Annotated in this window: 46 protein-coding genes and 1 pseudogene (1 of these 47 only partly in view); 19 read left to right on the top strand and 28 right to left on the bottom strand. The window is 70.8% G+C overall.

Annotated features, from left to right (window positions below; all coding sequences use genetic code 11):
• Positions 1–155: 155 nt before the first annotated feature.
• A complete protein-coding gene (locus AQI88_RS07270; protein WP_159050305.1) occupies positions 156–524 on the bottom strand; it encodes a hypothetical protein in 369 nt (122 codons plus the stop codon).
• Between the two features lie 180 nt (positions 525–704).
• Positions 705–1775 (bottom strand): MerR family transcriptional regulator, encoded by a 1071-nt coding sequence (locus AQI88_RS07265; RefSeq protein WP_066993596.1) that lies wholly within the window; start codon positions 1773–1775, stop codon positions 705–707.
• Between the two features lie 138 nt (positions 1776–1913).
• On the opposite strand from AQI88_RS07265, the gene AQI88_RS07260 reads away from it, so the two are divergent.
• A complete protein-coding gene (locus tag AQI88_RS07260; RefSeq protein WP_066993593.1) occupies positions 1914–2798 on the top strand; it encodes an ATP-grasp domain-containing protein in 885 nt (294 codons plus the stop codon).
• On the opposite strand, the gene AQI88_RS07255 is transcribed toward AQI88_RS07260, so the two are convergent.
• On the bottom strand, positions 2795–3697 hold the full coding sequence (locus tag AQI88_RS07255) for a LysR family transcriptional regulator (protein WP_066993590.1): 903 nt from the start codon (positions 3695–3697) through the stop codon (positions 2795–2797). The genes AQI88_RS07260 and AQI88_RS07255 overlap by 4 nt on opposite strands.
• 107 nt (positions 3698–3804) lie before the next feature.
• Between AQI88_RS07255 and AQI88_RS07250 the strand changes: the two genes are divergently transcribed.
• A complete protein-coding gene (locus tag AQI88_RS07250) occupies positions 3805–4635 on the top strand; it encodes an oxidoreductase (protein ID WP_066993588.1) in 831 nt (276 codons plus the stop codon).
• Positions 4636–4688: 53 nt separating this feature from the next.
• On the opposite strand, the gene AQI88_RS07245 is transcribed toward AQI88_RS07250, so the two are convergent.
• Positions 4689–5246 carry a hypothetical protein gene (locus tag AQI88_RS07245; RefSeq protein ID WP_244184057.1) on the bottom strand — a complete coding sequence of 186 codons (558 nt, stop codon included), beginning with the start codon at positions 5244–5246 and terminating at the stop codon, positions 4689–4691.
• Between the two features lie 131 nt (positions 5247–5377).
• Between AQI88_RS07245 and AQI88_RS07240 the strand changes: the two genes are divergently transcribed.
• Both AQI88_RS07240 and AQI88_RS07235 read left to right on the top strand, forming a co-directional pair.
• Positions 5378–6151 carry an IclR family transcriptional regulator gene (locus AQI88_RS07240; protein WP_066993582.1) on the top strand — a complete coding sequence of 258 codons (774 nt, stop codon included), beginning with the start codon at positions 5378–5380 and terminating at the stop codon, positions 6149–6151.
• Positions 6148–6993: an SMP-30/gluconolactonase/LRE family protein gene (locus AQI88_RS07235; protein WP_066993579.1), complete on the top strand. Its 846-nt coding sequence runs from the start codon at positions 6148–6150 to the stop codon at positions 6991–6993. The genes AQI88_RS07240 and AQI88_RS07235 overlap by 4 nt, the downstream gene beginning before the upstream one ends.
• Positions 6994–7171: 178 nt before the next feature.
• Here the strand turns inward: AQI88_RS07235 and AQI88_RS07230 are convergent, their stop codons facing one another.
• From AQI88_RS07230 to AQI88_RS07220, 3 genes are read right to left on the bottom strand one after another with little or no spacing between them, the layout of a single operon-like run.
• Positions 7172–8569, bottom strand: a complete 1398-nt coding sequence (locus AQI88_RS07230) for an FAD-dependent oxidoreductase (RefSeq protein WP_107118481.1) — start codon at positions 8567–8569, stop codon at positions 7172–7174.
• On the bottom strand, positions 8562–9788 hold the full coding sequence (locus AQI88_RS07225) for an MAB_1171c family putative transporter (RefSeq protein WP_066993576.1): 1227 nt from the start codon (positions 9786–9788) through the stop codon (positions 8562–8564). The genes AQI88_RS07230 and AQI88_RS07225 overlap by 8 nt, the downstream gene beginning before the upstream one ends.
• Complete coding sequence (locus tag AQI88_RS07220) at positions 9785–10390, bottom strand: toxin-antitoxin system, toxin component family protein (RefSeq protein WP_208615731.1); 606 nt, start codon at positions 10388–10390, stop codon at positions 9785–9787. Before AQI88_RS07220 ends, AQI88_RS07225 begins: the two co-directional genes overlap by 4 nt.
• Positions 10391–10805: 415 nt before the next feature.
• On the opposite strand from AQI88_RS07220, the gene arfA reads away from it, so the two are divergent.
• On the top strand, positions 10806–12320 hold the full coding sequence (gene arfA, locus AQI88_RS07215; protein ID WP_066993573.1) for an arabinosylfuranosidase ArfA: 1515 nt from the start codon (positions 10806–10808) through the stop codon (positions 12318–12320).
• 10 nt (positions 12321–12330) lie between these two features.
• Here the strand turns inward: arfA and AQI88_RS07210 are convergent, their stop codons facing one another.
• Positions 12331–15300, bottom strand: a complete 2970-nt coding sequence (locus tag AQI88_RS07210; RefSeq protein WP_066993569.1) for a beta-galactosidase — start codon at positions 15298–15300, stop codon at positions 12331–12333.
• Positions 15301–15375: 75 nt separating this feature from the next.
• Between AQI88_RS07210 and AQI88_RS07205 the strand changes: the two genes are divergently transcribed.
• A complete protein-coding gene (locus AQI88_RS07205) occupies positions 15376–15834 on the top strand; it encodes an RrF2 family transcriptional regulator (RefSeq protein WP_066993566.1) in 459 nt (152 codons plus the stop codon).
• Positions 15835–16013: 179 nt separating this feature from the next.
• The gene (locus AQI88_RS07200) at positions 16014–16664 is read left to right on the top strand and encodes a DUF4360 domain-containing protein (RefSeq protein ID WP_066993563.1); all 651 of its coding nucleotides are present in this window, start codon (positions 16014–16016) and stop codon (positions 16662–16664) included.
• Between the two features lie 31 nt (positions 16665–16695).
• Here AQI88_RS07200 and AQI88_RS07195 read toward each other — a convergent pair whose 3' ends face one another.
• Both AQI88_RS07195 and AQI88_RS07190 read right to left on the bottom strand, forming a co-directional pair.
• The gene (locus AQI88_RS07195; protein ID WP_079057427.1) at positions 16696–17004 is read right to left on the bottom strand and encodes a DUF397 domain-containing protein; all 309 of its coding nucleotides are present in this window, start codon (positions 17002–17004) and stop codon (positions 16696–16698) included.
• Positions 17001–17529, bottom strand: a pseudogene (locus tag AQI88_RS07190) (Scr1 family TA system antitoxin-like transcriptional regulator). Before AQI88_RS07190 ends, AQI88_RS07195 begins: the two are co-directional and overlap by 4 nt.
• A gap of 107 nt (positions 17530–17636) precedes the next feature.
• Here AQI88_RS07190 and AQI88_RS42705 point away from each other — a divergent pair.
• The 4 genes from AQI88_RS42705 to AQI88_RS07170 all read left to right on the top strand — a co-directional run bounded on the left by AQI88_RS42705 (position 17637) and on the right by AQI88_RS07170 (position 22037).
• On the top strand, positions 17637–18137 hold the full coding sequence (locus tag AQI88_RS42705) for an ATP-binding protein (RefSeq protein WP_079057426.1): 501 nt from the start codon (positions 17637–17639) through the stop codon (positions 18135–18137).
• A 176-nt stretch (positions 18138–18313) separates the two neighbouring features.
• Positions 18314–19747 carry a family 2B encapsulin nanocompartment shell protein gene (locus AQI88_RS07180; protein ID WP_066993558.1) on the top strand — a complete coding sequence of 478 codons (1434 nt, stop codon included), beginning with the start codon at positions 18314–18316 and terminating at the stop codon, positions 19745–19747.
• Between the two features lie 5 nt (positions 19748–19752).
• A complete protein-coding gene (locus AQI88_RS07175; protein ID WP_066993554.1) occupies positions 19753–21114 on the top strand; it encodes a family 2 encapsulin nanocompartment cargo protein terpene cyclase in 1362 nt (453 codons plus the stop codon).
• A gap of 47 nt (positions 21115–21161) precedes the next feature.
• Complete coding sequence (locus tag AQI88_RS07170; RefSeq protein WP_244184056.1) at positions 21162–22037, top strand: geranyl diphosphate 2-C-methyltransferase; 876 nt, start codon at positions 21162–21164, stop codon at positions 22035–22037.
• Positions 22038–22163: 126 nt separating this feature from the next.
• On the opposite strand, the gene AQI88_RS07165 is transcribed toward AQI88_RS07170, so the two are convergent.
• The 8 genes from AQI88_RS07165 to AQI88_RS07130 all read right to left on the bottom strand — a co-directional run bounded on the left by AQI88_RS07165 (position 22164) and on the right by AQI88_RS07130 (position 32460).
• Positions 22164–23864: a pyridoxal phosphate-dependent aminotransferase gene (locus AQI88_RS07165; RefSeq protein ID WP_107118480.1), complete on the bottom strand. Its 1701-nt coding sequence runs from the start codon at positions 23862–23864 to the stop codon at positions 22164–22166.
• Positions 23865–23985: 121 nt separating this feature from the next.
• Positions 23986–25152, bottom strand: coding sequence for an aldose epimerase family protein (locus AQI88_RS07160; protein WP_066993550.1), 1167 nt, complete (start codon positions 25150–25152; stop codon positions 23986–23988).
• Positions 25153–25209: 57 nt separating this feature from the next.
• Positions 25210–26454, bottom strand: a complete 1245-nt coding sequence (gene mmsB, locus AQI88_RS07155) for a multiple monosaccharide ABC transporter permease (RefSeq protein WP_066993547.1) — start codon at positions 26452–26454, stop codon at positions 25210–25212.
• Complete coding sequence (mmsA, locus tag AQI88_RS07150) at positions 26451–28001, bottom strand: multiple monosaccharide ABC transporter ATP-binding protein (RefSeq protein ID WP_066993543.1); 1551 nt, start codon at positions 27999–28001, stop codon at positions 26451–26453. The genes mmsB and mmsA overlap by 4 nt, the downstream gene beginning before the upstream one ends.
• 51 nt (positions 28002–28052) lie before the next feature.
• A complete protein-coding gene (gene chvE / locus AQI88_RS07145; RefSeq protein WP_066993540.1) occupies positions 28053–29162 on the bottom strand; it encodes a multiple monosaccharide ABC transporter substrate-binding protein in 1110 nt (369 codons plus the stop codon).
• Positions 29163–29209: 47 nt separating this feature from the next.
• Positions 29210–30178 (bottom strand): hypothetical protein, encoded by a 969-nt coding sequence (locus tag AQI88_RS07140; protein WP_066993537.1) that lies wholly within the window; start codon positions 30176–30178, stop codon positions 29210–29212.
• 114 nt (positions 30179–30292) lie between these two features.
• Positions 30293–31306 (bottom strand): zinc-dependent alcohol dehydrogenase, encoded by a 1014-nt coding sequence (locus AQI88_RS07135; RefSeq protein ID WP_066993535.1) that lies wholly within the window; start codon positions 31304–31306, stop codon positions 30293–30295.
• A complete protein-coding gene (locus AQI88_RS07130; protein WP_066993532.1) occupies positions 31303–32460 on the bottom strand; it encodes a mandelate racemase/muconate lactonizing enzyme family protein in 1158 nt (385 codons plus the stop codon). The genes AQI88_RS07135 and AQI88_RS07130 overlap by 4 nt, the downstream gene beginning before the upstream one ends.
• A gap of 201 nt (positions 32461–32661) precedes the next feature.
• Between AQI88_RS07130 and AQI88_RS07125 the strand changes: the two genes are divergently transcribed.
• Both AQI88_RS07125 and AQI88_RS07120 read left to right on the top strand, forming a co-directional pair.
• A complete protein-coding gene (locus AQI88_RS07125; protein WP_066993530.1) occupies positions 32662–33663 on the top strand; it encodes an SCO2400 family protein in 1002 nt (333 codons plus the stop codon).
• A gap of 255 nt (positions 33664–33918) precedes the next feature.
• Positions 33919–35079: a serine hydrolase domain-containing protein gene (locus AQI88_RS07120; RefSeq protein ID WP_066993526.1), complete on the top strand. Its 1161-nt coding sequence runs from the start codon at positions 33919–33921 to the stop codon at positions 35077–35079.
• 80 nt (positions 35080–35159) lie between these two features.
• Here AQI88_RS07120 and AQI88_RS07115 read toward each other — a convergent pair whose 3' ends face one another.
• On the bottom strand, positions 35160–35579 hold the full coding sequence (locus AQI88_RS07115) for an organic hydroperoxide resistance protein (RefSeq protein ID WP_066993523.1): 420 nt from the start codon (positions 35577–35579) through the stop codon (positions 35160–35162).
• Between the two features lie 98 nt (positions 35580–35677).
• Positions 35678–36676 (bottom strand): NADP-dependent oxidoreductase, encoded by a 999-nt coding sequence (locus AQI88_RS07110; protein WP_066993520.1) that lies wholly within the window; start codon positions 36674–36676, stop codon positions 35678–35680.
• Between the two features lie 89 nt (positions 36677–36765).
• Here AQI88_RS07110 and AQI88_RS07105 point away from each other — a divergent pair, with 89 nt between their 5' ends.
• Together AQI88_RS07105 and AQI88_RS07100 are read left to right on the top strand one after the other, a co-directional pair.
• Entirely contained in the window at positions 36766–37203 is a 438-nt protein-coding gene (locus AQI88_RS07105) for a MarR family winged helix-turn-helix transcriptional regulator (protein WP_066993516.1), read from the top strand.
• A gap of 23 nt (positions 37204–37226) precedes the next feature.
• Positions 37227–38018, top strand: coding sequence for an EI24 domain-containing protein (locus AQI88_RS07100; protein WP_066993514.1), 792 nt, complete (start codon positions 37227–37229; stop codon positions 38016–38018).
• Here the strand turns inward: AQI88_RS07100 and AQI88_RS07095 are convergent.
• Positions 38008–39261: a pyroglutamyl-peptidase I gene (locus AQI88_RS07095; RefSeq protein WP_208615730.1), complete on the bottom strand. Its 1254-nt coding sequence runs from the start codon at positions 39259–39261 to the stop codon at positions 38008–38010. The genes AQI88_RS07100 and AQI88_RS07095 overlap by 11 nt on opposite strands.
• Positions 39262–39415: 154 nt before the next feature.
• Between AQI88_RS07095 and AQI88_RS07090 the strand changes: the two genes are divergently transcribed.
• The gene (locus AQI88_RS07090) at positions 39416–39748 is read left to right on the top strand and encodes a YrdB family protein (protein ID WP_244184055.1); all 333 of its coding nucleotides are present in this window, start codon (positions 39416–39418) and stop codon (positions 39746–39748) included.
• A gap of 3 nt (positions 39749–39751) precedes the next feature.
• On the opposite strand, the gene AQI88_RS07085 is transcribed toward AQI88_RS07090, so the two are convergent.
• Positions 39752–40333, bottom strand: a complete 582-nt coding sequence (locus tag AQI88_RS07085; protein ID WP_066993508.1) for a TetR/AcrR family transcriptional regulator — start codon at positions 40331–40333, stop codon at positions 39752–39754.
• 104 nt (positions 40334–40437) lie between these two features.
• Here AQI88_RS07085 and AQI88_RS07080 point away from each other — a divergent pair, with 104 nt between their 5' ends.
• On the top strand, positions 40438–42891 hold the full coding sequence (locus tag AQI88_RS07080; protein ID WP_066993507.1) for a glycoside hydrolase family 3 protein: 2454 nt from the start codon (positions 40438–40440) through the stop codon (positions 42889–42891).
• 77 nt (positions 42892–42968) lie between these two features.
• Positions 42969–43940 (top strand): hypothetical protein, encoded by a 972-nt coding sequence (locus tag AQI88_RS46990; protein ID WP_066993503.1) that lies wholly within the window; start codon positions 42969–42971, stop codon positions 43938–43940.
• Here AQI88_RS46990 and AQI88_RS07070 read toward each other — a convergent pair.
• Positions 43937–44908, bottom strand: coding sequence for an aldose epimerase family protein (locus AQI88_RS07070; RefSeq protein WP_066993500.1), 972 nt, complete (start codon positions 44906–44908; stop codon positions 43937–43939). The genes AQI88_RS46990 and AQI88_RS07070 overlap by 4 nt on opposite strands.
• Positions 44909–44923: 15 nt before the next feature.
• On the bottom strand, positions 44924–45823 hold the full coding sequence (locus AQI88_RS07065; RefSeq protein ID WP_066993497.1) for an SGNH/GDSL hydrolase family protein: 900 nt from the start codon (positions 45821–45823) through the stop codon (positions 44924–44926).
• Between the two features lie 256 nt (positions 45824–46079).
• On the opposite strand from AQI88_RS07065, the gene AQI88_RS07060 reads away from it, so the two are divergent.
• A complete protein-coding gene (locus AQI88_RS07060) occupies positions 46080–46574 on the top strand; it encodes a DUF3145 domain-containing protein (protein WP_066993495.1) in 495 nt (164 codons plus the stop codon).
• A gap of 64 nt (positions 46575–46638) precedes the next feature.
• Here AQI88_RS07060 and fabF read toward each other — a convergent pair whose 3' ends face one another.
• The 4 genes from fabF to AQI88_RS07040 all read right to left on the bottom strand — a co-directional run.
• A complete protein-coding gene (gene fabF / locus AQI88_RS07055; RefSeq protein ID WP_066993492.1) occupies positions 46639–47901 on the bottom strand; it encodes a beta-ketoacyl-ACP synthase II in 1263 nt (420 codons plus the stop codon).
• An 83-nt stretch (positions 47902–47984) separates the two neighbouring features.
• Positions 47985–48233, bottom strand: coding sequence for an acyl carrier protein (locus tag AQI88_RS07050; protein WP_066993489.1), 249 nt, complete (start codon positions 48231–48233; stop codon positions 47985–47987).
• A gap of 105 nt (positions 48234–48338) precedes the next feature.
• Positions 48339–49370, bottom strand: a complete 1032-nt coding sequence (locus AQI88_RS07045) for a ketoacyl-ACP synthase III (protein ID WP_066993486.1) — start codon at positions 49368–49370, stop codon at positions 48339–48341.
• A 17-nt stretch (positions 49371–49387) separates the two neighbouring features.
• Positions 49388–49703, bottom strand: partial view of an ACP S-malonyltransferase gene (locus AQI88_RS07040; protein WP_066993484.1) — the final stretch only. 632 nt of this gene lie beyond the right edge of the window; 316 of the gene's 948 nt are visible here — the last part of the coding sequence; the start codon falls outside the window, past its right edge — the gene reads right to left on this strand; its stop codon occupies positions 49388–49390.

Below are 49703 nucleotides of genomic sequence, written 5' to 3'. Positions count from 1 at the left end.
CCCGCAGATCCGGTCCTCCGGCCCCGCTGCTGCCGGAAGGGACAGAACCCGCGTCCCCGCCTCCGTTCGGTGTCGACTGCATTACCGTTCCTCCCCCGTCGGTCGTCCGGTCCCGGCACCCGAGGCACCCAACAAGCCCATGTCCCACACGCCACTCATACGTGCTCCGGTTCCGCTTCCCCCGCTCCACCGGCGCCATCCGGCCCGTCCACGGCCACCGCCTCCGGCACGATCCCGAGCACCGGTGGCAGCACCAGCCCCCGCTCCCCGTCGCACGCGTCCACCAGCACCCCGCGCGGCAGCCCGGCCTCGGCCACGAACTCCCGGCGCCTGCACGTGATGTCGTCCGCCTCGGAGGGAGCAGATGTGGTGGCCGGTGACGGGGTAGTGGGGGCGAACGGTGTGCCTTGCCCAGGAGCAGGAATCTCGCCGGATACGTCCGTGTCGGCCAGCTCCACGTATTCCGCCAGCCGTGACCTGCGTATCGGTCCCGACGAGTCGGCGCCACCCCCGTAGTCAGCCATGCCCGGGATCATCACATCGGTACCTTGCCGATCGCAACGCGGTACTCGGCACGGTGGAGGGCCTTTGGCCGAATGTTTCTGTCGGCGGGGACACGCATACGTCGACGGGGACACACATGCGACGACGCCGAACCCACACCGGGGCCCGGGCGTCATCAAGCCGAGAGACCAGCCTCTCTTCTATCCGACCGAGACGGGTGGGCGGGTGGGCAGAACGGCGTCAGCCACAACACAGCTCACGTTGTCAGGACCCCCCGCCGCATTCGCCTCATCGACCAGCACCCGCACCGCATCCTCCCCAGCAAGCAGCTCCTTGATCCGCTCGTCAGGGACAACACCGGTCAACCCGTCGGTGCACAACAGATACCGATCACCGGCCCGAACCTCGTGCAGACGCAGGTCCGGAACCGGAGGGGTAGGCGTACCGAGCGCCTTCAACAGCAGCGCCCGCTGCGGATGACTCACGGCCTCCTCCGGCGTCAGCCGCCCCTCGTCGATCAGCGACTGAACGACGCTGTGGTCATGGGTGATCCGGAACAGCTCACCGTCCCGCAGCAGATACGCCCGCGAGTCCCCGATGTGGACCAGGGCCAGCTTCGACCCCGTCCACAGCAGTGCGGTGAGTGTGGTGCCGTTCTCCTCGCCCTCCTCCCCGAGGTCCTGTACGGCCTCGCTCGCCCCCCGCACGGCATCCTCCAGCAGGTTCAGTACGTTGCCGGCGCCCAGCTCCTCCTCATCCAGGAACTTCAGCGCCTCGACGGCCGCGCGGCTCGCGGGTGCCCCCGCCGGGCCGCATCCGTCGGCCACGGCGAGCAGCCTGCGGCTCGCGTACACCGTGTCCTGGTTGGCCGGGCGGACGTGCCCACGGTCGGAGTGGGCGGAATAACGCAGTTCCAGCATGGTGGTGTGGTCCCTTCTCGACTCGCCGGTCAGCTGGTCGACGAGGAACGCGGCGAGATCCCGCCGTACGGCCGTCTCCGCCTCGACCCGGGCCCAGTACGCCCGGATCTCCCGCGCGGCACCGGCCGGGTCCAGGGCGCGCACCGCCCGGATCTCGGCCAGCGGCATGCCCAGCCGCCGCAGCCAGGCCACGAGACGGGCCTGCTGGAGCTGCTCCACGGCGTAGTACCGGTAGCCGGTGTCCGGGTCGACCCGGGCGGGCCGCAGCAGTTCCAGCTCGTCGTACAGTCGCAGCGCCTTGGGCGACAGCCGGCTCGCCTTGGCGAACGCACCGATCGTCAGCAGCTCCATGAGGCTCCTCGCCTTCCTCCTCGTACGCCACCGATGCTGGGGCTTCCCCAAAGGTGAAGGTCAATCGCGCTGTCCTGGTTCCTGCCGCGCTTGTTAGCCTCACAACCGATCGAACCGCCGTACGACAGGGAGCCCGCCGTGCCCCGTATCGCCCTCGCCACCTACGACCCCGGAGCCGAGCCGAGTAAGGACGGCGACCTGCCGGTGCTCGTACGGGCACTGACGGATGCCGGGGCCGAGGCGGAGGCCCGGCACTGGGACGACCCGGACGCCGACTGGGGTGACTACGACCTCGTCGTCATCCGCTCGACCTGGGACTACAGCTGGCGCGCCGAGGAGTTCGCGGCGTGGGTGGACCGGGTCGGTGCCGTCACGCGCCTCGCCAATCCCGCCGCCGTCGTGCGCTGGAACAGCGACAAGCGCTACCTCGGGGAACTGGCCGCGGCCGGCGTGCCCACCGTCCCCACGCGCTACATCGCCCCGGGCGAACCCGCCGACCTGCCCGCCGACCACGAGTACGTGATCAAGCCGACCTCCGGCGCCGGCGCTCGGTTCGCCGCCCGCTACACACCCGCCGAGCACGACACCGAGACCGCCGTACGGCAGCTGGCGCGGATGCACGCGGAGGGCTTCACCGCGATGGTGCAGCCGTACCTGCGGCACATCGACGTCAGCGGGGAGCGGGCGCTGCAGTTCTTCGGCGGCCTCCTGCTGCACGCCAGTCGCAAGGGCGCCGTCCTGTCTCCCGGTACCGCCTACGACGCCGACAAGGTCGCCCACCCCGACCTGGAGCCCTGGCAGCCCACGGACGCCGAACTCGCCGTGGCCGAGAAGGCGCTGACCGCCATACCCGGCGGCGCGCCGGGGCTGCTGTACGCGCGCGTGGACCTGGTCGACGGGGAGGACGGACAGCCGCGTGTGATGGAGCTGGAACTGGTGGAGCCGAACCTGTTCCTGTTCCTGCACCCGGACTCGCTGCCGCGCGTCACGGAGGCGATCCTGGCGGCCGCCGCAGGAGACTAGGGCGCGACCGTCGCCCGGCACGCCTGGGCGTATGCCCGGACCAGCGGCCGTGCCTCGTCCTCGCGGCGCCAGGCCAGGGCGTAGCGGCTGGGGCCGATGCCCTGCACCGGGCGGGTGGTGACACCGCCCAGGGTGATCAGCGGGGCGTTGCCCTCGGCGACCAGGCAGACCCCGAGGCCGGCGACGAGCGCCTCGTACGTCTCCTCCACCCCGGCGATCTCCGCACCGATGCGCGGCGGACGGCCGGCGCGGGCGTCCAGGGCGAGCCAGTAGTCGCGCAGCGGGCCCGCACTCTTCGGCAGGGCGAGGAACGGCTCGTCCCTCAGGTCCGCGAAGTCGATCTCGGCGTGGGCGGCGAGTGGGTGGGTGTCGGGGAGGGCGACCAGGCGGGGCTCCTCGGCGAGCACCGTCCAGGCGTAGCGCTCCTCGTCCGGCAGCGGCAACCACACGAAGGCGACGTCCGCGCTGCCGTCCGCCAGCCCCGCCGTCGGGTCCTCCCAGCTCACCTGGCGCAGCCGGGCGGTGGCCCCGGGGTGCGCGGCCGTGAAGCGGGAGCGGATGGCCGGCAGCAGTCCGCCCCGGCCCGGACGGGTGCTCATGCCCACCACGAGCGTGCTGCGCTGCGCCGCCTTGGCCGCCTCCACCGCGGCAGCGCCCTCCGCCCACGCGGCCAGCACCTGCCGGGCGTGCGGCAGCAGCGCCTCGCCCGCGGCCGTCAGCGCCACCGCGTGCTGGTCGCGGAGCAGCAGCTCGGCCCCCAGTTGTCGCTCCAGCGCCCGGATCTGCTTGCTGAGCGCGGGCTGTGAGACGTACAGCTTCTCGGCGGCGCGCGTGAAGTGCAGTTCCTCGGCGACGGCGACGAAGTAGCGCAGGTCGCGTGCGTGGACGTCGATGGTCATAACCGTTGGTTATCACCGTGGGTCTTGGACGGGCAACGGCATTCGGCAGCAGGCTGGTTCGTGTCAGGGAGACGAAGACAAGGACTCAGGGACTTACGGGAGTTGCCGTGAACAAGGTATGGCTGGTGACCGGTGCGAGCAGCGGCTTCGGGCGGGCGATCACCCAGGCGGCCGTCGCCGCCGGTGACGTGGTGGTCGGCGCGGCCCGGCGCCCGGAGGCGCTGGACGATCTGGTGGCCGCGCATCCCGACCAGGTGGAGGCGCTGCGGCTGGACGTCACCGACGCGGCCGCGATCGAGGAGGCCGTACGGGACGTGGTGGCGCGGCACGGGCGGATCGACGTGCTGGTCAACAACGCGGGCCGTACGCACGTCGGCGCCGTCGAGGAGACCACGGACCAGGAGCTGCGGGACCTGTTCGACCTGCATGTCTTCGGCCCGGCAGCCCTGGTGCGGGCGGTACTGCCGCACATGCGGGAGCGGCGTTCGGGGGCCATCGTGCAGATGAGCAGCATGGGCGGGCAGATGTCCTTCGCGGGCTTCGGGGCGTACAGCGGGACGAAGTTCGCGCTGGAGGGCATGTCCGAGGCGCTCGCGGACGAGGTGCGGGAGTTCGGCATCAAGGTGCTGATCGTGGAGCCGGGCGGCTTCCGGACCTCGCTGATGGACCCGGGCCGGGCCGGCGTCAGCGCCGACAGCGGGGTGTACGCCAAGGTGGGCGTGACCCGCGGTCTCGTCGCGGGCGGCGACGGTACGCAGCCCGGTGACCCGGACAAGGCGGCGGCCCTGATCCTGGCCGCGCTGGAGGCGGATGAGACCCCGCTGCGGCTGCCGCTCGGTGACGACGGGGTGAGCGCCGTCCTGGCCCACCTCGACCAGGTCCGCGAGGACGTCGCCGCCTGGGAGAAGCAGACCAGGGCCACGGCCTTCGATGCCTGAGAAGGCGCCTGAGGAAGTGCCTGAGGAAGTGCCTGAGAAGGCCCGCGACCGGCTCAGGTGCGGACCGCCGTCCGCTGGAGCAGCCCCCAGGTGAACTCGGCGACGACCTCGTGCCGTACGCCGTCCCGGTCGGGAGCGGTGAAGGCGAGCCCCCAGCGGGTGGGGGCCGTGCCCTCCAGGGGCCGGGCGGGGGCGAAGGCGCGGGCGGCCTCGTCCACCGTGCAGGACCACGGCATGAGGTCGTCCAGGGTGCGCAGGTCCGGGGCGGGGGCGCCCGGCGCGCGCACCAGCCACTCGTTCCAGACGGCGCCGTCGGGGGAGACCAGCACCTCGAAGCGCAGGCCGGGCCACAGGGGCAGCGCCCACTGCCGGGCCTCGCAGTCGACGTCACCGAGGCGGCGCGGGACGACGGCCTCGGGTTCGCCGAGGACCGAGCGGTAGCGGGCGGCGGCCGACCGGGCTCGCGGTGACCGGAGCATGGCCTGCCAGCGTTTGTTCGCCTCCCGCATGTCCGCGATCGACGCGCCCAGGGCGCGCCGGGCGTCCTCGACCAGGTCCGGGTTGTGGTCGGCCATGCGGCGCAGCAGCACCAGCTGGAAGTCGGGATACATGGCACCCATGGTGCCCGGCTTGTGCCTGACCATTGCCCGCGCAACCCACCATGGCTAGCCTGTGTTCGTCATGCCGATCGTCTGTTGAAATCTCGAACACAGACGCTTAGACCCAAGGGAGGGGGCCGGACGTGGGACGCCTCGTGCCTGCCGTGACCCGGGCTCTCGACATTCTGGAGCTGTTCCTCGACGGGGACGGGACACTCTCCGCCCCCGACATCGTGCGCAAGCTGCAACTGCCGCGCACCACCGTGCACGAGCTGGTCACCACGCTCGCCGCACGCTCGTACATCGTGCAGGTGCCGGGACAGCCCGGACGGTACCGGCTCGGCGTACGCCCGTACCAGCTCGGCAGCCGTTACGCCGAGCAGCTCGACCTCGCGGCCGAGGGGCAGCAGGTGGCCCGCTCGGTGGCCGAGACCTGCGACGAGACGGTCCACGTGGCCATCCTCGAAGGCACCGACGTCATCTACATCGCCAAGGTCGACTCCACGCACGCGGTGCGCATGGTCTCGGCCGCAGGGCGCCGGCTGCCCGCCCACTGCACCTCGGTCGGCAAGATGCTGCTGGCCTCGCTGCCGGAGCAGGAACTGGCGTCGCGGATCCCGGACAACGCCGAGCTGACCGCGATGACCCCCAACAGCATCACCGATCCGGGCGCCCTGCGCGAGGCCCTGGCTCAGATCCGGGAGCGGGGCCTCGCGGTGGAGAGCCGCGAGTCCAACCCGGACGTGTCCTGCGTGGCGGCACCGGTACGCGACCGCGCGGGCCAGGTCGTCGCCGCCCTGTCCATCTCCGTCCCCATGATCCGCTGGAGCGACGAGCGCCGGGCGGAGCTGGAGCAGCTGGCCGCGAAGGGTGCGGCGGAGCTGTCGGAGCGGCTCGGGCACCGGAGCGTGGCATGACGGCGTACGAGGTCGCCGTCCAGGCGGAGGCGGCGCTCGGCGAGGGCCCGACCTGGGACCCGGCGACGGGGCGCCTCCTCTGGCTGGACATCCTGGGCATGCGCGTCCACACGTACGACCCCTCGTCCGGCCGCCGGACGGTTCGTACGACGGAGCAGCACGTCGGGGCGGCGAAGCCCCGTGCGGGCGGCGGGCTGGTGCTGAACCTGCGGGACGGCGTCGGCCTGCTGGACGCCGACGACACCTTCCGCTGGCTGCACCACGAGCCGGTGCCCGGCCGCCGCGCGAACGACGCGGCCGTCGCTCCCGACGGCTCCCTGTGGGCGGGCACGATGCGCTACGACGAGGCGCAGGGCGGCGGCACGCTGTCCCGCCTGACCGGCGACGGAGCGGTGGACACGATCCTCCCCGACGTCACGGTCAGCAACGGCACCGGCTGGAGCCCGGACGGCCGTCTGATGTACTACGCCGACACACCGACCCGGCGCGTGGACGTCTTCGACTACGACGGCGAGGGCATCCGCAACCGCCGCACGCTCACGGAGATCGAGGAGGGCGCCGGTTTCCCCGACGGCCTGACGGTCGACGCGGACGGGTGTGTGTGGGTGGCCCTGTGGGACGGGGGAGCGGTGCGCCGCTACACGCCGTCCGGCGAGCTGGACCGCGTCATCGCCTTGCCGGCACCGCGGACGACGGCCTGTGCGTTCGGTGGCGCGGACTTGAGCGATCTGTACATCACGACGGCCCGCACGGGCCTGTCGGCTCCGCACCCCACGTCGGGTTCGCTGCTGGTGGTGCCGGGGGCGGGGAAGGGGTTGCCGCAGCCGGCGTTCTCGGGCTGAACGGCGTTGCTGCGGGCCGGGGGTGGGTGCCGCTCGCCCGCGTTGGCGGGGTGCCGCTGCGCCCACCCGTGCCGCCCCAGCAGCACGACTGCCCGAAGCTAAGCGCGCCCCAAAGGGGCGCGGGGAACTGCGCGACAAGCCCCCACCGGCCCGCACTCGGCGACGGACCGCAGCTGCCCTACAAAACCCCCGCAGCCTTAAGCTCCTCCAAAGTCAGCGGCGGAGCGTTCAGCGCAGGTTTCAACGGCCCCACCGCGGCAGCGACCAGCATGCTCGGGGTCAGGAGCACCTCCGGCCCCCGCTCCAGGGACGTCACGTCAGTGACTCTGCGGGCGATGCGGCCGTTGCCCGTCGCGGTGTACAGCAGGCGGCCGACGTAGGCGGACAGGATCCGGTCGCGGAGCGTGGGGCCGGTCTCCGTGGCGCCGGGGTAGAACACGTCCGTCCCGATCGCCAGGTCCCAGGCCGTCCGCACCGTCCGCCCCACCGCCTTCTGGACGTGCCGGGACAGGCCGGGAGTGCCCAGGCCGCCCTGGCGGAGGATCACATCCCGCAGCGCCAGCGCGGACTGGGCCGAGACCGACATCCCGTGGCCGTACACCGGGTTCAGCGCGCACACCGCGTCCCCGAGGGCCACGAAGTTCTCGGGCCACACCCGCATCCGCTCGTAGAAGTGGCGCCGGTTCGCGGTGGTCCGGGTGAGCGTCACCTCACTGAGCGGTTCCGCCTCCGCGAGCAGCTCGGCGATGACCGGGTGCCGTAGCTCCTCCCGGGCGTAGCGCACGAAGTCGTCGGCGTCGGCGCAGGGTTCGGCGCCCCGGGAGCCGTAGAGCGTCACCATCCAGCGGCCGTCCTCCACCGGCAGGAGCACACCGCCGCGGCCCGGTTCTCCGGTGCGCGGATCCGGCTGGATGCTCACCACCGGGAAGCCGTCCCGTGCCTGCTCGGGTGCCCGGTACAGCCGGGTCGCATACACGATCCCGGAGTTGACCTCCCGCCGCTCCGGCACCGGCAGCCCGAGCCCGGTCAGCCACCGGGGTGTGCGCGAGCCGCGCCCGGTCGCGTCGACGACCAGATCGGCCGCGAGCGTGCGCTCGGCGTTGTCGTGGGCGCGGATCCGTACGCCGGTGACCGTCGTGTCCGTGGAGGTGAGCCGGACCGCCTCGGCCCGCTCGAGGACCTCGATCCGCCGGTCGGCGAGCACCTGCGCGCGCACGGTCGCGTCCAGCAGGTCGCGGCTGCACAGGATCATGTGGTGCGACTCGGCCCACCGCCGGTACCAGCCGTGGGGGGACAGGGCCACCATGTCCGTGGTGACCGGCAACCGGTGTGCCCCCGCCGCCCGCAGCCGCTCCGCCGCCCCCGGCACCAGCTCCTCCAGGGCCCGCGCCCCGCCCGACCACAGCTGGTGGACGTGGCGGGCCTGCGGCAGGCCCCGGCGCGGCTCGGGTCCCTCGGGCAGTGCGTCCCGCTCCACGACGGTGACCCGGTCGGCGAACCCGGTCAGGGCCCGGGCCGCGAGCATGCCGGCGAGGGAGCCGCCGAGGACGACGGCGGTGGTGGGGCGGTCACTCATGGACGGGCACGCTCTCTGCTGGGGCGGTCGCGAGGGCGCGTACCGCCTCGATCTCGTCGGGGTGGCGCAGGGCCCGGGACACCGCGCCGATCTCCTGGAGCAGGCTCGTGGTGTCGGGTCCGGCGGCGGGCTCGGGCGGCTCGGGGGTACGGCGCCTGGCCTCGATCGCGTCGAGGATGTTCACCGCGGCCGCCAGTGCCCGGGCCCGCTCCGGCGGGTGGCCGAGGTCGAGCGCGGCGTCGTACGAGCGCCTGCCGAGGCCGGTGTCGAGGTGCCGGGCCAGCGGCAGCAGCACGTCCCGGATGAACGTCTCGCGCCGGGTCAGCCGCAGCTCGGGCGTGGCCCGCAGCACGAACGGCACGCCCTCACCGCTGGCGGACCGCATCAGCTGGTACAGCGGCCGCAGTTCGCGGTGGGCGCGCCGGACCCGCCAGCGGTCGTGCAGGTACTGGCCGGCGTGCGGCAGGATGAAGCCGACCGCGATCAGGATGGCGGACAGAGCGGCCACCGGCGGGGCGAGATCGGTGCTGAGCCAGTCCACGTTCCGGCCGAACCAGCGCGCGGTGACGGCGATCAGCTTGGACGCGTCGAAGATCAGGTTCAGGACGTAGCCGGCGCCCAGCAGCTTCAGCCCCCAGCGCAGCCAGGCGTCCAGACCTTCGGTGCGCACCCAGTTCCAGATCAGCTTGGAGGTGATCAGGACGGCCACGGCGTGCGCCACGAGGTAGAGCAGGATCTCCTCGCTCATGAACGGGGTGGTGGCGTAGTAGGTGTCCAGGTCCCGCAGCCGCTCCACGGGCACGTCGGCGAGCAGGAACAGTCCCCAGAGGGCGGCGATCACCCCGGAGTAGACCGAGACGACCCAGCGCAGCGCGCGGCGGGTGACGGCCGAGCGGTCGGACAGGCCGTTGCGCCAGGTGATGATCAGCAGCAGACAGGACCCGCAGAACGCGGTGATCAGCGAATAGCACCAGGGCGCCGAGATGTTGGGCACGCCGGTCAGCCGGTTGACGGCGGCGATCGTGGAGGGCGTGCAGAACACGAACACCCCGCAGGCGAGCAGCAGCAGTCCGCCGACCGCGCGCAGCAGCGGGTCCCGCCACAGCCGGATGATCGTGGGCAGCTTGATCACCAGGGCCGCGGTGAGCACGGCGGTCGGGATCCAGAAGGAGATGTAGAACTCGCCGAGGACGTTCGAGGGGTTCAGTGCCAGGGTCACCGCGCGGCTCCGCCCCGCCCGCGGTAGCCGAGGGAGCGCTGCACCGGGTCGAGGGGCGTGCCGGATCCGGGGCCGGCGAGCCGGGGCCGCAGCAGCGTGGCCAGACGGTGGCCGAAGTCGTCGGCCTCGGCCTCGTCGGCCTCCCGGGAGCCGTTGCGGGCGGCGACCGTCAGCGCCAGGCCGTGCAGCGCGGGCTCGTCCGCCAGCGCGCGGGCCGCGGCGGCCCCGGCCAGGTCGTGGTGCCGGTGCCCGACGTGCAGATGCCACAACTCGTGCCCGAGGATGACCAGTTGCTGCATGGCCGCGGCCCGCTCCTCCACGATGACCAGGTCGAAGTCCTGGAACTCCACCCACAGGCCGGTGACCTCGATCTCGTCCGGGAAGCGCTCGAAGCGCAGTTTCACCGGCCGCCCGGCCCGCCGTGCGCTCATCTCCTCGCACAGTGTCTGGCACAGGTCCCGCACCTCGCCCGGCGCCTGCGGCCGCGCGTGGACGGCGGCGGCGAGGTCGGCGGCCAGGGAGCGCATCGCCGAGCCCGGACGGGAGCGACGCAGTCGTGCGGCCAGCCGTACCGCCCGCTGCCGCGCGCCCGCGATGGTCATCGGTCCCCCTTCTCACCGCAGTTGTGCGGCTCGAATGAGGGTACGCGCCCTGGTGTGTTCGCGTCATGCGATCCGGCGAGCGTTGTTCAACGTGGAATTTCCGCTTCCGTACACAGGCGGACGAAGGCTTTCGCCCGACCCATTGACGCGCGAGCGCTTCGAATCTACGGTCCGGTTCGAAGTTGCGAGCGTCATTCGATATCTCGAACGGTGGGGGGCAGGGTATGGAACAGCCTGACAACGGCGCCCCAAAGCTGGGGCTGAACAAGCTCAGCTGGACGAAAGACGGCCGGCCCAAGGTCTCTTAGGGGCGCGGGGCTGTGTTCGATATGCGGCTCCGCCGCGTGGGCGCGACCAGCCACAACGCACCCGCACGCGCCAACGAGACACAAGCACCCCACCCCGAAAGGCGACCATGCGTACCGCCCGCTTCACCCTCGACCCCGCTTTCACCGTCGGCCAAGTACACCCCCGCCTCTTCGGCTCCTTCGTCGAACACCTCGGCCGCTGCGTCTACACGGGCATCTACGAACCGACCCATCCCATGGCTGATTCCGAAGGACTCCGCACCGACGTCCTGAACCTCGTCCGCGAACTCGGCGTCACCACGATCCGCTACCCGGGCGGCAACTTCGTCTCCGGCTATAAATGGGAGGACTCGGTCGGCCCCCAAGCGGAGCGCCCCCGCCGCCTCGACCTCGCCTGGCACTCGACGGAGTCGAACCGCTTCGGCCTCTCCGAATACATCGCCTTCCTGAAGAAGCTCGGCCCCCAGGCCGAACCCATGATGGCCGTCAACCTCGGCACAAGGGGTGTCGCCGAGGCCCTCGAACTCCAGGAGTACGCCAACCACCCCTCCGGAACCGCCCTCTCCGACCTCCGCGCGGCCCACGGCGACAAGGAACCCTTCGGCATCAAGCTCTGGTGCCTGGGCAACGAGATGGACGGCCCCTGGCAGACCGGCCACAAGACGGCCGAGGAGTACGGCCGTATCGCCGCCGAGACGGCCCGGGCGATGCGCCAGATCGACCCTTCCGTGGAACTGGTGGCCTGCGGCTCCTCCAGCCAGTCCATGCCCACCTTCGCCGAGTGGGAGGCGACGGTCCTCCAGGAGGCCTACGAGCTGGTCGACCACATCTCGCTGCACGCCTACTACGAGCCCGTCGACGGCGACCTGGACTCCTTCCTGGCCTCTGCCGTCGACATGGAGTCCTTCATCGAGAACGTGGTGGCCACGGCCGACCACGTCGGTGCCCGCCTCAAGTCCAGGAAGAAGATCAACCTCTCCTTCGACGAGTGGAACGTCTGGTACCTGTCCCGTTGGGAGGAGCACGCCAGGACCATCGACCAGAGCGACTGGCCGGAGGCTCCGCGCCTGCTGGAGGACAACTACAGCGTCACCGACGCGGTCGTCTTCGGCTCGCTCCTGATCGCACTGCTCCGGCACGCCGACCGGGTCACCGTCGCCTGCCTGGCCCAGCTGGTCAATGTGATCGCCCCGATCATGACCGAGCCGGGCGGCCCGGCCTGGCGGCAGACCACGTTCTTCCCGTTCGCGCAGGCCTCCCGGCACGGCCGTGGCGAGGTGCTCGACGTCCGCGTGGACTCGCCGACGTACGCGACCAAGAAGTACGGCGAGACGGACCTGCTGCACGCCACCGCCGTCAGGGCGGCCGACGGCACGGTCACCGTGTTCGCCGTCAACCGCAGCCGCACCGAACCGCTCCCGCTCGAAGTCGCCCTGAGCGGGCTCGGCCTGACGGCCGTCGCCGAGCACAGCGCCCTCGCGGACGCCGACCCCGACGCCCGTAACACCCAGGACGCCCCGGAGCGGGTCACCCCGCACCCGGTCGAGGGCACCGCCCTGCGGGACGGCACCCTCACCGCCGTACTGGAGCCGCTGTCCTGGAACGTGATCCGGCTGGCGTAGCAGAGACGGCTCAGCGGCCGGGGGAGGGCACCGGAGCCACCGGTGTTCCCCCGGTCGCCCGGCCCAGCAGGGTCAGGCTCACGTTCCCCGGCCCGGACTCCGTGGTGAACTCCGAAAGGACCGCCAGCGCAAGGGTGTTGGCGCCCCGGGTGCGCAGGATGCCGTTCGGCAGGACGAAGGTGTGCTGCGGGCCGACGTTGTTGATGTACTGGCCCATGTTCCAGCCGTTGAGGAAGATCTGCGCCCGGTAGGCGCGGTACGGATCGTCCTCCAGGGTCAGGCCGACCGAGGCGTCGATGTCGGCCGGCACCGACAGCCGGAACGTCGTCCGGTACCAGGTCACGCCCTGCCGCCGCTCGGCCCGCGGGAAGGTCGCCTTCTCCCAGCCCCGGTCGGGGAAGCCGGGCAGATGCCAGCCCCGCCGCTCCCCGTACAGGCCGCCGTTGTTCTGCGGCCCGCGCACCGGATCCGGCGCCGCCTCGCCCTGGATCCGCCACGTCACCTTCGGGGACGCCCCCTTGAAGAGGGCGGCGGTCAGGCCACGCGCCGCCTTGTGGGTGTCGAGCGCCTTGCCGTCCTGGTCGTGCTGCATGCGCCGGACCAGGACCGACAGCACGTGCCGGCCGGGCGAGCGCAGCCGTTCGGCCACCGGGAAGACGGCGGTGGCGTCCCAAGTTCCCTTCCTGACGGTGGTGTTCTTGTCCGGCACCGGCATCCGGTGGGTGCCCAGCGGCTCCCCGTCCAGCCATGCCATCAACAGGCCCTGGGTGCCGGTGCTGTAGGCGAGCGAGACCTCCTCGATGCCCAAGGAGCCGGTGAACGTGCCCCGGTACCAGACGTCCCCGTAGTGGAAGCCGTAGTCGTCGGCGAACAGCACCGGCTGGTCCTTCGGGACCGGAGTGATGCTGCACGACGACTTCTTGCCGGCGACCTTCCAGGACGAGTCGTCGAAGCTGGGCCCGGCCTCCGGGTTCTCCGTCCGCATCCGCCAGCCGCCCAGCTCGGGCAGCCGCACCTCCGGCACGGAGGGCAGCAGCCCGGTGGTCATCAGGCTGCCGGACATGGTGACCCGGGTCGGCACCTTCCGGCCGTTCCACACCAGGCTCGCGATCCCGCGCGGCCCCCACACCTCCAGGCTGGTCGTCTCGGTGACGTCACCTGTCAGGTGCACCTCGGAACCGCGCAGCTCGGCGTGGCGCAGCAGGGCCGGGCCGTACACGAGCAGGGTGCCGGACGGGGTGTCGTACGGGAAGATGCGCACGGCGGTGGCGTCGTCGGCGAAGAGCAGCAGCAGCGGGGTGTCGCTGTCGCCCTTGTCGACCAGTACGCGGGTGAGACCGCCCTGCCCGAGGGGCGCGTTGACGTGCAGTTCGTTGCTGTCGTACGCCCAGCCGGCCTCCGGGTCGAGGCGCATGACGGACGGCTCCTCCTGGCACTTCAGGACCAGGTCCGCCATGTCGCCCAGGCGCCCCGTGAACACGGCGATGTCCTTGCGCCCGGACGTCAGGCACAGCATGGGCTGCGCGGTGGAGTGCTTCAGCGTCCGCTTGCCGAGCGGGAGTCCGGTGGTCAGCATGCGGGCGTCGTGCGCGGGCACGGTGATCCGCAGCTTCCCGGCGTTCGTCGGCAGGTCGGTGGTGACCGGGGCCGCGCCGTCGTTGCGGGCCACGTACACATGGGTGCCGGTGTCCGGGTTGGCCAGGTGGTAGACCTTCAGCCCCTTCGCCTTCACCTCGGCCGCCCGGTCCAGCCGGGCGAAGTCGGGCACGCGCTGGAACAGGTGCCCGAGCTGGTGCATCGGGGCGATCTTGTCGGTGACGTTGCGGCCCTCGTCGATCGCCGCCCCGTAGTCGTACGACGTGTAGACCACCGGTGCGGGCAGCCATCCCCACGACGTCCCGCCGAAGGTCATGTACACGTTGTGCAGGGTGAGCCCGTTGGCGAGGTTGGTCAGATAGAAGCGGCGCTCGTAGGCCGCATCCCGGGTGCGCCGTGACTCGGCGTACCCCTTGCCGTCGAACCAGGCCCCGCCCCACGGGTCGAACCAGCCGCCCCCGAACTCGGGCACGAACCCGGGCGTGTGCGGCGAGGCGGTGGCCCCGCCGGTGAGCCCGCCGGACCCGAAGTGCCCCCAGTCCGGCGGCGTCTGCGTGGGCGACGGATACCCGTCGAACCCGTACAGCCAGCCGTCCTTGTCCCCGCCGGTGTCGAACGACCCCGGGACCCAGTGGCCGTTCCTGCCCTTGTCGTTGTGGAAGAGGGGTACGTCGATCCCGTCTTCCCTGACCTTCTTGTACAGGTGGGACATGTAGTCCCGGCCGGTCGCCTCCCCGACGTGGGAGTCGTACTCGTTCTCGATCTGGTAGAGCAGGATCGTGCCCTTGCCCTGCGTGAACAGGTGCCGCCGGGCGATCCGGTTCACCTGGGTCAGCCATTCGTCGGCGTACGACAGGTAGGTCGGGTCGGCGGTGCGGGCCGTGCCCTTCGTCACCGTCAGCCAGCCCGGGAAGCCGCCGCCGTCGATCTCGGCGTTGATGTACGGGCCGGGCCGCAGGATGACGTACAGCCCGGTCTCGGCGGCCATGCGCAGGAACAGGTCCAGGTCCCGGACGCCGGAGAAGTCGTACTTGCCGGGCGCGGGGGAGTGGTAGTTCCACGACACGTAGATGCTCACGGCGTTGAAGCCGTGCGCCCGCATCTTCTGCAGCACATCTCGCCACAGGGACGGACTCGGCAGCCGGAAGGGATGCATCTCCCCGGACCACACGACCAGCCGCCGCCCGTCGACCAGCAGCGAGTACTGGTCGTACCCGATGGTGTGCCGCTCGCCGTCGGCGCGCGGAGGGGCGGGTGCCGGGCCGGTCGGCACGCTGTGCGCGGCGTACGCCGAAGGCGCCCCCGGGCCGCCGCTGCCGCCCAGGGCGAAGCCGAGCGCGGCCGAGCCGGCCAGGGCACTGAAGGTACGTCTGCTGAGCGCCAAGGTGGATCCTCCCGGGCGATCTTACGGGGGCGCGGTCCGGCCATTCTCCATGGAGATACGCCCCACAATGGACGCATGAGGATCTCGGCACGGGCGGATTACGCGGTACGGGCGGTACTGGAGCTGGCCGTGCGGCAGGATGACGGCCCGGTGAAGGCAGAGGAAATCGCCGCCGTACAGGACATTCCGCACAAGTTCCTGGAAGGCATCCTGGGTGACCTCCGACGTGCCGGAATCGTCGACAGCCGGCGCGGCGGTGGCGGCGGCTACCGGCTGGCCCGGCCCGCGGCCGCGATCACGGTGGCGGACGTCGTCCGGGGCGTGGACGGCCCGATCGTGTCGGTACGGGGGGAACGCCCGACGGAGCTGTCCTACACGGGCACGGCCCAGCCGCTGCTGCCGTTGTGGATCGCCCTGCGCGCCAACGTCCGCCGCATCCTGGAGGGCGTCACCATCGCCGACCTCGCGGCGGACGCCCTGCCGGAGCCGGTGCGGGAGCTGGCGGCGGAGCCGGGGGCGTGGGAGAACCCCTGAGGCCCTCGGGGACGTGTGAACAGCCCGTTGTGAATGGCCGGAGTTCGCCCTCCCGGGGCGGAGCGGGGCTTCCTACGATGCCCATCGCCTCCCCATCCTTCACAGGTTCCGCACAGATTCTTCAAGGTTGAACGGATGGGTCGGAGGTCCAACCCCCCACTCGACAACCTGGAGAAACCATGGCTGGTGGACTCCTGCTCGGCGGCGCCATAGCCGCTCTGCTCACCACCGCGCTACCCGCCCAGAGCTCCTCCCCCGTCTTCGACGACCCGCCCCCGGACAAGATCGTCATCGACGTCGCCACGGTGAACGGCTCAGGCTGTCCCGCGGGCACGGCCGCCGTGGCCGTCTCCCCGGACAACACCGCCTTCACGGTCACCTACAGCAACTACCTCGCCCAGGTCGGCGGCAACTCCGACCCCACGGCCTTCCGCAGGAACTGCCAGCTCAACCTGATCGTGCACGTCCCGCAGGGCTTCACCTACGCCGTGGCCAGCGCCGACTACCGGGGCTTCCTCTCGCTCCAGCCGGGCGCGACCAGCACGCAGAAGGCCTCGTACTACTTCCAGGGCTCCTCGAACACCGCGTCGAGAACCCACCCCTTCAACGGCCCCTACAACGACGACTGGCAGGCCACCGACAGCACCGACTGGGCCCAGCTGGTCTGGTCCCCCTGCGGAGTCCTCCGCAACTTCAACATCAACACCGAGCTACGGGTGGCCGCGGGCAGCTCGTCACCGGGCAAGGTCAGCTTCATGACGATGGACTCGACGGACGGGGACATCAGCACGGTGTACCACCTGGCATGGAAACAGTGCCCGGCCAAGTAGCGGTGTGACTGCGTCGCCCGGCCGGTCGTGCTCAGTGCCGGGCGGCGTAGCCGAGGAAGTCGGCCCAGGTGGCGGGGGAGAGGGCCAGTTCGGGGCCGTGCTTGTCCTTCGAGTCGCGGATGTGGATGGCGGTGGGGGTGTGGGCGACCTCGATGCAGTTATCGCCGGCACCGCTGCTGTAGCTCGACTTGTGCCAGTCCAGGGCTACCTCGACACAGTCGCCGTCGCCGCTGCTGCTGTACGTGGACTTGTACCAGGTCAGGGCTACCTCGACGCAGTCGTCTCCGGATGCGCTGCTGTAGCTGCTCTTGAACCAGGCCGGTTTCGAGTTGCTGCTCATAGGTCCTCTCGCATCCGCTGCAACAGGCTCACGGAGTCCTGCATGGTGAGAGCCTGTGAGCGCATCCAGGCATGCCTGGCCTGGAGAACGCTGACCACTTTGGGGTCGGAGATCAACTGACCCATTTCCTGGCCCTCGTTGTAAGCAGACCACTTGGTCGCCGTGGTTTCCAGCAGGCGAATTGGCCCTTGTAGCCCAGCGTGCTGTTCCTGTACCAGCGGCATCACCTGGATCTCCACATTGCGCAACTCGGCGACTTTCAGCACGTGGCCGATGAGGCCCCGCGTGACCTCGACGCCGCCGGTGCGTCGCAGGAACAGGTGCCGCCTCCACGAACCCCACATCCGGCATCCGTCGCCCCAGCTCCACCGACGCCACCGTGTGCTTGGAGTAGCCCACCCGGCGGCCGAACTCCTCCCTGCTCAAACCGTGATACTCGCGCAGCGCTTGCACCACCGCCCCGAACGTCCGCATGCTGTCCGATGACTCCGGCTCACCACCGTTTCCCGTACCCATGCAGCTCATGGTTACGGTCAGTCACGAGTACTGTCCAGTCCGTAACCGTGTACGCTCCCGCACCGTACGCGCCGCACGCCTGGTGAAGCCCCCCTCACACCCCCCACATTGGGCCCATGCTCACCCAACGCCTCAGCTCAACCCCCCGCGGCGCCCGCCTGGCAAGGCACCTCGCTCTCGCCCAGCTCGACGCCTGGGGCATCCCCCACGGCACCGACACCGCCGACGCCGTAGCCGTGATCGTCGCCGAGCTGGCCGCCAATGCCGTAACCCATGGACGCGTGCCCGGCCGGGACTTCGAGTTGCGGCTTGCGCTGCTCGCCGGAAGCGTGCGGATCGAGGTGACCGACACCCGGGAGGAACGCCCGCCCGGCCCGGAGGATGTACGCGAGCCCGCACCCCTCGCTGCCGCTGGGCGCGGGCTCCTGCTCGTCGGTGCTCTGGCCGACCGCTGGGAGGTGGTCGACCGCGACCCGCCGGGCAAGACCGTGCGGGCCGAGGTCGACCTGCCGCCGTCTCGGCTCGGCTGTCGCCGACGTCCCGCAGTCGATCACGGTGAGTGTTTTTCACTCACAATGGTGACCGGTGTGCCTATGGTTGACCCGCAATCAGTCTGACCAGCCGCTCTCCATCATCGGGGCGCACGGGAGCGCAGATTGCGGCCCGAAATTCCTTCGCGTGCCGCCTGCTGTCGTCACTCAACGTGACTGCAACTCTGATACTTCTGTGTACGCAGCGTGACGATGAGCACGTCGTCGCGACCTTCTTGTGCCACGGGAGACGAGGGAGAGCCATGCCACTCGACACGGCGACAGCACCGGCAGGACCGGACGCGGAGTCGGTTCAGCAGCGGGACCAGCAGAGCCTCAGCACCGCGGCGGCGCGCAATCTCGCCACCACCACCAAGTCCGAACCCCAGATGCAGGGGATCAGCTCCCGCTGGGCGACCCGCATGATCCCCTGGGTGAACGTGCCCGGCGCGACGTACCGGGTCAACCGCCGCCTGTCGTACACCGTGGGTGACGGCCGGGTGACCTTCGTGAAGACCGGCTCGAAGGTCCAGGTGATCCCCGCCGAGCTGGGTGAACTGCCGCTGCTGCGCGGCTTCTCGGACGCCGACGTGCTCGGTGCGCTGGCCGACAAGTTCGTGCAGAAGGAGTTCGCGCCGGGCCAGGTCATCGTGCAGGAGGGCCGCAAGGCCGACCATGTGTACCTGATCGCGCACGGCAAGGTCGAGAAGATCGGCGAGGGTCCGTACGGCGACGAGGCCGTGATCGGCCTGCTGGCCGACGGGGACACCTTCGGCGGCCGGGTGCTGTCCGGGCAGGCCAAGAAGTGGGACTTCACGGCCCGCGCGGCGACCACCACCACGGTTCTCGCGCTGCCGCTGACCGCGTACAAGGCGGTCGCCGACCGGCACGAGGCGCTGCGCAGGCACGTGCAGCTGATCAGCTCCAACGGGCACCGCAAGCTGAACCGGTCGGGCGAGGCGGAGATCGCGCTCAGTGCGGGGCACGTCGGCGAGGAGATCCTGCCGCAGACCTTCGCCGACTACGAACTCGCCCCGCGCGAGTACGAGCTGAGCGTGGCCCAGACCGTGCTGCGGGTGCACAGCCGCGTCGCCGACCTCTACAACGAGCCGATGAACCAGACGCAGCAGCAGTTGCGGCTGACCATCGAGGCGCTGCGCGAGCGGCAGGAGTACGAGCTGATCAACAACGAGGAGTTCGGCCTGCTGAACAACGCCGACTTCGACCAGCGGATCTCCACCTTCTCGGGCCCGCCGGCCCCGGACGACATGGACGAGCTGCTGAGCATGCGGCGCAAGACCCGCTGTTTCCTCGCCCACCCCAAGGCGATCGCCGCGTTCGGCCGCCAGTGCAACAAGCGGGGCATCTACTTCGGCAGCATCGAACTGCACGGCAACCACCTGCCCGCCTGGCGCGGGGTGCCGCTGCTGCCGTGCAGCAAAATCCCGATCAGTGAGCAGGGCACGTCCTCGATCATCGCCATGCGCACCGGCGAGGACGACCAGGGTGTCATCGGCCTGTTCCAGACCGGGATCCCGGACGAGATCGAGCCGGGCCTGAACGTGCGGTTCATGGGCATCGACGAGAAGGCGATCATCTCCTACCTGGTCAGCACCTACTACTCGGCGGCCGTCCTGGTGCCCGACGCCCTGGGCGTCCTGGAGAACGTCGAGATCGCCCGCACGAACGGGAGCTGACGACGGTGTCGTTGATCTCCCGGGTCACGGCACCCGCCGCGGCCCACGACGTGGCGGGGCTGGTGCGGGCCCTGCTCTCGGCGGGCCCGTCGACGCCGGCCACCCGGCCGTCCGGCGGGCCGACGTCACGCGGGCCGGCACTGGTCTCCGGCCCGACCGGGCTGGGCACGTCCGCGGCGCGGCTCCCCGTCGGCGCGGTGGCCGCGCCGCCGCGCTCCCGGAACGGCCGCACCACCACCGCCCCCTCCCTCCCGCTGCCCGCTCCGGCGACCGCCCCACCCCTCGCGGCCGACCGGCCCCGCGTCTTCGCACCGCCCTTCGGCCCCACCGGGCTGGGCACATCGGCAGCAGCCCTGCGCACCACTCCCGAGCCCCGCCGGAAGGCGGCACCGGCGCCCGATCCCGCCCCCGGCCTCCACTGCCCGCCCGCCCTGCGCGACGACCCCGCCCTGGGCGCGGCCGTCACCGAGCGCCTGGTCGAGTGGGCCGAGGAGATGGGGATCTACCCGGGCCGGCTGGACAGGATCCGCCAGGCCGACTTCGGCCGGCTGATGATGCTGGCCCACCCCGAGACGGACGACCCGGACCGGCTGCTGGCGGCGGCCATGTGCGGGCTGTCGGAATGGGCCGTGGACGACCACTACGTCGACGGCGAGGTGGAGGAGGCCCGGCCCGAGCAGATCGGCCAACGGCTCGCCATCGCCCACTCGGTGATCGACCAGGCGAACCTCCCGCTCGGCTATGCCCCCCAGCTCGAAGAGGTCGTCACGGCGGACCCGGTCATGCGGGCCCTGCGCGACAGCCTGCGCAACCTCCACGGCTACGCGACGACCTCACAGGTGCGCCGGCTCCGCCACGAGCTGGGCATCATGTTCGTCGCCTACAACCAGGAGGGCTACTGGCAGGCCGCCGGCCACCGCCCGCCGGTGTGGGAGTACCTGATGCACCGGCACGAGAACAGCTTCATCCCGTGCATGGTGCTGGTCGACGCGATCGCCGGTTACGAGATCCCGTACGGCGAGTTCTCCGACCCCCGGGTACGGCGCGCGTTCACGCTGGCGGGCACCGCCACCGTGATCGTCAACGACCTCTACTCCATGGGCAAGGAGGACCCGGCGGACCACAGCCTGCCCCGGCTGATCGTCGCCGAGGACGAGTGCTCGCTCGAAGAGGCCGTCGACCGCACCGTAGAGATCCACAACGAGCTGATGCACACCTTCGAGGCGGAAGCGGCCGCACTCTCCCTGACCGGCTCCCCGGAGCTGCGCCGCTTCCTGGCAAGCACCTGGGCCTGGGTCGGCGGCAGCCGCGAGTGGCACGCGACCAGCGGCCGCTACCACGGCGACCGTGCCGCGCACGCCGCCTGAGCCCGCCCCGCCTCGCATCCCCCCACCCGAGTAAGGAACCACCTGCCATGTCCAAGATCTCCACCCAGATGGAAGGCATCGCCATGCGCGACGTCCTGCGCACCGACTACCAGAAATCGGTCGCAGAGTACTGGAACAAGGAGAAGGACCCGGTCAACATCAAGCTCGGCGAGGTCGACGGCCTCTACCACCACCACTACGGCCTCGGCGACTGGGATCCCTCGGTCCTGGCCGGCCCGCCGGAGAGCCAGGACCAGCGCATCATCGAGGAACTGCACCGCCTGGAGACCGCCCAGGCCGAGGTACTCCTCGACCACCTCGGCGACATCACCCCCGACGACCGCCTGCTGGACGCCGGTTCCGGACGCGGCGGCAGCAGCTTCATGGCCAACGCCCGCTTCGGCTGCCACGTCGACGGCGTGAGCATCTCCGAGCAGCAGGTCGCCTTCGCCAACGACCAGGCCAGGCAGCGCGGGGTGGCCGACAAGGTCGGCTTCCACTTCCGGAACATGCTCGACACCCGCCTCGACACCGGTTCGCGCCGGGCGATCTGGACCAACGAGACGACCATGTACGTCGATCTCTTCGAGCTCTTCGCGGAGTTCTCGCGCCTGCTGGAGTACGGCGGCCGCTACGTCTGCATCACCGGCTGCTCCAACGACGTCACCGGCATGCGCTCCAAGGCGGTCAGCAGGATCGACGAGCACTACACCTGCAACATCCACCCGCGCAGCGAGTACTTCAAGGCACTCGCCGCCAACAACCTGGTGCCGATGCAGGTCGTCGACCTGACCCCCGACACGATCCCGTACTGGGAACTGCGCGCCAAGTCGTCCGTGGCCACGGGCATCGAGGACCCGTTCCTGACCGCCTACAAGGAGGGCAGCTTCCACTACCTCCTCATCGCGGCCGACCGTATCTGACCCGCGCGACCCGGCGGAGCCGCGCCCGCACGGGCCCGGCTCCAGGGGCGGTCAAGTCCCCGCCGGGGCAGCCGGGTTGGTGCGAGAACCGTTGACGCGATTCCGGCAGGATCCGCCGGACAGGCCCTAGCCCGCCTGACCCATCCCCGCCGCGTTGGGCCAGCTCTGGGCGTTGGGCCAGCCGGTTGCCGGGGCCGGGGTCAGGCCCGGGACCGGGGTGCCCGGTGCCGTCATGCCGCGTACCTGGGCGGCGGTGAGGCCCCCGCGGGCCGGTACGCCGGGCGGGGTGGGACCGACCGCGGCGGCCGGGGCCGGGACAGGGGTGGGGACGGGGGCAGGGAACGGGGCAGGGAAAGGCGCTGGTGCGGGAGCAGGGGCTGCCGGGGCCGGCGCGGGCACGGGTACGGGTGTGGGGACCGGCGGGGCCGGTAGCGGGGCTGGTGCTGGAGCCTGGACCGGGGCTGGTGCCGGAGCCGGGGGCGGTACCGGTCCTGGTGGCTGCTGCATCGGGATCGCCTGGGCTGCCGCCGGCATCGGCATCCCGCCGCCGGGCGGGGGTACGGCGGCGGGGAGCGGCATGCCGGTGCCGGCGGCCGGGGCGGGCGCGGCGAGGGGTATGCCGGCGCCGTTGGTCTCGTTCATCAGCCGGTCCACGGCCGCCGTACCCGAGCTGTAGCTGGTCCCGGTGCTCAGCTCGGGTACGGCGGCTCCCCTCCTGGACCCGTAGAGCACCTGCTCCAGGCCGGACACCAGGCGACGCACGTCGACCTGGGGGCGCACCACGAGTCTCAGGAAGCGGCTGGACGAACCGATCTTGTTGCCGCATTCGCGGACCAGGATCCGGTGCTCGGTGAGCAGCCGGTCCCGGACCACTGTGCCCTCGGCGCCGACGGGAAGGCGCACGAAGAGGAAGTTGCCCTGGGAGGGGTAGACCGTCAGCCCGGGGAGGGCGGAGAGATGGCTGGCCATCTCCAGGCGGTCGCGGCGCACCTGCATCAGGCTCTGCGCGTACTCCGGGCCGTGCTCCCTCAGCATGAACACCACGTGCTCGGCGAAGGAGTTGAGGTTCCACTTCGGGAGCATCGAGCGGACGCGGCCCGCCAGGGCCGGGTTCGCCACCAGGTAGCCGAAGCGTATGCCGTGCAGGCCGAAGTTCTTGCCGAGGCTGCGCAGGACGACCACGTTGGGGCGGAGCATCGCCTCCTGGACGACGCTCGGCTCGGCCTCCGCGTCGGCGAACTCCAGGAACGACTCGTCCACGATCACCAGGTCCAGGTCCGCCATCGCGTCCATGAACTGCACCAACGACTGCTTGCGCAGATACCCGCCGTCGGGGTTGTTCGGGTTGCAGACGACCGCCACCCGGGTGCCGCGGGTGCGGATGAAGTCCGCGTACCGGGCGAGGTCCAGGGCGAAGCCGTTCGCCTCCTGGAGCGGGAACATGTCGACCCGCTTGCCGGTCTCCATCGGCTGGTCGGTCCAGCGGCCGAAGGTGGGGACGGGGATGGCCAGGGACTCGCGGACCAGCAGGTGGTCGATCCAGGTGATGAGTTCCGTCGAGCCGTTGCCCATCGCCACGCACTGCGGGGGCAGCTGGAGCAGACTGCACAGCTCGGCCGTGACGGTGTCGGCGCTGCTCGGGTAGTACGTGACGATCTCGCGCAACCGGACCGCCAGCTCCTCGAACATGGCGGGTGTGGGGAAGTAGGGGTTGCACGGGATGCAGAAGTCCACCGGGCCCGACCCGTCGCTCTCCCGCGCCAGCGCCGCCATCGAAGGGCTGTGCGCGGCGGTGTTGCGGAACAACGAGGTGACGTTGTCAGGCAAGGGAACCTCCGTCGAAGGGTGGCCCGTGCGGGGGAGCACGGGCCGCCCTTGGATACGGAGGGGACGGCAGTGGCGTTCAACTCACCTGCTGTGTGAGCCGCTTCACGCCACCTGAGTCACTTCACGCCCCGAACGTGTGGATCGTCGTCGTCCGGTACGTCTGCCCGGGCCGGAGCACGGTCGACGGGAAGCCGGCGTGGTTCGGCGAGTCCGGGAAGTGCTGGGTCTCCAGGCACAGGGCGTCGCCCTGGCGGTAGGTGCGGCCGCCGGTGCCGGTCAGGGTGCCGTCGAGGAAGTTGCCGGAGTAGAACTGCAGGCCCGGCTGGTCGGTGGCGATCTTCAGGGTGCGGCCGGAGCGCGGGTCGCGCAGCGTGGCGACGTGCTCGGGCTTGGCGGTGATGCCCTTGTCCAGGGCCCAGTTGTGGTCGTAGCCCTTGGCCTGCACCTGCTGCACGTGGCCGGCGCGGATGTCCCGGCCGATCGGCTTGGCGTGCCGGAAGTCGAAGGGGGTGCCCGCGACCTTCGCCAGCTCGCCGGTGGGGATCAGGCCCGAGTCGGTGGGGGTGTAGCGGGCGGCGGCGATGCGGAGTTCGTGGTCCTCGATCGTGCCGCTGCCCTCGCCGGCCAGGTTCCAGTAGACGTGGCTGGTGAGGTTGACGACGGTCGCCTTGTCGGTGGTGGCCTCGTAGTCGATGCGCCACTCGCCGTGCTTGGTGAGGGTGTACGTCACCTTCGCCTTGAGCGTGCCCGGGTAGCCCATCTCGCCGTCGACGCTGGTGTAGTGCAGGTGCAGGCCGACGTCGGAGCCCTTGGTGAACGGCTCCACGTCCCACACGTGCTTGTCGAAGCCCTGCTTGCCGCCGTGCAGGCTGTTCACGCCGTCGTTGACGGACAGCTGGTAGCTCTTGCCGTCCAGCGTGAACTGGCCCTTGGCTATGCGGTTGCCGTAGCGGCCGATCAGGGCGCCGAAGTACGGCGTCTTCGCCACGTAGTCGTCGATGGTGTCGAAGCCCAGCGACACGTTGGCGTAGTGGCCGTGCCGGTCCGGGATCTCCAGGCTCTGGACGACGCCGCCCCAGTTGAGGACCTTCAGCCGCGTGCCGCCGTTCTCCAGCGACCAGCGGTAGATCTTCGTGCCGTCGGCGAGCTTGCCGAAGGGTTCCTTCACCGGCTTCCTGCCCCCCGAGCCCGAACCGGATGCGGCCTGGGCTGTGCCCGTGCCGAGCGTGGTGGCGGCGATGCCGGCCGCCGCGGCTCCTGCGATGACCGTACGTCTGTTCAGTTCCATTTGCGGCTCCCGTAAAAGGAGGGGCCCCGTCGGCTTTCCGGCGGGGCCCGATCTGACTTACGAACCGGACTTGCGCTTGTTCCACACGTCGAATCCGACCGCCACCAGCAGGGCGAGGCCCTTGATGACCTGCTGCCAGTCGGTGCCGACGCTGAGGAGGTTCATGCCGTTGTTCAGCACGCCGAGGACGAGACCGCCGATGATCGCGCCGAGGACGGTGCCGACACCGCCGCTCATGGACGCGCCACCGATGAACGACGAGGCGATCGCCTCGAGTTCGAAGTTGACGCCCGCCTTCGGAGAGGCCGCGTTCAGACGGGCGGCGACCACCATGCCCGCCAGGGCCGCGAGCACGCCCATGTTCAGGAAGACGTAGAAGGTGACCTTCTTGTCCTTCACGCCGGACAGCTTGGCCGCCGGCAGGTTGCCGCCGATCGCGTAGATGTGGCGGCCGAACACCGCGTTGCGCATCACGTAGCCGTAGCCGACGACCAGCGCGCCGAGGATGATCAGCACGATCGGGGCGCCCTTGTAGCTGGCGAGCAGCAGGGTCAGCACGAGGATCGCGGCGACCAGTGCGGTCAGCTTGAGCAGGAAGAGCCGGGTGGGCAGCACGTCCAGGGCGAACTCCTGCTGGCGGCTGCGGTCGCGGACCTCCTGCCAGACCACGGCCACGATCAGCGCCAGGCCGAGCAGCAGGGTCAGGTTGTGGTAGTTGGTGTTCGGGCCGACCTCGGGCAGGAAGCCGTTGCCCATCTTCTGCAGGCCGTCGGGGAACGGGCCGAGGGTCTGCCCCTTGAGCAGGATCTCCGTCAGACCGCGGAAGAGCAGCATTCCGGCGAGGGTGACGATGAAGGACGGTATGCCCAGATAGGCGATCAGGAAGCCCTGTACGGAACCGGCCACCGCGCCCACCAGGAGGCACAGCACCATCGCGATCGGCCAGGACATTCCGTGTTGCACGGTCAGTACGGCCGCGAAGGCGCCGACGAACGCGGTGAGCGAGCCGACCGAGAGGTCGATGTGCCCGGCGATGATCACCAGCATCATGCCGATCGCGAGGATCAGGATGTAGCTGTTCTGCAGCACCAGGTTGGAGACGTTGCGCGGCAGCAGCAGGTCCCCGTCGGTCCAGATCGCGAAGAGGACCACGATCAGGCCGAGCGCGAGCAGCATGCCGTACTGGCGCATGTTGCGGCGCAGGCCGTCCAGCATCAGCCCGAGCAGGCCCTGGCCGGCCCCCGCTCCGCTCTTGCCCGGCGGCGCGGGGGCCGGGCTCTTGGCGGTCACATCCGTGCTCATCGCGTTACCTCTTTGTCCTTCGTCATCTGGCGCATCAGCACTTCCTGCGTGGCTTCGGCCCGTGCCACCTCACCGGTCAACCGACCCGCGGCCATGGTGTAGATGCGGTCGCACATGCCGAGCAGTTCGGGCAGTTCGGAGGAGATGAAGACGACCGCCTTGCCCTCGGCGGCGAGCCGGTCGATGACCGTGTAGATCTCGTACTTGGCGCCCACGTCGATGCCGCGCGTGGGCTCGTCCAGGATCAGCACGTCGGGGCCTGCGAAGATCCACTTGCTGAGGACGACCTTCTGCTGGTTGCCGCCCGACAGCTTGCCCACCGGCTCGAAGACGGTCGGCGCCTTGATGTTCATGGTCTTGCGGAAGCCCTCGGAGACCTGCCGCTCCTCGTGCTCGTCGACGATGCCCCGCTTGGCGACCTTCTTCAGCGCGGTCAGTGAGATGTTGCGGTTGATGGTGTCGATGAGGTTGAGGCCGTAGTGCTTGCGGTCCTCGGTGACGTAGGCGATGCCGTGCCCGACCGCCTCGGCGACGGTCTTGGTCCGGATCTCCTTGCCGTCCTTGAGGACCGTGCCGCCCGCGTACCGGCCGTACGTCCGCCCGAAGACGCTCATCGCGAGTTCGGTGCGGCCGGCGCCCATCAGACCCGCGATGCCGACGATCTCCCCGCGGCGCACCTGGAGCGACACGTCGTCCACGACCTTGCGCTGCTGGTCGATGGGGTGGTGCACGGTCCAGCCCCGGATCTCCAGCGCCGGGGCCGCGCCTTCCTCCGGCTGGTGCGGGGTGCGCTCGGGGAAGCGGTGGTCGAGGTCGCGGCCGACCATGCCCGCGATGATCCGCTCCTCGGTCGTCTCCGGCGCCTTCACATCGAGGGTCTCGATGGACCGGCCGTCCCGGATGATCGTCACCGAGTCGGCGACCTTGCGGATCTCGTTCAGCTTGTGGGAGATGATGATCGAGGTGAGGCCCTGGTTCTTCAGCTCCAGGATCAGGTCGAGCAGCTTGTCGCTGTCCTCGTCGTTCAGGGCCGCGGTCGGCTCGTCCAGGATCAGCAGCTTCACCTGCTTCGACAGCGCCTTGGCGATCTCCACGAGCTGCTGCTTGCCCACGCCGATGTCGGTGACGCGGGTCTCCGGGTGCTCGTCCAGGCCGACCCGGCGCAGCAGTTCGGTGGCGTGCCTGAGGGTGTCGTTCCAGTTGATGAGCCCGCGCCGGGCGTGCTCGTTGCCGAGGAAGATGTTCTCCGCGATGGAGAGATACGGCACCAGCGCCAGCTCCTGGTGGATGATGACGATGCCGTGCTGCTCGCTCGCCCGGATGTCCTTGAACTGGGAGACCTCCCCCTCGAAGAGGATGTCCCCCTCGTAACTGCCGTAGGGGTGGACGCCGGAGAGCACCTTCATCAAGGTGGACTTGCCGGCGCCGTTCTCCCCGCAGATGGCGTGGACCTCGCCCTGCCGGACGGTCAGGGTGACGTCCGACAGCGCTTTGACACCGGGAAAGGTCTTGACGATCGAGCGCATTTCCAGGACGGGTCCCGCCATGGTCGTGCCTTCCAATCAGTGGGGCCAAACAGTGGATTCGGTCGGCGGGGACTACTTGAGCTGGGCGTCCGTGTAGTAACCGGTCTTGACCAGCGCGTCCTCGTAGTTGGACTTGTCGACGCTCACCGGCTGGAGCAGGTAAGCGGGCACGACCTTGGCCTTGTTGTCGTACGACTTGGTGTCGTTGACCTGGGGCTTCTTGCCCTTGAGTACGTCGTCGACCATGACCGCGGCGACCTTGGCCAGCTTGCGGATGTCCTTGAAGACGGTCTGCGTCTGCTCACCGGCGATGATCGACTTCACCGAGGCCAGCTCGGCGTCCTGGCCGGTGATGACGGGCAGCGGCTTGCTTCCCGAGCCGTAGCCGTCCGACTTGAGGGAGGACAGGATGCCGATGGAGATGCCGTCGTACGGGGAGAGGACCGCGTCGACCTTCTTGCTCGTGTAGGCCTTGGTGAGGATGTCGTCCATGCGCTTCTGGGCGGTGGCGCCGTCCCAGCGCAGGGTGGTGACCTGGGTGAGCTGGGTGTCGCCGGACTGGACGATCAACTGCTTCTTGTCCATGTACGGCTTCAGGACGCTCATCGCGCCGTTGAAGAAGTACCGGGTGTTGTTGTCGTCGTTGGAGCCGGCGAACAGCTCGATGTTGAACGGGCCCTTCTTGCCGCTGTCCAGGCCCAGCTTGTGCACGATGTACGTGCCCTGGAGCCGGCCCACCTTCTCGTTGTCGAAGGACGCGTAGTAGTCGACGTTCTTGGTGCCGAGGATCAGGCGGTCGTAGGAGATGACCGGGATGTTGGCGTCCGCGGCCTGCTGGAGCACGCTGTTCAGGGACTTGTTGTCGATGGCCGCGATGATCAGGCCCTTGACGCCCTGCGTGATCAGGTTCTCGATCTGCGAGACCTGGGTCTCCGGGTCGTCCTCGCCGTAGACCAGCTTCGTCTTGTAGCCCTTGGCCTGAAGCTCGTTGACGACGTTCTTGCCGTCGGCGATCCAGCGCTCGGAGGACTTGGTCGGCATCGCGATGCCGATCGTGCCGCCCTTGGTGTCGCCCGTCTTCTCCTTGCTGCCTCCGTCGCCGCTCTGGCCGCAGGCGGTCAGCGTGAGGGCGAGCGAGGCGGCTCCGGCTATCGTGGCGAGTGCGGCTCTGCGGTTGCGCATGGTGATCCGTCCTTGTCCTTCTCGGTTCTTCTCGTCGTTGCGAGGGGTCACGCGGTGATGGGGAAGCGGTTGAGCGTCCCGGGCAGCCGGGAGCCGAGCGGCGCCATGTCGCCGTCCGCGCCGTGCCGGGCGAGCAGGTCCAGGGCGAGCCGGCCGCGCCGCACCCGCTCCCGGGCGGTGTCCAGGGTCACGTCCCGCAGGTGGGTGCCCCACGGGTAGATGCCGGGAGCCTTGGACAGGCCGAACTTCAGGTAGAGCGGTGCGCCGCGCCGGATCAGCTCGGCGACCTCGTACATCCGCACATAGCCGCCGAGGTCGTCGGGGGCCTCGATGTACATGTCCATGGGGGCGCCGGACACCCGGCGGATCTCGGTGAGGTGGTCCAGGGTCAGATCGCTGGGCACGTTGACGGAGTCGGCGCCCAGCCCCTCGTACACCGCGTACGCGGCGGGGTTGACCGGCCCGATCAGCGCCGAGACCTTCAGGGTGGTGTCGGCCGGGATGATCCCCTGCTGCCGCGCCCGGTGCAGGGTCCACAGCACGCCCTCGTCGGCCACCAGCAGACACTTGACGCCCAGCTCGGTGGCCCGGACGGCGTCCTCGACACAGCCGGCGACGGCGTCGTGGCCGCGGGCGCGCAGTCCGCCGCCCCGGGAGTCGGTGCGGACCGAGCCGCCGATGTCCCAGGTGCCGCGCGGGCCGGTGAACAGGCACAGCTCGATGTCCCGTTCGCCGGTCGCGTCGACCATCTCGGTGATCTCGGCGTCGGAGAGCATCCACACGCCGCTGCCCTGGCTGATGCGGTGGATCGGCACGTCGAGGCGCGAGGCCTCCTTCAGTACGACCGCCAGCGCCTCGGGACCCTCGCACGAGGGGATCTCGGTGCGCCAGCGGCCGCCGCCCGGGAAGCTGTGGGCGGAGGCGTCGGCGGGGTCGAGGGCGGGCGCGCCCAGGCCGAGTGCGGCGAGCACCTGCTCGCCGGGCCTGCGGGCTGCCGGGGCGGAAGCGTCGGTCACAAGCTGTCCTTCGTGTTCGGTATTTCGGACAAGGTTCGCGGCTCTGGGTAGCGAAAAGACCTTGGTGGTACGCCGGTCGGGGCGCCGTCAGGTCACGCCCCGACCGGCGTACGGCTAGGGGCGGAGCAGCACCTTGCCCACCTTCGGATCACCGGCCCCGACCAGCTCGATGGCCTGCGGGAACTCGGTCAGCGGCAGCTCGTGCGTGACCAGCGGCAGCGGGTCCAGCAGCCCGGCGCCGAAGACCCGCACGGTGTGCGCCCAGGCGTCCGGCGGTGCCCCGAAGACCGTGTGCACCTCCAGCTGCCGTACGACGAGATCGGTCGGGTCGAGCCCGTCCGCGCCCGCGGCCGGGAGGCCGGTCAGGACCAGGCGTCCGCCGCGCCTGAGCAGGGAGGCGGCGGTGCGCGCGGCGGACGCGGACCCGGCGGTCTCGATCACGACGTCGAAGTCGTCCGGGAGTTGCCGGCCCTTGAGCCGGAAGTCGGTCGCTCCGAACTGCCGGGAGAGCGCCTCCCGGTCGTTGCGCGTGCCCACGACGAGCAGCTCCACCGGCGAGATCGCCTTCAGGAACTGCACGGCGAACATGCCGAGCGTGCCCGTACCGACCACCGCGACCCGCTCGCCCGGCTGGGCCTTCGCCTTCAGCGCGGCGGCCGCGATGCAGGCGGCCGGCTCCAGCAGAGCGGCGGCGGTGAGGTCGGCGCCGTCCGGCAGCGGGTGCAGCAGCCGGGCGGGCAGGGTGAGGGTGGCAGCCATGGCGCCCGGCTGGGTGAAGCCGGTCTCCTCGTACCCCGCGCTGCACAGCGTGGTCTCGCCCGCGTGGCAGCGGTCGCACACCTGGCAGTTGCGGAAGCCCTCGCCGACCACCTTGCGGCCGACGAGCGCCGCGGGCACGCCCGCACCCACGGCGCGGACCGTCCCCGACCACTCGTGGCCGGGCGTGAGCGGGTAACGGACGTACCCTTCCGGCCGGTTGCCCTGGTACACCTCGCGGTCGCTGCCGCAGATGCCCACCGCGTGCACGGCGACCAGCGCCTCGCCGGGACCGGGATCCCGGGGCGTGTGGTCCTCGACCCGGTGCGCTCCGGGCGCCTCGATCAGAACCTGCGAACCCCGGGAACTCACTTCGTGCCCTTCGGCTTGCGCTGCTCCCAGCCGTCGGCCCACAGGTCGAAGCGGGCCTGCTGCTGCGGGAACTCGGCGGCCGCGTCGGCGTCGAACTCGACGCCGAGACCAGGCTTGTCGGAGAGGTGGAAGTAGCCGTCCACGACCTCCGGCGCTCCCTTGACCACCTTCTTGATGTCCGCGTCCGCGAAGTCGTTGAAGTGCTCAAGGATCTTGAAGTTCGGCGAGGTGAAGCCGACCTGGAGGGAGGCGGCGGTGAGCACGGACCCGCCCACGTTGTGCGGGGCGACCAGCATGTAGTGGGTCTCGGCGGTGGCGGCGAGCTTCCGGGTCTCCCAGATGCCGCCGATGTGGCCCACGTCGGGCTGGAGGATGTCGGCGGCCTGGCTCTCGAACAGCTCGCGGAACTCGATCCGGTCGTGGATCCGCTCGCCGGTGGCGACCGGGATGTCCACCTTGGCGGCGACCTTCTCCAGCGCCTTCAGGTTCTCCGGCGGCACCGGCTCCTCCAGCCAGGCGGGCTTGAAGGGCGCGAGCTCGTGGGCGAGCCGTACGGCGGTCGAGGGGGAGAAGCGGCCGTGCATCTCCAGCATCAGCTCGGCGTCCGGCCCGATGGCGTCGCGCACGGCCTCGATGAGGGAGACGGCGTACAGGGTCTGCTCGTGGTCCAGCTCGAAGTGCCCGGTGCCGAAGGGGTCGATCTTGAGCGCCTTGTACCCGCGCTCCATCACCCCCTGGGCGGCCTTGTGATACGCCTCGGGCGTTCGCTCGGTCGTGTACCACCCGTTGGCGTACGCCTTGACCTTGTCGGTGACCTTGCCGCCCAGCAGCTGCCACACCGGGACGCCGAGCGCCTTGCCCTTGATGTCCCAGCAGGCCATCTCGACGACCGCGATGCCGGACATGACGATCTCACCGGCCCGGCCGTAGTCGCCGTACTTCATACGGCGTACGAGGTCCTCGACAGCGAACGGGTCGGATCCGAGAATGTGGTTGGCCTCGGCCTCCCGCAGATAGCCGATCAGCGCGTCGGTGTGACCGAGCATCCTGGTCTCGCCGACTCCCGTGATGCCCTCGTCGGTGTGCACCTGGACGTAGGTCAGGTTGCGCCACGGCGTGCCGACCACGTGGGTGCTGATTCCGGTGATGCGCACGGCAATTGCCCCTCAGCTGTTCGAGATTTCGTCACACGTTCGAAATGCTGGCGTGACAGTAAGGACGGGGCGGTGGGGGTGTCAATGGGTCGAACGGGTAACGGTTTCGACAAGACTTTCGAGAACCTTTTCGGTCCCGCACGAAACCTTCACAGTGGCGCCTAGGAACGTGACCGGCGGGGAATCTAGTCTTCCGGCGTCATGGACTTCTGCCACCCGTGCCAACGGCACCTCAACGGCGCCCTGGCCTGCCCGGGGTGCGGCACGCCGGCCCAGTCTGTCGCCGCGCGCGCGGACGCACCCCTCGCGCACGGATACGCGGGCGCGGTGGCGGCTCCGTACGGTCCGAACGCTCCGTACGGTCAGGAAACCTTCACCGGCCCCTCGGGCGCGCCGTACGCCGGCCACGTAGACGTACCCGACCACGCCGCCTATTACGCCCCCGAGCCGTCCGGCGAGTTCGCGAGCGGCGGCGCGGACCCGCACCACCACCCCGACCGGGACGACTACGACGACTACGACGACCACGACGGTCATCCCGACGGCGACGACCACACAGGCCCGGACGACGAGGCCGCCGACCGGCACGACCAGGCGGGTCCGGACGAGTCCGGCGGCCGGGCCGCCCGGCGCCAGTCCCGCGGCCGCGGCCACGCACCCGGCAGGGACGAGGCCACCGACGGCCCCGAGGCCGGCGACGCCAGCCGTCGTGACCGCAAGGCCGCCGCGCACCGGCGCCGCCGGCGCCGCACCCTGCTGATCACCGCGGGCTTCGTCCTGGCGGCGGGCGGTCTCAGCCTCGCCGAACTCGGCACGGACGCCCCCTTCTCCGGCGGCAAGCCGGCGGCGTCCGGGGGCGCGTCGGCGGACGGCGGCACCTCGTCCGCCTCCCCGGACCGGACGGCCGCCCCCCTCGACGACACCTCGGGCGCCGCGGCCGGCCCGAACGCCTCAGCCTCCCCGGACGCGTCGGCCTCCGCCTCCAAGTCCCCGAAGGACAAGGACTCCAAGTCCCCGTCCGCCAAGGACACCGACAAGGCCGAGCAGTCCGCCACGACCGGCTCGGGCGTGGGCACCCCGGCCCCCACCGCTCCGGCGCCCTCCCGGCCGGCGTCCACCCCGACCTCGCAGCCGACGACCTCGAACCCGACCCCGCAGCCGTCGCCGACGACGTGCAAACAGTTCCTGTGGTGGTGCACGTAAGGGTGGTGCCGGATCGCTGTGGGGCGTTCCGGGTCGGCCGACGGCTCTTGGAAGCCGGTCGTGCGCGCCTCCGCCCCTCGCATGCCCCCGTACCACCCCGTGCCCTCCGTCACCCGGGGTATCGGTGACACCGACCCGCCGGTGAGGCGGTTGAGTCGAACAGGCACACCTCGCCGTACCGATCTCGGGAACGCCCGGCGGCGGAAGGGGCGTTGTGCACGGAGCAGCGAGCAGCGGCTCGGTTGAGGAGAGCGGATGACGCAGGGGATCACCGTCCACGGCACGGTCAGCGAGGGCTTCGAAGCGGTGCGCGAGGAGTTCGCCGCCTTCGTCGCCGAGGAACGGGGCGACTACGAGGGGCAGTTGTGCGCCTACGTCCATGGCCGGCAGGTCGTGGACCTGTGGGCGGGCGAGGGCGCCGACGGGGAGTCGCTGTACGGCGTGTTCTCGTCCACCAAGGGCGCCGCCCACCTCGTCGCGGCCCTGCTGGTGCAGGACGGCACGCTGGAGCTGGACCGTAAAGTCACCTACTACTGGCCGGAGTTCGCCGCCGAGGGCAAGGGCGTGCTGACCCTGCGCGACCTGCTCGCGCACCGTGCCGGGCTGGTCGGCACCGACGCCGGCTTCAGCCCGGCGGAACTGGCCGACGACCGGGCACTGGCCGAACGCCTCGCCGACCAGCGGCCGTTCTGGCGCCCCGGCACCGCCTTCGGCTGCCACGCCCTGGTGATCGGCGCGCTGACCGGCGAGATCGTCCGGCGCGCAACGGGCCGTACGATCCAGGAGCTGTACGAGGAACGGGTCCGCACCGCGTACGGCCTGGACTTCTTCCTGGGCCTGCCGGCCTCCCGGGAGCCGCGCTTTCGCAGTACGCAGCCGATGCTGCCGACGGCCGAGCAGTACGAGCTGCTGGCCGCGCAGCCGTCCGGACCGCACACACTCACGTCCATCGCCTTCAACCGGCACGCGGCCGAGCCGACCCGGCTGGAGTGGCTGCCGAACGAGCGCGCGATCCGCGCCAAGGGCCCGGCCTCGGTGGGCGGCGTCGCCTCGGCGCGCGGGCTGGCCGGGATGTACGCGGCGATGATCAGCGAGGTCGACGGCAAGGCGCCGCTGCTGAAGGAGGACACGGTCGCGGAGTTCGGCCAGCTGCACTCCGTCGGGTACGACCTGGTCGCCCGCGCGCACAACGCGTTCGGCCTCGGCTTCCAGGCCACGTCCGACACCTGGCACCCCTTCCTGGGCGCCGGCACGATCGGCCACAGCGGCGCAGCCGGCTCCCAGGCCTTCGCCGACCCCCACAGCGGCCTCGCCTACGGCTACACACGACGCCGGTTCGCCTTCCCGGGGGGTGCGGCACCGGAGAACAACAGACTCGCGGCGGCGGTGCACAGAGCGGCGCTGGCAATCCCCTGAGGGGCGCGGGGCTGTATCGATTGTCAGCAGCCGCACCCCACGTCCAAGGATGCGGCTGCCGATGTACGCAACGACGGATCTCAGACCAGCGTCACGGTGATGTTGCCACGCGTCGCCTTCGAGTAGGGGCACACCTGGTGAGCCTTCTCGATCAGCTCCCGCGCAGCGGACGCATCGACGTTCGGGATCTCCGCGGAGATCTCCACGATGATCCCGAAGCCCTCCTCGTTCCGGCCGATCCCGACCTTCGCGGTGACGGTCGAGCCGGAGACGTCGGCACCCTCCTGGCGGGCGACGACGCCGAGCGCGCCCTGGAAGCAGGCGCTGTACCCGGCGGCGAACAGCTGCTCGGGGTTGGTGCCGGCGCCGCTGCCGCCCATCTCCTTGGGCGGGTTCACGACGACGTCGAGCTTGCCGTCGTCGGTGGCGACGCGGCCGTCGCGGCCGTTCTCGGCGGTGGCCACGGCGGTGTACAGGACCTCGGACTGCTGGATCGGCATGCGGTTGTCTTCCTCCTCGGTCCGCCGTGACTCGCGCCCACGATCGACGGCGGATTTCGGAAAGAAGTTACCGCATGCCGGAAAGGGCCGGGAAGGGCTTACAGCTTGACGATCATCTTCCCGGTGTTGTCGCCGCGCAGGACCCCGAGGAACGCCTCCAGGTTGCTCTCGATGCCCTCGACGACCGTCTCGCGGTACTTCAGCGCGCCCGAGGCGACCCAGGGGCCGACCTCCTGGACGAACTGCGGCTGGAGGTCGTAGTGGTCGCCGACCAGGAAGCCCTCCATGCGGCCGCGGGTCATGATCAGCCGGGCGAGGTTCCTCGGGCCGGGGGCGGGCTCGGTGTTGTTGTAGACCGAGATCATGCCGCAGACCGCGATCCGGCCACCCTGGTTGAGCGAGCCGATGGCCGCCTCCAGGTGATCCCCGCCGACGTTGTCGAAGTAGACGTCGATGCCGTCGGGGGCGGCCTCGCGCAGCTGCTCGCTCACGTCGCCGTTCCTGTAGTTGAAGGCGGCGTCGAAGCCGTACTCCTCCACCAGCAGCTTGACCTTCTCGTCGGAGCCGGCCGAGCCGATGACCCGCGAGGCGCCCTTGAGCTTGGCGATCTGCCCGACCTGGCTGCCCACGGCACCCGCCGCGCCGGAGACGAACACCGCGTCGCCCTCCTTGAAGGAGGCGGTGCGCAGCAGGCCGGCGTAGGCGGTCAGGCCGGTCATGCCGAGCACGCCGAGGTACGTCGACAGCGGCGCGGCCTGGGGGTCCACCTTGACGGCGTTCTTGGCGTCCAGGGCCGCGTACTCGCGCCAGCCGAAGAAGTGCAGGACGTGGTCGCCCACCGCGATGCCCTCGGCGTTGGACTCGACGACCTCGCCGACCGCGCCGCCCTGCATGACCTTGCCCAGCTCGAACGGGGGCAGGTACGACTTCGCGTCACTCATCCGGCCGCGCATGTACGGGTCCACGGAGAGGTACTTGTTCCGCACCAGCACCTGGCCCTCGCCGATGGCCGGGACGGGTGCCTCGACCAGGGCGAAGTCCTCGGGCTTGGGCCAGCCGACCGGGCGGCTGAGCAGGTGCCATTCGCGGTTGATCATGACAGTGCCTTTCAGATTTACTTCAGTACCTGAAACAACCATGCTCCTGAATATTTCATGATGTCAAGTAACGCGGTATCCTGGAGCACATGTCCACCCCAGAGAAGACCCGCCGACCCGACGCCCTGACCATGGAGGTGGTCGAGCTGATCGGTGACGTCGTGGCCCGGTTCTACGCGGACTACGAGCTCGCGGCGGGCGAGCACGCGCTGACCGGCCCGCAGGCGCGCCTGCTCAGCCTGCTGTCGCTGGAGCCGTTGCCGATGCGCAAACTGGCGCAGAAGCTCAAGTGCGAGCCGTCGAACGTGACCGGGATCGTGGACCGCCTGGAGACCCGCGGCCTGGTCGAGCGCCGCCCCGACCCCGCCGACCGCCGGGTGAAGCTGGCCGCCGCCACCGACGAGGGCCTCAGGGTCGCCCGGGATCTGCGCGAGGGCCTGCGCTTCGCCCGCGAACCCCTGGCCGGTCTCTCCGCCGAGGAGCGGGGTGCCCTCAGGGACCTGCTGCGGCGGATGCTGGACGCCTGAGCCCGGCCGGTAAAGTCTCCGCCATGCGCGATCTTGGGGTGGGGTTCCGTTACCTCCTGAAGGGCCAGCGGTGGGTGGGCCGGCACGGCCGGCAGTACGGCTTCGGCCTGTTGCCCGGCCTGATCGCGCTGGTCCTGTACGCGGCGGCGCTGGTCGCGCTCGGGGTGTGGGGCGAGGACGCCGTCTCCTGGGCGACCCCGTTCGCGGACCACTGGACGAGCCCCTGGCAGGGCCTGTTCCGCGGCTTCCTCACGGCCGTCCTCTTCGCCCTCGGCCTGCTGCTGGCCGTGCTCACCTTCACGGCCGTCACCCTGCTGATCGGTCAGCCCTTCTACGAGAACCTGTCGGAGAAGGTCGACGCCGACGTCTCGCCCGACGGCACGGCACCGCAGTCCGGCCTGCCGCTCTGGCGCGAGCTGTGCATCTCCGCCCGCGACAGCCTGCGCATCCTGGTCCGGGCCGGCCTGTGGGGCGTGCTGCTCTTCGCCCTGGGCTTGCTGCCCTTCGTCGGCCAGACGGCCGTCCCGGTGATCGGCTTCTTCGTCACCGGGTTCTTCCTCACCGAGGAACTGACCGCCGTCGCCCTCCAGCGCCGTGGCGTCGAACTCCGCGCCCGTCTCGCGCTGCTCCGCTCCCGCAAGACCCTGGTCTGGGGCTTCGGCACGCCCCTCGGGCTGGCCTTCCTGGTCCCGTTCGTCGCGGTGTTCCTGATGCCGGGCGCGGTCGCGGGCGCCACCCTCCTCGCCCGTGACCTGCTGGGCGAGGAGAGCACGGAGGAGGAGTCCGCGGACGACGACGAGCGGGTCACTTCCTGAACGTGGCCCCCGCCGCCACCGTCACGATCGACCGCACCTGCGCGATGATGTCCAGCCGGTTGCGCACGAACTCGGGGTCGGTCACCGTCCCCGTCGCCGGGTCGGTGTTGCCCGCGCCGAACTGCAGGACCGGCGTGTGCACATGGCCGCCCGGCAGGGTGTCGTGCAGGCCGAGGCGGTCCCGCAGCAGGGTCGCGCGGTAGGCGATCTCGTTGGAGAGGTAGTCCCCGCCGCCCCCGGCCCGGGCCGTCGAGCCGGAGGTCGGGCCGTCCGGCCGTACGACCGGGACGGTACCGCCCGCGGGGATCTCGGTCACCTCCGTGTGGTCGTACACGGGGAACCGGCCCGTGTCCGCGGCCGCGATCGAGGCGTACGGCAGGGTCGTCGTCGTCCACTGGGGCTGCGTGGCCGGATCGGTGACGGGGACGGTCTCGGTGCGCGAGGCGTTGTCGTTGTCGGGGAAGCCGCCCCGCCAGGCTCCGTTGGTGCGCTCGACGTCGAAGCGCCCGATGCGGCCCTGGCTCACGGTGGTGAACAGATCGACCTCGGGAAGGTACGGCCGCAGCGTCCGCTCGACGGTGCCGTCCGCGAAGTCCTGCCAGCGCACGGGGAACACCGCCGTCTCCACACGGGCGGGTCCCTCGGCCGTCTCGACCACCGTGCCGTCGAGCGCGAGCGCACTCGCCCCGGACGGATTGGAGATGCGGATGTCCCGGTCGAGGGTGAAGGGGTCGAACCCGGTGAGCAGGATGCGCCTGAGGTGCGGTCGGCGGGGGTAGCGGATGTCGGTCTGGCCGCGCGAGGTGCGCTCCAACTGGTCGAGCAGATCGGTGCGCTGGGTGTCGGTGAGGGCGAACCCGGCTTCCCAGGTGCGCACTTCCCTGGTCATTGCCAGCCGCGCCCAGTACAGCGGCCGGTCGTCGTCCCGGCTGAGGTCGCCGCCCGCCGTCCCCCGCCCCTGCGCCCGGTCCACGGCCCGCCGCCACAGCGCCGATCCTTCGTGTACGACGATGCGGCGGGCCTGCGCGTAGGAGTGGGCGTCCGCCAGCTCGCGGGTGAACTCCGGTGCCACGTCGGCGAATCCGGAGCGCGCGAGGATCTCCTGCGGTACGGCCTGGTCGAGCCGTTGTTCCTCGACGGTGGGAGAGAGGGCCGTTCCGGCGGCGGCCGTCGTGGTCGGGGCCGACAGGCCGGCCAGCAGGGCCATGCCGAGGACGGCGGTCCGTATGCGGAGCGAGGTCACGGGAGTCGGGGTCCTTCCGTCGCTGTGGGGCGCGTGGTGCGGTGGACGGCGGAAGTATCGCGTGAGGGGAGTGGTCTACGCCATGGTGCGAACGAGCCGCGACGGCGGTCGAAATCGTGGCGGCGGTACCGGCGGACAGGTGATACTGCCGCCCGTGAAGACAGCGAAGGCCGTCAACCTCGGCGTCATACTCCTGCTGGAGCTCGGCGTCCTCGGGTCCGCCTGGTACTGGGGGTACACCCATGGCGGCACCGGCGGCCTCCTGATCGGCGTCTTCGGGGCGGGCGCCCTCGGCTGGCTGTGGGGGCTGTTCGGGTCTCCGCGGGCGAGGTTCAAGGTCCGGGGTGCGGCCCGCGTCGCGTTCGAAGTGCTCTGGTTCGGCGCGGGCGCCTTGGCGCTGTACGCCGCCGGGGCGCACACCTGGGCGGTCGCCTTCGCTGTCGTCTGCGTGATCAGCAAGACCCTCGCCCACATCTGGGACCAGTGACCCTCACTCCACCGGCTCGCCCAGCAGGCGCAGGAAGTCCCGGAACGCGCCCGGCATGTCGACCGACTCCGGGTCCAGCAGCCACTGGTACTGGAGGCCGTCCATCACTGCGATGAGCAGCGGCGCGGTGCGCTCGGGGGTGAGGCCGTTAGGCAACCGGTCGCCGTATTCTGCGCGCAGAACCGCCGTCATGTTCTCGCGGACCTGGGCGTAGCGCTCGGTGAAGTAGGCGCGCGCCGGGTGCCCTTCCGTCACGCTCTCGCCGAGCAGCGCCGAGAAGGTCTGGATGATGGCGGGGCGCATCGCGTTGTACTCGACCAGTGAGGCCAGCAGGTCGATCCGCCACCGGGTGTCCGGCACCGCGTCCCACCGGTCGCGCTCCTGGAGCACCGCCACCAGCAGGGCGTCCTTCGTCGGGAAGTAGTGCAGCAGCCCCTGCTGGGTCAGCCCGACCCGCTCGGCCACGGCGGCCAGGCTCGCCCCCCGGTAGCCGCGCTCGGCGATCACCTCCAGGGCCGCCCCGACGATCTCCGCGCGCCGCTCCTCGCTCCTGACCCTCGCGTTCATGCCGTCACCGTACGGCATCCACGAGAGCTGAATATAACGGCAAGATAACAAAACCTACCGCTCTACAGGTAGCGGATGCAGGATGAGAGGGAACCGAGGGACTTCAGCGAGGAGGTACCGCCGTGGCGGAGACGGACAAGGCGCGCACGGACAAGGCGCGCACAGACGAGGCCCGCGAAGCGGTGGTGGAGGCGGCCCTCGGGCGGCTCGACCTCGACGCCAAGGCGCGGCTGCTGGCCGGCCAGGACATGTGGACCCTGCCCGCCCTGCCGGAGATCGGCCTGAAAACCCTCGTCATGTCCGACGGCCCGATCGGCGTGCGGGGCGTGCGCTGGACCGCCGACGACCCCTCTGTCGCCCTGCCCTCACCGACCGCGCTCGCCGCCACCTGGGACCCCGCCCTCGCCCGCCGGGCCGGCACGCTGCTCGCCCAGGAGGCTCGCCGCAAGGGCGTCCACGTCCTGCTCGCCCCCACCGTCAACCTGCACCGCTCCCCGCTCGGCGGCCGCCACTTCGAGGCCTACAGCGAGGACCCGTACCTGACGGGCGCGATCGGCGCCGGTTACGTCACCGGCGTACAGTCCGGCGGCGTCGGCACCACCGTCAAGCACTTCGTCGCCAACGACGCCGAGACCGACCGCTTCACCGTGAACAACCTGGTCTCCGCACGCGCCCTGCGCGAGCTGTACCTCGCCCCCTTCGAGGCGATCGTCGAGAACGCCCGCCCCTGGGGCATCATGACCGCCTACAACATGGTCAACGGCACGACGATGACCGAGCACCACCACCTGGTCGACGAAGTCCTGCGGGGCGAGTGGGGCTTCGACGGCTTCAACGTCTCCGACTGGATGGCCGCCCGGGACACGGTGGGTGCCATCAACGGCGGTCTGGACGTGGCCATGCCCGGCCCCGAGACCGTCTACGGCGAGGCCCTCGCCCAGGCGGTCCGGGACGGCGAGGTCGCCGAGGCCACGGTCGACGCCGCCGTACGCCGGGTGCTGCGCCTGGCGGCCCGCGTCGGCATCCTGGACGGCGCCGAACCGGTCGTCGCCGAGCCGCCCGCGCCGGTCGACGGCGAGGCCCTGGCCCGCGAGATCGCCCGCCGCTCCTTCGTCCTCGTCCGCAACGAACGCGGCGCCCTCCCGCTCAAGCCCGGCACGGTGGCCCTGATCGGCTCCGCCGCCCGCGACGCCCGCGTCCTCGGCGGCGGCTCCGCCACCGTCTTCCCGGCCCGGATCGTCTCCCCGCTCGACGGCCTCACCGCCGCCCTCCCCGCCGGCACCCTCAGCTACGCCGTCGGCGCCGACCCGGCCACCGAACTCGCCGTCGCCGACCGGGGCTTCACGCTCCGCACGGTCTGCCGCGACGCCGACGGCAACGTCATCGGCACCCGTTCGGCTCCGGGCGGGCAGATCCAGTGGATGGGTTCCGACCTCCCCGAGGGCGTCACCCACGACAAGCTCCACACCGTCGAACTGACCGGCACCTTCACCCCGCGCGAGTCCGGCCCGCACACCTTCGGCATCAAGGGCATGGGCGCCTTCACGCTCACCGTCGACGGGACGACGTACTACGACGACATCCAGCGCCCCGGCAAGGACGACCCCTTCGAGGCCTTCTTCGGTGCCCCCGCACCCCGCGCCCAGGCCGAACTCACCGCGGGCCGGACCGTCGACGTCTCCCTCACCCACGTCGTCCGGCTCCCCGACACCATCCCCGTGAAGGTCGTCGCCTTCGCCCTCGCCCACTCCGCCCCGCAGCGCGACCCCGACGAACTGATCGCCGAGGCCGTCGAGGCCGCCCGCGCCGCCGACACGGCCGTCGTCACGGTCGCCACCACCGACCGCGTCGAGTCCGAGGGCTTCGACCGCACCGACCTCCGCCTGCCCGGCCGTCAGGACGACCTGGTCCGCGCCGTCGCCGCCGCCAACCCGAACACCGTCGTGGTCGTCAACTCCGGCTCCCCGGTGGAGCTGCCCTGGCGGGACGAGGTCGCCGCCGTACTGCTCAGCTGGTTCCCCGGCCAGGAGGGCGGGGCCGCCCTCGCCGACGTACTGACCGGCGCCCACGAGCCCGGCGGCCGGCTCCCCACCACCTGGGGCTCCCTGACCGACGCCCCGGTCTCCCAGGTGACCCCCGCCCAGGGCGAACTGCCCTACACCGAGGGCGTCTTCATCGGCTACCGCGCCTGGGAGCGGGCCGGCCGCACCCCGTCGTACCCTTTCGGACACGGCCTCGGCTACACCGACTGGGCCTACGAGTCCCTGGAGCTCGACGGCACCACCGCGCGCATCCGCGTCCGCAACACCGGCGACCGGGCCGGCCGCGAGGTCGTGCAGGTCTACGTCGCTCCGGCCGAGCCCGACACCGGCCGCCCGGCCCGCTGGCTGGCCGCCTTCGCGGGCGTTCAGGCCGGGCCGGGCGAGAGCGTCGAGGTGAGCGTCGAACTGCCCCGGCGGACCTTCGAGGTCTGGGACGACACGGTGAAGTCGTGGGCGTTTGTGAAAGGTTCGTACGAGATCACGGCGAGCCGCTCGATCAGCGACCATCGGCTGACCGCGCCGATTAACGTCTGATCCGGGACAAGTCCCCCACGAACAGCCCCGGTCCGGGACCTGACCCCTGGACCGGGGCTCAGCACGTCCGGACGGATATGGCAGACTCCCGGGCCGCGAACACCGGAGACACCGGGCACGGCACGGGGGAGAACACCATGTATCCAGGCCAGCAGCAACAGCAGCAGCCGGGGCCGTACGGGCAGCAGCCGCAGTACCAGCAACCGCAGTACCAGCAGCCGTACCCGCCGCAGCAGCAGGGCTACCAGCCGTACCCGCCGCACCAGGCCGCCCAGCCGTACCCGCCCCACCAGTACAACCCCCACCAGCAGCCGGTCCCGCACCAGCCCCCGCCTCCCGCCCAGCACGTCGGCGAGGGCCGGATGCGGCTGGACCCCAACCTCACCCCGGACCAGCGCGACCTGGTGCTGAAGATCCAGGCGAAGGCCAAGCCCATGGCCTACGGCTTCGTCCTCGGCGTCCCGCTCCTCTTCGGCGGCGCCCACTACGGCTTCACGCACAGCCCCGTCGGTTTCGCCGCCGCTGCCGCCGGACTGGCCCTGCTCGCCTTCGGAGTCTTCAACCTGCTGCGGATGCAGGCCCTCAAACGGCAGCTGCGGCTGATCACCCCGGACGCCTGGCGCTCCCCGGCCGCCCATCTGCCCGGCGCCCGCAAGGCGGCCACGCAGGCCGCCTACCTCAACATCCTGCTCGTCCTGCTGTCCCTCGCCGCGACCGGCTATTTGCTCTACAAGGGCGCCGGCTGGGGTGCGTACGGCAACTCCCTCGGCTTCGGCGCGCTCATGCTCGGCGCGGCCCTGCCCTTCGGCATGGCCCTGGCCGCCGCGACCACTGTCCCGCAGCTGCTCCAGGTGATCCCGGCCGGCGCGAAGGTCGGCCGGAGCCTGTACTCGATCATCTTCGTGCTGGCCACGACCGTGACCGGCGAGGGCATCAAGAGCGTCGATCCGACCGCGATCGCGGCGGGCGGCAGCACGCTGCTGATCTGCGGAGGCGCGATGGCCCTGCTGGGCAAGGCGGCCAAGCGCATGCGCGGCGAGACCGTCTAGCGCACCGAGAAGCCGTACACCGTCTCCGAGCGGTAGACCTCGCCCGGCCGTAGCACCGTGCTCGGGAACTCCGGGCGGTTGGGGGAGTCCGGGAAGTGCTGCGTCTCCAGGGCGATGCCGTCGCCGGGGGCGAAGGGGCCGCTCAGGTGGTCGGCGGTGTAGAGCTGGAGGCCCGGCTCGGTCGTGGCCACGGTGAGCACCCGCCCGGACGCCGGGTCGTGCAGCTCGGCCACCTCCTCGGCCGCACCGGTCACGCCCTTGTCCAGGACGAAGTTGTGGTCGTAGCCGGAGCCGGCCTTGCGGGCCGTACGGAAGTCGAAGCGGGAGCCGGTCACGTCCGCCAGGGCTCCGGTGGGGATCAGGTCCGCGTCGACGGGGGTGTACCGGGAGGCGGCGAGCCGCAGCTCGTGTCCGCCGGCGTGGCCGGAACCGCTCAGGTTCCAGTACCCGTGGTGGGTGAGGGTGACCACGGTCGGCGCGTCCGTGACCGCCTCGTAGGCGATCCGCAGCGCACCGGACGCGTCCAGCGTGTAGGTGGCCGCGACCTCCAGCCGGCCCGGGAAGCCCTCCTCGCCGTGCGGGCTGACCCGCGTCAGGCGTACGCCGTGCTCGACCGGCTCGGCCTGCCACACCCGCTTGTCGAAGCCCCGCTCACCGCCGTGCAGGGAGTTGGGCCCGTTGTTCCGCGCCAGTGCGTACGTCCGGCCGTCCAGCGGGAAGCGGCCGCCCGCGATGCGGTTGGCGTACCGGCCGACCAGAGCGCCCAGATACGGCCCCGGGTGCTCCAGATAGCCGTCGAGTCCGGCGAACCCCAGCACCACGTCCGCCGCTCGTCCGTCCCGGTCCGGGACCTCGACGCACTGCACGATCCCGCCGTACGACAGCACGCGCACCCGCACTCCGGCCCGCTGCAGGGTCCAGCGGTGCACCGGGGTGCCGTCGGAAAGTGTGCCGAAAAGTTCGCTCATGTGGGAAACCCTAGGTCACGGCCGCTCCGCGGTGACCGTGCGGTAGGCGATCTCGGCCAGCCTGGCCTGGCCGTTGCGGCCCGGGTGGAACCAGTCCCAGTGGCTGAGCTGCTCCGTGTCGAAGCTGTAGTCGAAGACGGCGTTGCCGTCGAAGCGGCAGCGGCGGTCCTTGGCGCACACGTCCTTCAGCACCGCGTTGTAGGCCTCCACCCGCTGCTGCACCTTGTCCCGGCGCAGGGTGGCCGCGCCGGTGAGGTCGTCCGCGTCACGCAGCATCGACGGGCAGATCCCCAGCTTCCACACCTGCTTGCCCAGCGGGTTCTCGCGGCCCTCGGACCACAGCCGCTTCAGGTTCGGCACGCTCGCCACGTACACCTGCGTCTTCGGCAGCGCCGAGCGCAGCGTGCTCATCGCCTCCTCGAAGTCCGCGCGGAAGCCGGCCACCGAGGTCATCGCCCGCGCCGACGAGCGGCAGGCGTCGTTCGCTCCGACCATCACCGTGACCAACTCGGGGCTGCGGGTGGCCGCCTGGACCATCTGCTCCGGCAGGTCGGACATCCGGGCGCCGGTCACCGCGTAGTTCCAGCTGCGCTGCGCCGCCCCCGTCACCCCGAGCAGCCGCACCGCCAGGCTGTCCACCTTGGCGTCGCTGCCCGTCGCCCAGGACACCTCGGGGCAGTCGGTGAGCACCGTGCACGCGTCGAAGCCGCGCGTGATGGAGTCGCCGACCGCGGCGATCGAGTGCGGGCTGCGGTTCCACACCGGCGCGGGCTTCGCCGCGGAACGCGACGCGCTCGCCCCGGAGTCCGTACCGTCGGCGCCGCTCCCGCCGAAGGCGTCACAGCCCGCCGTCGCCAGCATGGCCGTCACCACCACGGCAAGGGCGGCTCGCGCACGGTGCCTTCGCTTCCGCATCCCTGCTGGTCCCCTCGTTCGACGGTGTACTGCTCCCTCCCATAACAACGCGCGGGAGTTCCCGGCCCGGCTCGATGGAACGGCTCACACCCGTACAAGCGTCCCCCTGGGTGAATGGCGGGGGTTTCCTGGCACCGGGACCGACGGTACGTCACACTCCTTGCGCCGCCGCAGGGTAGCCTCGCCATCAACGCGGCCGTCGTGCCACTGCCGCCCAGCCAGTCCGCAAGATGTCCCGCTCTGCCCGGAGGTTCCGGTGACGACACGTGGAGTTCTGTACGTGCACTCCGCGCCGCGCGCGCTGTGCCCGCACGTCGAGTGGGCCGTCGCCGGGGTGCTCGGCACGCGCGTCAGCCTGGACTGGATCCGGCAGCCCGCGGCCCCGGGCACCTGGCGCTCGGAGTTCTCCTGGCAGGGCGAGGTCGGCACGGCCTCCAAGCTCGCCTCCGCCCTGCGCGGCTGGCACCTCCTCCGCTTCGAGGTCACCGCAGAGCCCTGCCCCACCGCCGAGGGCGAGCGCTACAGCTGCACCCCCGACCTCGGCATCTTCCACGCCGTCACCGGCCTCCACGGCGACATCCTCATCCCCGAGGACCGCCTGCGCGCGGCCCTGCTGCGCAGCCGGCGCGGGGAGAGCGACCTGGAGGCCGAGCTGTCCAAGCTGTTGGGCAAGCCGTGGGACGACGAACTGGAGCCGTTCCGCTATGCAGGAGAGGGAGCACCGGTACGTTGGCTGCACCAGGTGGTCTGAGACACCCCGACGACAATGGCCCGACCTCCACCACAGGAGACCGGGCCATTCAGCGTTACGGGACTCAGACGGTCCGGAACGCCAGGACCACGTTGTGCCCGCCGAAACCGAACGAGTCGTTCAGCACAGCGATCCGGCCCTCGGGCAGCGCCCTCGCCTCACCGGTCACCACATCGGCGTTGACCTCGGGGTCGAGGTTGTCCACGTTGATCGTCGGCGGAGCCGTACGGTTCACCAGCGCCAGGATCGACGCGACGGTCTCGACACCGCCCGCGCCACCCAGCAGATGCCCGGTCATCGACTTGGTCGCGGAGATCGCCATGTGGTCGACGTCGTCCCCGAACACCTTCCGCAGCGCCTTGATCTCGGCGACGTCGCCCTGCGGCGTCGACGTGGCGTGAGCGTTCACGTGCACGATCTCGGCCGGCTTCAGATCCGTGTTGTCCAGCAGGTTCTGCAGCGCGTGCGCGATGCCGTTGCCGGACGGCTCGGGCTGCGTGATGTGGTGGGCGTCGGCGGAGACACCCTGGCCGACCGCCTCGACGTAGATCCGGGCACCGCGGGCCTTCGCGTGCTCCTCGGACTCCAGGACGATCACACCGGCGCCCTCGCCGAGCACGAAGCCGTCCCGGCCGGCGTCGTAGGGACGCGAGGCGCCCTGCGGGTCGTCGTTGTTCTTGGACATCGCCATCATGTTGCCGAAGGCGGCGATGGGCAGCGGGTGGATGGCGGCCTCGGTACCACCGGCCACGACCACGTCCGCACGCCCGGTGCGGATCATCTCGATCGCGTACCCGATGGCCTCCGCGCCCGAGGCGCAGGCCGAGACCGGGGTGTGCACACCGGCGCGGGCACCCAGCTCGATACCGACGTTGGCCGCCGGGGAGTTGGGCATCAGCATCGGCACGGTGTGCGGGGAGACGCGGCGTACGCCCTTCTCCTTGAGGATGTCGTACTGGTCCAGGAGCGTCGTCACACCGCCGATGCCGGAGGCGACGACCGCACCCAGACGGTCGGGGTTCACGGACGGGTCCTCACCGGCCTTGGCGGTGAAACCGGCGTCCTTCCAGGCCTCCTGAGCGGCGATCAGCGCGAACTGAGCGGACCGGTCCAGCTTGCGGGCCTGCGGCCGGGGGATGATCTCGCCCGGCTCGACGGCGATCTGCGCGGCGATACGAACGGGCAGCTCGGCCGCCCACTCCTGCTCCAGAAGGCTGACACCGGACGTGCCGGCGACCAGGGCCTCCCAGGTCGAGGCTGCATCGCCACCCAGCGGTGTGGTTGCGCCGATACCGGTGACGACCACGGTGCGATTGGTCGGGCTCACGGGAATTCTTTCTCCAACGGATGCGGGAATCTACGGCGCCACCGCCGGGTGGCGGGGCCTTGCAGCCTGGCCTAAAGGGTGGCTCAGGCCTGGTGCTCGAGGATGTACTTGGTGGCGTCACCGACGCTCTTGAGGTTCTTGACGTCCTCGTCCGGGATCTTCACGTCGAAGCGCTCCTCGGCGGCGACGACGACCTCGACCATGGACAGCGAGTCGACGTCCAGGTCGTCGGTGAAGGACTTGTCCAGCTGGACGTCCTCAACGGGGATCCCGGCGATCTCGTTCACGATCTCGGCGAGACCGGCGACGATCTCTTCCTGAGTGGCGGCCATGTCAGGCGCTCCTTCTTCGATTTCCAGACGGTTTTACGGCGCCCGCCGCGACAGCGGCAGGTCGTGCGGAACCCGCACCGGATCACATGACCCGGCACGGAGTGCCTAGGGGAGGGTAACGACCGTGGCGGCGTAGACGAGACCCGCCCCGAATCCGATGACGAGCGCGGTGTCGCCGCTCTTCGCCTCGCCGGTCGCCAGAAGCCGCTCCATCGCGAGCGGAATCGAGGCGGCCGAGGTGTTGCCGGTGGTGCGGATGTCACGGGCGACCGTGACATGCTCCGGCAGTTTCAGCGTCTTCACCATCGAGTCGATGATCCGCACGTTGGCCTGGTGCGGGATGAAGACGTCCAGGTCGTCCGCGGTGATTCCGGCCGCGTCCAGCGCCTGCTGGGCGACCTTCGCCATCTCGAACACGGCCCAGCGGAACACCGCCTGGCCCTCCTGCGTGATCGCAGGGAACTTGATGTTGCCCTCGCTGTCGAGGGGCAGCTCGGAGACGTCGCCGATGGCGAACCGGTCCCACGGAACGGTCTGCTTGATGGTCTCGGACTTGTCGCCCTCGGAGCCCCACACGGTCGGGCCGATCGCCGGCTCCTGGGAGGGGCCGACCACGACCGCGCCGGCGCCGTCGCCGAACAGGAAGGCCGTCGCCCGGTCCTCCAGGTCGGTCAGGTCGCTCAGCCGCTCCACGCCGATGACGAGCACGTACTCGGCGGAACCTTCCGCCACGATGCCCTTGGCGAGGGTCAGGCCGTAGCCGAAGCCCGCGCAGCCGGCCGAGATGTCGAAGGCGGCGGCCTTGTTCGTGCCGAGCTTGTCGGCGATCTCGGTGGCGACGGCCGGGGTCTGGCTGAAGTGCGAGACGGTCGAGACGACCACGGCGCCGATCTGCTCGGCGTCGATGCCCGCGTCGGCGATCGCCTTGCCGGAGGCCTCGATGGCCATCGCGGCGACCGTCTCCTCGGGGCCCGCCCAGTGCCGGGTCTCGATGCCGGAGCGCGAACGGATCCACTCGTCGGAGGAGTCGATCTTCTCGAGGATCACCTCGTTGGGCACGATGCGGGTCGGCCGGTAGCCGCCGACGCCGAGGATGCGCGCGTACGGGGCGCCCTTGCTGGGCCTGATCTTCGACATGCTCTGGGGCTCCTTCGTCAGGCGCCCGCCGCGTCAGCGGCAGGAGTCGACGCCTCGGCGATGAGCTCGCGGGCAGCGTCGAGGTCGTCAGGGGTCTTCAGCGCCAGCCACTTGACGCCGGGCATGGCGCGCTTGGCCAGGCCGGTCAGCGTGCCGCCCGGGCACACCTCGATGAGCGCGGTGGCGCCCAGCTCCTGGAAGGTCTCCATGCACAGGTCCCAGCGCACGGGGTTGGCGACCTGGCCGACCAGCCGCTCCAGCACCTCCGTGCCGGTGGCGACGGTCCTGCCGTCCTTGTTGGAGACGTAGGTGACCTTCGGGTCGGCCGGCGTG

Origin of the sequence: Streptomyces cellostaticus (genome assembly GCF_001513965.1) — a bacterium.
Lineage (GTDB): Bacteria > Actinomycetota > Actinomycetes > Streptomycetales > Streptomycetaceae > Streptomyces > Streptomyces cellostaticus.
This window is presented reverse-complemented; position numbering and strand designations above follow the sequence as displayed.

Bases quoted from the DNA above. Each gene is read 5' to 3' on its own strand.
- AQI88_RS07270 (WP_159050305.1), bottom strand. From the start codon at position 524: ATGGCTGACTACGGGGGTGGCGCCGACTCGTCGGGACCGATACGCAGG.
- AQI88_RS07265 (WP_066993596.1), bottom strand. From the start codon at position 1,775: ATGGAGCTGCTGACGATCGGTGCGTTCGCCAAGGCGAGCCGGCTGTCG.
- AQI88_RS07255 (WP_066993590.1), bottom strand. From the start codon at position 3,697: ATGACCATCGACGTCCACGCACGCGACCTGCGCTACTTCGTCGCCGTC.
- AQI88_RS07245 (WP_244184057.1), bottom strand. From the start codon at position 5,246: ATGTATCCCGACTTCCAGCTGGTGCTGCTGCGCCGCATGGCCGACCAC.
- AQI88_RS07235 (WP_066993579.1), top strand. From the start codon at position 6,148: ATGACGGCGTACGAGGTCGCCGTCCAGGCGGAGGCGGCGCTCGGCGAG.
- AQI88_RS07230 (WP_107118481.1), bottom strand. From the start codon at position 8,569: ATGAGTGACCGCCCCACCACCGCCGTCGTCCTCGGCGGCTCCCTCGCC.
- AQI88_RS07220 (WP_208615731.1), bottom strand. From the start codon at position 10,390: ATGACCATCGCGGGCGCGCGGCAGCGGGCGGTACGGCTGGCCGCACGA.
- arfA (WP_066993573.1), top strand. From the start codon at position 10,806: ATGCGTACCGCCCGCTTCACCCTCGACCCCGCTTTCACCGTCGGCCAA.
- AQI88_RS07205 (WP_066993566.1), top strand. From the start codon at position 15,376: ATGAGGATCTCGGCACGGGCGGATTACGCGGTACGGGCGGTACTGGAG.
- AQI88_RS07200 (WP_066993563.1), top strand. From the start codon at position 16,014: ATGGCTGGTGGACTCCTGCTCGGCGGCGCCATAGCCGCTCTGCTCACC.
- AQI88_RS07195 (WP_079057427.1), bottom strand. From the start codon at position 17,004: ATGAGCAGCAACTCGAAACCGGCCTGGTTCAAGAGCAGCTACAGCAGC.
- AQI88_RS42705 (WP_079057426.1), top strand. From the start codon at position 17,637: ATGCTCACCCAACGCCTCAGCTCAACCCCCCGCGGCGCCCGCCTGGCA.
- AQI88_RS07180 (WP_066993558.1), top strand. From the start codon at position 18,314: ATGCCACTCGACACGGCGACAGCACCGGCAGGACCGGACGCGGAGTCG.
- AQI88_RS07170 (WP_244184056.1), top strand. From the start codon at position 21,162: ATGTCCAAGATCTCCACCCAGATGGAAGGCATCGCCATGCGCGACGTC.
- AQI88_RS07160 (WP_066993550.1), bottom strand. From the start codon at position 25,152: ATGGAACTGAACAGACGTACGGTCATCGCAGGAGCCGCGGCGGCCGGC.
- mmsB (WP_066993547.1), bottom strand. From the start codon at position 26,454: ATGAGCACGGATGTGACCGCCAAGAGCCCGGCCCCCGCGCCGCCGGGC.
- mmsA (WP_066993543.1), bottom strand. From the start codon at position 28,001: ATGGCGGGACCCGTCCTGGAAATGCGCTCGATCGTCAAGACCTTTCCC.
- chvE (WP_066993540.1), bottom strand. From the start codon at position 29,162: ATGCGCAACCGCAGAGCCGCACTCGCCACGATAGCCGGAGCCGCCTCG.
- AQI88_RS07125 (WP_066993530.1), top strand. From the start codon at position 32,662: ATGGACTTCTGCCACCCGTGCCAACGGCACCTCAACGGCGCCCTGGCC.
- AQI88_RS07120 (WP_066993526.1), top strand. From the start codon at position 33,919: ATGACGCAGGGGATCACCGTCCACGGCACGGTCAGCGAGGGCTTCGAA.
- AQI88_RS07115 (WP_066993523.1), bottom strand. From the start codon at position 35,579: ATGCCGATCCAGCAGTCCGAGGTCCTGTACACCGCCGTGGCCACCGCC.
- AQI88_RS07110 (WP_066993520.1), bottom strand. From the start codon at position 36,676: ATGATCAACCGCGAATGGCACCTGCTCAGCCGCCCGGTCGGCTGGCCC.
- AQI88_RS07105 (WP_066993516.1), top strand. From the start codon at position 36,766: ATGTCCACCCCAGAGAAGACCCGCCGACCCGACGCCCTGACCATGGAG.
- AQI88_RS07100 (WP_066993514.1), top strand. From the start codon at position 37,227: ATGCGCGATCTTGGGGTGGGGTTCCGTTACCTCCTGAAGGGCCAGCGG.
- AQI88_RS07085 (WP_066993508.1), bottom strand. From the start codon at position 40,333: ATGCCGTACGGTGACGGCATGAACGCGAGGGTCAGGAGCGAGGAGCGG.
- AQI88_RS46990 (WP_066993503.1), top strand. From the start codon at position 42,969: ATGGCAGACTCCCGGGCCGCGAACACCGGAGACACCGGGCACGGCACG.
- AQI88_RS07070 (WP_066993500.1), bottom strand. From the start codon at position 44,908: ATGAGCGAACTTTTCGGCACACTTTCCGACGGCACCCCGGTGCACCGC.
- AQI88_RS07065 (WP_066993497.1), bottom strand. From the start codon at position 45,823: ATGCGGAAGCGAAGGCACCGTGCGCGAGCCGCCCTTGCCGTGGTGGTG.
- AQI88_RS07050 (WP_066993489.1), bottom strand. From the start codon at position 48,233: ATGGCCGCCACTCAGGAAGAGATCGTCGCCGGTCTCGCCGAGATCGTG.
- AQI88_RS07045 (WP_066993486.1), bottom strand. From the start codon at position 49,370: ATGTCGAAGATCAGGCCCAGCAAGGGCGCCCCGTACGCGCGCATCCTC.